The organism is Pseudomonas sp. RIT-To-2 (genome assembly GCF_029623465.1).
GTDB lineage: Bacteria > Pseudomonadota > Gammaproteobacteria > Pseudomonadales > Pseudomonadaceae > Aquipseudomonas > Aquipseudomonas silvicola.
This window is the reverse complement of sequence record NZ_JAPYKM010000015.1, coordinates 113,185-153,628: the sequence shown is the minus strand read 5'-3', so window position 1 is coordinate 153,628 and position 40,444 is coordinate 113,185. Positions and strand designations below refer to the sequence as shown.

At 63.2% G+C, this 40,444-nt stretch carries 40 protein-coding genes and 1 pseudogene (1 of these 41 cut by a window edge); 24 read left to right on the top strand and 17 right to left on the bottom strand.

The window, feature by feature from the left end; translation table 11 throughout:
- Positions 1 to 712: 712 nt before the first annotated feature.
- On the top strand, positions 713 to 1,597 hold the full coding sequence (locus QBK88_RS15885; protein ID WP_277962773.1) for an alpha/beta fold hydrolase: 885 nt from the start codon (positions 713 to 715) through the stop codon (positions 1,595 to 1,597).
- Positions 1,594 to 2,514 (top strand): LysR substrate-binding domain-containing protein, encoded by a 921-nt coding sequence (locus QBK88_RS15880; protein ID WP_277962772.1) that lies wholly within the window; start codon positions 1,594 to 1,596, stop codon positions 2,512 to 2,514. Before QBK88_RS15885 ends, QBK88_RS15880 begins: the two co-directional genes overlap by 4 nt.
- A 195-nt stretch (positions 2,515 to 2,709) precedes the next feature.
- Here QBK88_RS15880 and leuD read toward each other — a convergent pair whose 3' ends face one another.
- Entirely contained in the window at positions 2,710 to 3,321 is a 612-nt protein-coding gene (gene leuD, locus QBK88_RS15875; protein WP_277962771.1) for a 3-isopropylmalate dehydratase small subunit, read from the bottom strand.
- Positions 3,322 to 3,324: 3 nt separating this feature from the next.
- Positions 3,325 to 4,746, bottom strand: a complete 1,422-nt coding sequence (gene leuC, locus QBK88_RS15870) for a 3-isopropylmalate dehydratase large subunit (protein WP_277962770.1) — start codon at positions 4,744 to 4,746, stop codon at positions 3,325 to 3,327.
- Between the two features lie 158 nt (positions 4,747 to 4,904).
- On the opposite strand from leuC, the gene QBK88_RS15865 reads away from it, so the two are divergent.
- Entirely contained in the window at positions 4,905 to 5,834 is a 930-nt protein-coding gene (locus QBK88_RS15865; protein WP_277962769.1) for a site-specific integrase, read from the top strand.
- Positions 5,835 to 5,850: 16 nt separating this feature from the next.
- Here the strand turns inward: QBK88_RS15865 and QBK88_RS15860 are convergent, their stop codons facing one another.
- A complete protein-coding gene (locus QBK88_RS15860) occupies positions 5,851 to 6,363 on the bottom strand; it encodes a GNAT family N-acetyltransferase (protein ID WP_277962768.1) in 513 nt (170 codons plus the stop codon).
- A gap of 113 nt (positions 6,364 to 6,476) precedes the next feature.
- Here QBK88_RS15860 and QBK88_RS15855 point away from each other — a divergent pair, with 113 nt between their 5' ends.
- Positions 6,477 to 7,466, top strand: a complete 990-nt coding sequence (locus QBK88_RS15855; protein WP_277962767.1) for a DNA-binding protein — start codon at positions 6,477 to 6,479, stop codon at positions 7,464 to 7,466.
- A 6-nt stretch (positions 7,467 to 7,472) separates the two neighbouring features.
- On the opposite strand, the gene QBK88_RS15850 is transcribed toward QBK88_RS15855, so the two are convergent.
- Positions 7,473 to 7,883 (bottom strand): hypothetical protein, encoded by a 411-nt coding sequence (locus tag QBK88_RS15850; RefSeq protein WP_277962766.1) that lies wholly within the window; start codon positions 7,881 to 7,883, stop codon positions 7,473 to 7,475.
- A gap of 139 nt (positions 7,884 to 8,022) precedes the next feature.
- Between QBK88_RS15850 and QBK88_RS15845 the strand changes: the two genes are divergently transcribed.
- The 4 genes and pseudogenes from QBK88_RS15845 (at position 8,023) to QBK88_RS30915 (ending at position 12,089) form a co-directional block, all read left to right on the top strand.
- A complete protein-coding gene (locus QBK88_RS15845) occupies positions 8,023 to 8,715 on the top strand; it encodes a fumarylacetoacetate hydrolase family protein (RefSeq protein WP_277962765.1) in 693 nt (230 codons plus the stop codon).
- A gap of 215 nt (positions 8,716 to 8,930) precedes the next feature.
- Positions 8,931 to 9,848: a helix-turn-helix domain-containing protein gene (locus tag QBK88_RS15840; protein WP_277962764.1), complete on the top strand. Its 918-nt coding sequence runs from the start codon at positions 8,931 to 8,933 to the stop codon at positions 9,846 to 9,848.
- A 61-nt stretch (positions 9,849 to 9,909) separates the two neighbouring features.
- On the top strand, positions 9,910 to 10,872 hold the full coding sequence (locus QBK88_RS15835) for an alpha/beta hydrolase (protein ID WP_277962763.1): 963 nt from the start codon (positions 9,910 to 9,912) through the stop codon (positions 10,870 to 10,872).
- Between the two features lie 486 nt (positions 10,873 to 11,358).
- Positions 11,359 to 12,089 (top strand): annotated as a pseudogene (locus QBK88_RS30915) (OprD family outer membrane porin).
- Between the two features lie 30 nt (positions 12,090 to 12,119).
- Here QBK88_RS30915 and QBK88_RS15820 read toward each other — a convergent pair.
- The gene (locus tag QBK88_RS15820) at positions 12,120 to 12,713 is read right to left on the bottom strand and encodes a HAMP domain-containing protein (protein WP_268142261.1); all 594 of its coding nucleotides are present in this window, start codon (positions 12,711 to 12,713) and stop codon (positions 12,120 to 12,122) included.
- A gap of 159 nt (positions 12,714 to 12,872) precedes the next feature.
- Between QBK88_RS15820 and QBK88_RS15815 the strand changes: the two genes are divergently transcribed.
- The 7 genes from QBK88_RS15815 to QBK88_RS15785 all read left to right on the top strand — a co-directional run bounded on the left by QBK88_RS15815 (position 12,873) and on the right by QBK88_RS15785 (position 18,603).
- A complete protein-coding gene (locus QBK88_RS15815) occupies positions 12,873 to 13,904 on the top strand; it encodes a hypothetical protein (protein WP_277962762.1) in 1,032 nt (343 codons plus the stop codon).
- On the top strand, positions 13,874 to 14,524 hold the full coding sequence (locus QBK88_RS15810; protein WP_277962761.1) for a TRIC cation channel family protein: 651 nt from the start codon (positions 13,874 to 13,876) through the stop codon (positions 14,522 to 14,524). The genes QBK88_RS15815 and QBK88_RS15810 overlap by 31 nt, the downstream gene beginning before the upstream one ends.
- A gap of 129 nt (positions 14,525 to 14,653) precedes the next feature.
- Positions 14,654 to 15,334, top strand: coding sequence for an ABC transporter ATP-binding protein (locus QBK88_RS15805; RefSeq protein ID WP_445764947.1), 681 nt, complete (start codon positions 14,654 to 14,656; stop codon positions 15,332 to 15,334).
- On the top strand, positions 15,331 to 16,125 hold the full coding sequence (locus tag QBK88_RS15800) for an ABC transporter permease (protein ID WP_277962759.1): 795 nt from the start codon (positions 15,331 to 15,333) through the stop codon (positions 16,123 to 16,125). The genes QBK88_RS15805 and QBK88_RS15800 overlap by 4 nt, the downstream gene beginning before the upstream one ends.
- A gap of 80 nt (positions 16,126 to 16,205) precedes the next feature.
- Positions 16,206 to 16,535: a hypothetical protein gene (locus tag QBK88_RS15795; protein ID WP_277962758.1), complete on the top strand. Its 330-nt coding sequence runs from the start codon at positions 16,206 to 16,208 to the stop codon at positions 16,533 to 16,535.
- Between the two features lie 202 nt (positions 16,536 to 16,737).
- The gene (locus QBK88_RS15790) at positions 16,738 to 17,472 is read left to right on the top strand and encodes a hypothetical protein (protein ID WP_277962757.1); all 735 of its coding nucleotides are present in this window, start codon (positions 16,738 to 16,740) and stop codon (positions 17,470 to 17,472) included.
- A gap of 111 nt (positions 17,473 to 17,583) precedes the next feature.
- The gene (locus tag QBK88_RS15785; RefSeq protein WP_277962756.1) at positions 17,584 to 18,603 is read left to right on the top strand and encodes a class I fructose-bisphosphate aldolase; all 1,020 of its coding nucleotides are present in this window, start codon (positions 17,584 to 17,586) and stop codon (positions 18,601 to 18,603) included.
- A gap of 8 nt (positions 18,604 to 18,611) precedes the next feature.
- Here the strand turns inward: QBK88_RS15785 and QBK88_RS15780 are convergent, their stop codons facing one another.
- Complete coding sequence (locus QBK88_RS15780; RefSeq protein WP_277962755.1) at positions 18,612 to 19,073, bottom strand: YbaK/EbsC family protein; 462 nt, start codon at positions 19,071 to 19,073, stop codon at positions 18,612 to 18,614.
- An 84-nt stretch (positions 19,074 to 19,157) separates the two neighbouring features.
- On the opposite strand from QBK88_RS15780, the gene QBK88_RS15775 reads away from it, so the two are divergent.
- The gene (locus QBK88_RS15775; RefSeq protein WP_277962754.1) at positions 19,158 to 19,682 is read left to right on the top strand and encodes a DUF3833 domain-containing protein; all 525 of its coding nucleotides are present in this window, start codon (positions 19,158 to 19,160) and stop codon (positions 19,680 to 19,682) included.
- 114 nt (positions 19,683 to 19,796) lie between these two features.
- A complete protein-coding gene (locus QBK88_RS15770; protein WP_277962778.1) occupies positions 19,797 to 20,753 on the top strand; it encodes a GlxA family transcriptional regulator in 957 nt (318 codons plus the stop codon).
- A gap of 83 nt (positions 20,754 to 20,836) precedes the next feature.
- Here the strand turns inward: QBK88_RS15770 and QBK88_RS15765 are convergent, their stop codons facing one another.
- Complete coding sequence (locus tag QBK88_RS15765) at positions 20,837 to 21,424, bottom strand: hypothetical protein (RefSeq protein ID WP_277962753.1); 588 nt, start codon at positions 21,422 to 21,424, stop codon at positions 20,837 to 20,839.
- 222 nt (positions 21,425 to 21,646) lie between these two features.
- Here QBK88_RS15765 and QBK88_RS15760 point away from each other — a divergent pair, with 222 nt between their 5' ends.
- Entirely contained in the window at positions 21,647 to 22,456 is an 810-nt protein-coding gene (locus tag QBK88_RS15760) for a glucose 1-dehydrogenase (RefSeq protein ID WP_277962752.1), read from the top strand.
- 60 nt (positions 22,457 to 22,516) lie between these two features.
- Here the strand turns inward: QBK88_RS15760 and QBK88_RS15755 are convergent, their stop codons facing one another.
- Positions 22,517 to 23,587 carry a LacI family DNA-binding transcriptional regulator gene (locus QBK88_RS15755; RefSeq protein WP_277962751.1) on the bottom strand — a complete coding sequence of 357 codons (1,071 nt, stop codon included), beginning with the start codon at positions 23,585 to 23,587 and terminating at the stop codon, positions 22,517 to 22,519.
- A 276-nt stretch (positions 23,588 to 23,863) separates the two neighbouring features.
- Here QBK88_RS15755 and QBK88_RS15750 point away from each other — a divergent pair, with 276 nt between their 5' ends.
- The 3 genes from QBK88_RS15750 to QBK88_RS15740 all read left to right on the top strand — a co-directional run bounded on the left by QBK88_RS15750 (position 23,864) and on the right by QBK88_RS15740 (position 27,825).
- Positions 23,864 to 25,216, top strand: a complete 1,353-nt coding sequence (locus QBK88_RS15750; RefSeq protein ID WP_277962777.1) for an MFS transporter — start codon at positions 23,864 to 23,866, stop codon at positions 25,214 to 25,216.
- Between the two features lie 14 nt (positions 25,217 to 25,230).
- On the top strand, positions 25,231 to 26,391 hold the full coding sequence (locus QBK88_RS15745; RefSeq protein WP_268142248.1) for an L-talarate/galactarate dehydratase: 1,161 nt from the start codon (positions 25,231 to 25,233) through the stop codon (positions 26,389 to 26,391).
- 168 nt (positions 26,392 to 26,559) lie between these two features.
- Entirely contained in the window at positions 26,560 to 27,825 is a 1,266-nt protein-coding gene (locus QBK88_RS15740; protein ID WP_277962776.1) for an MFS transporter, read from the top strand.
- 89 nt (positions 27,826 to 27,914) lie between these two features.
- Here QBK88_RS15740 and QBK88_RS15735 read toward each other — a convergent pair whose 3' ends face one another.
- The 9 genes from QBK88_RS15735 to QBK88_RS15695 all read right to left on the bottom strand — a co-directional run bounded on the left by QBK88_RS15735 (position 27,915) and on the right by QBK88_RS15695 (position 38,025).
- Positions 27,915 to 28,583 carry a YitT family protein gene (locus QBK88_RS15735; RefSeq protein ID WP_277962750.1) on the bottom strand — a complete coding sequence of 223 codons (669 nt, stop codon included), beginning with the start codon at positions 28,581 to 28,583 and terminating at the stop codon, positions 27,915 to 27,917.
- A gap of 242 nt (positions 28,584 to 28,825) precedes the next feature.
- Positions 28,826 to 30,346: an MFS transporter gene (locus tag QBK88_RS15730; protein ID WP_277962749.1), complete on the bottom strand. Its 1,521-nt coding sequence runs from the start codon at positions 30,344 to 30,346 to the stop codon at positions 28,826 to 28,828.
- 11 nt (positions 30,347 to 30,357) lie between these two features.
- Positions 30,358 to 31,539, bottom strand: a complete 1,182-nt coding sequence (locus QBK88_RS15725) for an HlyD family secretion protein (protein ID WP_277962748.1) — start codon at positions 31,537 to 31,539, stop codon at positions 30,358 to 30,360.
- Complete coding sequence (locus QBK88_RS15720) at positions 31,536 to 33,044, bottom strand: efflux transporter outer membrane subunit (protein ID WP_277962747.1); 1,509 nt, start codon at positions 33,042 to 33,044, stop codon at positions 31,536 to 31,538. Before QBK88_RS15720 ends, QBK88_RS15725 begins: the two co-directional genes overlap by 4 nt.
- A gap of 127 nt (positions 33,045 to 33,171) precedes the next feature.
- Complete coding sequence (locus tag QBK88_RS15715; RefSeq protein ID WP_277962746.1) at positions 33,172 to 33,792, bottom strand: TetR/AcrR family transcriptional regulator; 621 nt, start codon at positions 33,790 to 33,792, stop codon at positions 33,172 to 33,174.
- Between the two features lie 148 nt (positions 33,793 to 33,940).
- On the bottom strand, positions 33,941 to 34,576 hold the full coding sequence (locus tag QBK88_RS15710) for a trimeric intracellular cation channel family protein (RefSeq protein ID WP_277962745.1): 636 nt from the start codon (positions 34,574 to 34,576) through the stop codon (positions 33,941 to 33,943).
- Between the two features lie 6 nt (positions 34,577 to 34,582).
- Entirely contained in the window at positions 34,583 to 35,839 is a 1,257-nt protein-coding gene (locus QBK88_RS15705; protein WP_277962744.1) for a M20 family metallopeptidase, read from the bottom strand.
- A 50-nt stretch (positions 35,840 to 35,889) separates the two neighbouring features.
- Entirely contained in the window at positions 35,890 to 36,318 is a 429-nt protein-coding gene (locus QBK88_RS15700; RefSeq protein ID WP_277962743.1) for a MarR family winged helix-turn-helix transcriptional regulator, read from the bottom strand.
- Positions 36,319 to 36,414: 96 nt separating this feature from the next.
- Entirely contained in the window at positions 36,415 to 38,025 is a 1,611-nt protein-coding gene (locus QBK88_RS15695) for a hypothetical protein (RefSeq protein ID WP_277962742.1), read from the bottom strand.
- Positions 38,026 to 38,367: 342 nt separating this feature from the next.
- On the opposite strand from QBK88_RS15695, the gene QBK88_RS15690 reads away from it, so the two are divergent.
- The 3 genes from QBK88_RS15690 to yidD form a co-directional block, all read left to right on the top strand.
- Complete coding sequence (locus tag QBK88_RS15690) at positions 38,368 to 39,645, top strand: hypothetical protein (RefSeq protein WP_277962741.1); 1,278 nt, start codon at positions 38,368 to 38,370, stop codon at positions 39,643 to 39,645.
- A gap of 506 nt (positions 39,646 to 40,151) precedes the next feature.
- A complete protein-coding gene (locus QBK88_RS15685) occupies positions 40,152 to 40,394 on the top strand; it encodes a DUF4177 domain-containing protein (protein WP_268142245.1) in 243 nt (80 codons plus the stop codon).
- On the top strand, positions 40,391 to 40,444 hold the 5' end (the start) of the coding sequence (gene yidD / locus QBK88_RS15680; protein WP_268142244.1) for a membrane protein insertion efficiency factor YidD. The gene runs 153 nt beyond the window's last position; only the first 54 of its 207 coding nucleotides appear in the window; its start codon is at positions 40,391 to 40,393; its stop codon lies off the right edge, out of view. The genes QBK88_RS15685 and yidD overlap by 4 nt, the downstream gene beginning before the upstream one ends.

Here is a 40,444-nt window from a genome sequence, read left to right as displayed (position 1 = left end):
TGAGACCGCCCGCCGCCCGCGCGGCGCTTCGCGAGCAAGCTCTGCTCCTACATCTGTTTCGGGCCAGTTATGTCTGTGCCATTGTCTGGACCGCCTTGATTGTCCGCCTGGAGATTGGGTCAGGGCCGCCAGGTGCATGGCTTGGGTTTCTCCAGCGCCCTTGAGACCGTGCGCCGCCCGCGCGACGCTTCGCGAGCAAGCCCGCTCCTACATCTGTTTCGGGCCAGTTATGTCTGGTGGATTGCCTTGACCGCCTTGGTTGTTCGCCTGGAGATTGGGTCAGGGCCGCCAGGCGCATGCCTTTGTTTTTTCGGCGCCCTCGAGACCGTGCGCCGCCCGCGCGGCGCTTCCCGGGCAAGCCCGGTCCCACATCTGTTTCGGGCCAGTTATGTCTGTGCCATCACCTCGTCCGCTTTATGTCACCGACAGCTATCTGCGTGACGATTTCGTACTGTATTACGTACCATGTAAATACATACAGAAATTAGTGATCGTTTTGGATTTTATGAGCCATTTAACATATTTGATAATATAGGATTATCAAATGTCATCTCGATTTTGAACCTACACACCCCTTAAAACGGTACGAAAAGCCTCCCCGCAAGCGGCATTGGCCACGCTCCGTGTTCCATGGCATCGCGCACAACCTATTGATACCCGGCTGCGGCCGCCTATCCTGTAGGGGCCAGAACACCCACAAGGAACGCCTTCGATGTTTGCCGGATTCAACAAAACGCACCGCCAGGTCAATGGCGTCGATATCGCCTACCGCATTGGGGGCAGTGGCCCGGGGCTGTTGCTGTTGCATGGGCACCCGCAGACTCATGTGATCTGGCACAAGATCGCCGAGCCACTGGCCAGGCATTTCACCGTGGTCGCCGCCGACCTGCGGGGTTACGGGGATAGCGACCGGCCAGCCGCCAGCGCTGATCACGCCGCCTACAGCAAACGCACGATGGCCCAGGACAACGTGGCCCTGATGGCGGCGCTGGGCTTCGATACTTTCAGTGTGCTGGCCCATGACCGGGGTGCCCGGGTGGCCCACCGCCTGGCGCTGGACCACGCTGAGGCGGTGCAGCGCATGGTGCTGCTGGACATCGCGCCGACCCTGGCCATGTATGCCCAGACCACCGAAGCCTTTGCCCGGGCGTACTGGCACTGGTTTTTCCTGATCCGGCCGGCGCCGCTGCCTGAGACCCTGATCGAAGCCAACCCCGAAGGCTACCTGCGCAGTGTCATGGGCAGCCGTAGCGCGGGGCTGGCGCCCTTCACCGACAAGGCTTTCGCCGAGTACCTGCGCTGCCTGCAGCGGCCGGGTAGCGCGCAGGGTATTTGCGAGGATTACCGTGCCAGCGCGGCCATTGACCTTGAGCATGACCGTGCGGATATTGATAACGGCCACGTGTTGACGCTCCCATTGCTGGTGCTATGGGGGGCCGAGGGCACCGTGGGCCGCTGTTTCGAACCGCTGGAGGAGTGGCGCAAAGTGGCCACGGATGTGCGCGGCAAGGCCTTGCCCGCCGGCCACTACATTGCCGAGGAGGCCGCGCAGGTATTGCTGGAAGAAGCGCTGGCGTTCCTGCGCCCAGCGCCATGAGTACCCCTCGCGCTCCGTTGCCGCTGCCGGAAGACCTGCGGGTATTCCTTATGGTCATCCGCAAGAACGGGTTCGCCACCGCGGCCGAAGCGCTGGGGTTCTCCCCGGCGTACGTGAGCAAACGCATTTCCACTCTCGAAACCACCTTGGGGGCGAAGCTGTTGCATCGCAGCACGCGGCGCATCGCCCTGACCGATGACGGCGAACGGGTGCGGGTGTGGGCGCAGCGGCTGCTGGGGGATATCGATGACTTCCTCGGCGAAATTTCCGAAGCGCGCCAGGCGCCGCGCGGTGCGCTGCACATTTGCAGCAGCTTCGGGTTTGGCCGCAACCACGTGGCGCCGGCGATCTCGGCCCTGTCCCGGGCTTACCCGCGGCTGGATATCCGCCTGGATGTATTCGACCGCGTGGTCGATGTGGTCAACGAAGGCTTCGATCTGGAAATCCGCGTAGGCGACGACCTGGTCGGCGAACACCTGGGCAGGCAATTGCTGCATAACTACCGGGTGCTCTGCGCCGCGCCTGACTACCTGCGGCGGCGCGGCACGCCCCAGTCCCTGGAGGACCTGGTCGAGCACGACTGCCTGGTGCTCAAGGAGCGCGACAATGCCTTCGGCGTGTGGACCCTGAGCCGAGAAGGGCGCGCGGAGTCGGTCAAGGTCAGTGGCCCGCTGTCGTCGAACAACGGTGAAATTGTGTTGCAGTGGGCGTTGGACGGTGCCGGAATCATTCTGCGTTCGCTGTGGGACGTCAAACCCATGCTTGATCAAGGCCGCCTGGTGCAGGTGCTGAATGACTACAGTCAGAGCGCCAATGTCTGGGCCGTGTACCCGACACGCCTGAGCCAGTCGGCGAAGTTGCGGGTGTGCGTGGAGTTTCTCGAAACCTACTTGCGCAACCTATCGCCGGTTTTGTAGCAGCAACTGTCTTCGTGGGAGCCGGGTTGCAGGACCGGGCGCAGCGGTAAGCCTGAACCACCGCGATGGCCCTTTCCCGAGCTTCGCCCGGTCCTTCAAAAACAGCACGCGCAACCCTGTGGGACCGGGCGCAAGCTCGGGAAGCAGGCGCCACGCCGTATCAGGCACACCGCGGACGCGGTCACTCGGCCACTGCTACAGGTTCAACCACGGGTTGTCGCGCAGGTGCTGTCGCTCGAACGCGCGGATCTGCTCGGCGCGCTGCAGGGTCGCGCCAACCGCATCCAGGCCCTGCATCAACGCTTGCTTGCCCAATTCATCAATGAGGAAAGGTATCACGGTGCCATCCGCCAGCCGAATCTGCTGGCGGGGCAGGTCGACGCTCAGCTCAGCGGTTGCCGGTTGGCTGACCACCTCGGCGATATTCGCCAACTGCGCCTCGTCCAACTGAATGACCAGCACGCCGTTGCGCTGGCAGTTGTCCTGGAATATTCCAGCAAACCGGGTGCCGATCAGCGCGCGAATACCCCGTTGCCTGAGCCCCCACACCGCATGCTCACGGCTGGAGCCGCAACCGAAATTGGGCCCGGTCACCAGGAAGCTCGCCTGCTGCCAGGCCGGCTGATTGAGGATGAACCCAGGATTGGGTGTGCCATCGGGCAGCAAGCGCAGGTCGAAGAACACGCCCTGCGCCAGGCCGCTGCGGTCAATGCCCTTGAGGAATTGCTTGGGCATGATCACGTCGGTGTCGATGTTGGCAGCCAATAGCGGTGCGGCGCTGCCGGTAACGGTGTCAAAAGGTTGCATGGTTCAGGCCTCCGGGGCAAAGGTGCGAACGTCAGTCAGGTGCCCGGCGATCGCCGCCGCCGCGACCATGGCCGGGCTCATCAGGTGGGTGCGCGCACCGGCGCCCTGGCGGCCTTCGAAGTTGCGGTTGGTGCTGGAGGCGCAACGGTCGCCGGCGGCGAGCACGTCGTCGTTCATGGCCAGGCACATGGAGCAGCCGGACTGACGCCATTCGAAACCGGCGTCGAGGAAAATTCGCGCCAGGCCCTCTTGCTCCGCTTGTTCGCGCACCAGGGTGGAGCCGGGCACGATCATCGCTCGCACGTGCGCGGCCACCTGTTTGCCCTTGACCACCCGGGCGGCGTCGCGCAAGTCTTCCAGGCGGGCGTTGGTGCAAGAACCGATGAAGGCGTGACTGATCCTCACATCGTGCAGGGCCATTCCCGGCTCCAGCCCCATGTAGTTCAGAGCGCGCTGCTGGCCCTGGCGCACGATGGGATCGGGCTCGTGCAGGGGGTCTGGCACATGGCCGGTGATGGCGGCGGCCTGGTCGGGGCTGGTGCCCCAACTGACCATCGGCGGCAGCGTCTGTACGTCCAGTTGCACTTCACGGTCGAAGGTGGCGCCCGGGTCAGTGTGCAACTGTCGCCAACTGTCCACCGCCGCCTGCCAGAGCGCACCTTGGGGTGCGCGTGGGCGGCCTTGCAGGTAAGCGAAGACCTTGTCGTCGGGCGCCATGAAAGCGCCCCGCGCGCCGGCTTCCACCGCCATGTTGCAGACGGTCATGCGCGCTTCGACGCTGAGGGCATCGATGGCTGGCCCGGCGAATTCGATAGCGTAGCCGGTGGCCCCCGAGGCGCCTATCTGGACAATCAGCGCCATGATGATGTCCTTGGCCGTCACCCCTGGGCCCAGCTCGCCGGTGGCCCAGACGCGCAGGGTTTTCAAGCGCTTGTACACCAGCGTCTGGGTGGCCAGCAGGTGCTCGATTTCAGAGGTGCCGATACCGAAACCGAACGCGCCCAGCGCGCCATAGGTGGTGGTGTGGCTGTCGCCGGCGGCCACGACCATGCCGGGCAGAATGAAGCCTTGTTCGGGGGCGACCACGTGCTCGATACCTTGGCGGCGGTCAAGCACGTCGAACAGCGGGATACCGAAATCACGGCAGTTTTCGCTGAAGTACTCGACCTGGCGAGCCCCACCGGCATCGCCCATGACGGCGGTGCGCCGGGGTGTGGTGGGGTTCACGTGATCCACCACCGCCAAGGTCGCGGCTGGCCGCCAGACCGGCCGCCCGGCCTCGCGCAGGCCGCTGAAGGCCTGAGGACTGGTGTATTCGTTGGCGACCTGACGGTCTATATACAGCAACACGTGGCCCTGGTCGTCCAGGGAACACACGGTGTGGCTGTCGATGTGTTTTTGATACAGGGTGCGGGGGCTGCTCATGGCAAGGCTCGCTTTCATTGTTTACAGCAGCATATGCCTTGGAGGGGTGGCATCAATGGCCTGCCGGGAATGGCCTGCATCACGTTTCGTGCGCAATGGCGCGCCGTTGCGCCGTATACTGGGCGCATGTTCCCCCTTGCGCTGAGGCCCTTGCCCCGATGGTTTCCGACGTAGACCGCTACATTGCCGCTGGCACCCGGGAGAACACCCGGCGCAGCTACCAGTCCGCGGTCGAGCACTATGAAGTCACCTGGGGTGGTTTCCTGCCGGCGACCAGCGACGCTATCGCCCGCTACCTGGCGGCCTTCGCTGGCAAGCTGTCGCTCAATACCTTGCGTTTGCGCCTGGCCGCGCTGGCCCAGTGGCACGCCAGTCAAGGTTTTCCGGACCCGACCAAGAGCCCCCAGGTCAAGCAGGTGATGAAAGGCATCCGTGCGGTGCACCCGCAACAGGAAAAACAGGCCGAGCCCCTGCAGTTGCTGGCATTGGAGCGTTGCGTGCGTTGGCTTGACGGGCAGATAGAGGGTGCCCGCGGGGCAGGCGACAGCAAGCGGCTGCTGCGCTGCAGCCGAGACAAGGCGTTGATCCTGGTGGGTTTCTGGCGGGCGTTTCGCAGTGACGAACTGAGCCGCCTGGACGTGCAGTTCATTCAGGCCAGGCGGGGGGAAGGCATGCGTATCTTCCTGCCCTGGAGCAAGGCCGATCGCGATAACCGCGGCACTACCTATTCGGCTCCGGCGCTGGAGCGGTTGTGCCCGGTGGACGCTTACTGCGACTGGCTGCAAACCGCCGGCATCGCCCACGGGCCGGTGTTTCGCGGCATCGATCGCTGGGGGCGGCTCAGTGATAGCGCGTTGCACCCTTACAGCGTCATGCACCTGTTGCGCGACGCGCTGCAAGGCGCAGGGCTGGACGGTGATGCCTACAGCAGTCACTCGCTGCGTCGTGGCTTTGCCAACTGGGCGAGCCAGAGCGGGTGGGACCAGAAGTCACTGATGACGTACGTGGGCTGGAAAGACAGCAAGTCAGCCCTGCGGTACGTCGACGCCCAGGCCGACTTTCGCCTGCCGGCGCTAGAGGCGCCCTGACGGCCACTGCCACAGGTCACTGGAAGTCAGGTACCCGCAGGTGCATATGCGTGGTGCGCCACACCGGGTCATCCTCGGTATCGACCGTGACAAACCCCTGCTTGTGCCAGAACTCGATCGCCCCAGGCAGAAAGGGGTGAGTATGCAGGTACAGCACTTGCACCTGGTCTGCTTGCGCCAATGCCTTCAACGCTTCGTACAGCCGTCGGGCCACGCCCAGCCCGCGCTGCCCGGGGCTGACATACAGGCGCACGATTTCGACGGTGTTGAACCCGCGGTAATCCAGCTGGGCGAAGCGATGGTCGTAGGGCAGGTAACCGATGGCGCCGACAATCTCGCCCGCCAGCGTAGCGATCAGAAAGCGCCCCTGGGTACCCGCCCCATAGGTCTGGGCAAAGTTCGCCAGGTCTGCGGGCAACACGCTGGCGTCGAGCATCGGGAAAATCTGTGCCCGGGCCTGCATCACGTAGTCACGGGTGCTCGGTATGGCCTCAACGGTAACTTCATGCAGTAGAACAGGCGCTGGCATACAGGGCAGTGTCTCGGCTGAAACGGCCAGTCTACCTGCCTCGGCGGGTGATTGCCGTGGTATATTCGCCGGCCATACAGAATACGTAACGCAGTACACCGACAGGAGCACACATGGCACGCGGCGGGATCAACAAGGCAGTGGTGCAAAAGGCGCGTGAAGCGCTGCTGGCCCGGGGGGAAAACCCCACTATCGACGCTGTACGCGTGGCAATGGGCAACACTGGCTCCAAGACCACCATCCACCGCTACCTCAAGGAACTGGAGGACACGGACCAGCGTCGGCTGGCCCCGCGTGAGCACCTGACCCAGGAGCTGGGCGAGCTGGTAGGGCGCCTGGCCGAGCGTCTGAAGGAAGAGGGCGACGAATACGTACAGCAGGCGCAGGCGCGTTTCGACTTGCAGAAAGCCGTATTGCAGGCCGACCTGGACACCGCGCTCAAAGCCCAGGCTGCCTTGCAGCAGCAATTTGAGATACAGGCCGAGGCGCTGGCCAGCGAATCGGAACACCTGTCGGTGTGCCGCACTTCGTTGCAGACCGAGCACACCCGCAATGCGCGCCTGACCCAGGAGTGCAGTGACCTGCAGATCCGCCTGGGCGAAAAGGACGAGCACATCCGCTCCCTGGAAGAAAAGCACCAGCACGCTCGCGACGCGCTGGAACATTACCGCCAGGCCGTCAAGGAGCAGCGCGAGCAGGACCAGCGCCGCCACGAAGCCCAAGTGCAACAGGCACAGGTGGAAGTGCGCCAGTTGCAGCAAGGGTTGATCGTCAAGCAGGACGAACTGATGCGTTTGAGCCGCGATAACGAACGCATGCTGGTGGAAGCGCGGCAGGCGCGCAAGGATCAGGCAGGCGCAGCCCAGGCGCTGGCCGACAAGGTGGCCGAAACCACTGGGCTGACCACGCAGTTGGCCCAGGCCCTGGGTGTTCGCCAAGCGCTGGAGCAACAGATCGAGGTGTTCCGCCAGGAGCAGGCCGCGCAGGTCAAGGCGGCGCAACAGCACGTACTACGTGAAGCCCGGCTGGAACAGCAACTGCAGCAGGCCAATGCCACCCTGGCGCAGTGGCGGGCCGACCGCGCGGCCGCCAGCGCCGAGTAGCCTGCCTTACCCTGGCAGGTCGTCTGGCCCCGCCGGGTGCAGGTTGCTGCATAGCCGGCGCCGGGCTCGGGCCACCTGCTCGGAGGCGCCAGGCACGCCATTGCCAAGGTCCCGCAGCGCCTTGGCACACCCCTGCAATCGCAGGACCGCGTCACCCGGCAGGTGCACGGCCTTCACCACGAAGGCCAGCAGGTTTTCGCCCGGCTGTGGCCCTTCGAGGATCTGCCGAACCACGTATTCCAGCGCCTGGGCGTACTGCCCACGGTTACCCAGGGCACCGCAATCCACGTCGGTGCCGGCGAACGTCTGCTGGGCCAGTTGGCGAAAGTCGTCATCCAGCGGGGTCGGGTCGCGGCCATCGTCGGCGAATACCCGGCCGCGGCGCAGGGGAACGATATTGTCGTGGTACTCGGTCATGGAGGCTCCTGTACGCGACGCTTACCCCTGGAGTATGCGCCATTGCGTTGACCTGTCCAGAAACGCGGCCGTGGTGTCCAAGCCAGGCGCTGTGGTTTGCGCGCACACTGGGTGCCATAACCAAGCCATGGAGCCCAGCATGACCGAGTACATCATTGCCCCGCCGCCTGCCGCCAGCGTCGCGATTGCCGGCGACAGCCGCCGCTTCCCGATCCGCCGGGTGTTCTGCGTGGGCCGCAACTATTCCGAGCACGCCCGGGAAATGGGCCATGACCCCGACCGCGAACCACCGTTTTTCTTCTGCAAGCCCGCCGATGCCGTGGTACCTGCCGAGGGTGTGATTGCCTATCCGCCGCTGACCGAAGACCTGCACCACGAAGTGGAACTGGTGGTGGCCATCGGTGAGGGCGGTGTCGACATCGAACCGGGCCAGGCGTTGGCCCACGTGTGGGGCTATGGCGTGGGCCTGGACCTGACCCGCCGCGACCTGCAAGCCCAGGCCAAGAAACAGGGCCGGCCGTGGGACTGGGCCAAGGGCTTCGACGAATCGGCCCCTTGCACCGCACTGATCCCCGCCAGCCAGCTGGGCCACCCGGCCAAGGGTGCGATCTGGTTGAAGGTCAACGGGCAGGCTCGCCAGCAGGGTGACCTGGCTGACCAGATCTGGGCGGTGCCCGACGTGATCAGCTACCTGTCACGCTCGGTGGCCTTGCAGCCCGGCGACCTGATTTTCACTGGCACCCCGGCAGGCGTTGGCGCCCTGCAACCGGGAGACAACGTCAGCGCAGGCATCGACGGCATCGGCGAACTGGAGCTGCGCATCGGTCACTGACCCGGCAGCAGCGTCGGCTTCCCAGGCTCCCGCCCGCCGGAACCTGGCTCGTAGAAGCACAGCTTGCTGGCGAACGCTGCAGCGCGGCGGGTCAGGAATACCGCGCTGCTTTTTTCGCTGGCAAGCCACGCGTCCACAACGACAGTTGCTGCTACACCTTGGGCGCCGATCGCTTTAGACTGGCGGCGTCCCGTGCCTGCCCGAGGTTGCCTGCCATGTCGTCCCTGTCCCGCGTGCCCACCTATGGCATGCAGCAGCGCAGCAACCGCGACGATTTCTATATCCGTGACAAGCACGAGCGCGAAGCGCTGACAGCGCCACACCGCCACGAGTACTTCCAGATCCAGATCAACCTGGGCGGTGACACCGTGCAGCATATCGGCGGCGCCGTCAGGCCGTTTCCGCGCAACGCCCTGAGCTTCATCCTGCCCCACCGGCTGCACCTGATCCCACACCCCGAGCACGGCAACTTCATGCTGATCAACTTCGCCCAGGGGTTTCTGTTGCCGCATTTGCCGTGCGACCCCCTGGACCTGGAAGACGTTGCCCTGGATCAAGCGCCGGAGCTGGCACCGTTCCAGTTTCAGGAGCACCTGGACTTCATTCTCGACGACGCCACCTTCGCCAAAGTGCAGGCCCTGCTGGAGCGCTTGCGGGAACTGGACCGCACGCGTGACTTCGGCACCAGCACGTTGCTGCGCGCCGGCCTGCTGGAGCTGATCGGCCTGGTCAGCCGGCAGTTCGCCGAACCCCTGCAGCAGTTGGCCAGCGAGCGTGCCACCCACCGCGGCCGCCGCGACGCCCTGGCGCGGGTTACCGCCCACATCCGTGCGCATATCGCCGACCCTGGCCTGACGCTCAAGGATGCCGCCGCCGCGGCGTTCCTGTCGCCCAACTACCTGACTCACCTGTTGCGCAAGGACACCGGCAGCACCTTCAGCGAGCTGGTGCTGGAACGGCGCATGCGCCTGGCGCGCACCTACCTGCTCAACAGCGACGAGGCCATCAGCCACATCGCCCAACGCTGCGGCTTCGCCGACGAAGCCTATTTTTCCCGGCGCTTTCGCCAGACCCAGGGCTTGGCACCGGGGCAATTCCGCCGACAGCAGCGCGCCCATCGGGCTGATCAATGATGGTTAGCGCAGTGCCGGCGATTTGCTAGGGTAGGGCGCATACAGTCAAGCGAGCACGGACATGGATACCCGACAACACCGCCTGGATGTCAACGGCATCACCCTTAGCCTGCACAGCGCCGGCCCCGACCAAGGCCTGCCCGTGTGGTTGCTGCATGGGTTTCCCGAATGCTGGTATTCCTGGCGTCACCAGGTAGCGCCGTTGGTGGCGGCGGGGTACCAGGTGTGGCTACCGGAAATGCGTGGCTACGGCGCCAGTTCCGCCCCCCAGGCGGTGGAGGCCTATGACCTGGTGACGCTGTGCGCCGACATTCAAGCGGCAATGGACGTGCTGGGCCACCATCAGGTGTGCGTGGCGGGTCATGACTGGGGCGCGCCGGTCGCCTGGCACCTGGCGTTGCTGGAGCCGCAGCGGGTCAGGGCGGTGGCGGCGCTGTCGGTGCCCTTTGCCGGCCGGCCGCGACAGCCCGCCATCGACAGCCTGCGCCAGCACTTCAAGGACCGTTTCAACTACATGCTGTACTTCCAGACACCTGGGGTCGCGGAGGCTGAACTGGACGCCGACATCGCTCGCACCCTGCGGCTGTTCATGCAAGGTGGCGACAACGGGGACCTGATCCTCAACGACAAGCCGGCCAGCGCCACCCTCTTCGAGGGCGTCAACAGCCCTGACCAGTTACCCTCATGGTGCAGCCTCGAGGACTTTCAGGTGTATGTGCAGACGTTCGCCGGGCGCGGCTTCGGTCCGGCACTCAACTGGTACCGCAACTTCGAGCGCACCTGGCAGCGAACCCAATGCCTGACGGATGCGGATGTGCAACAACCCGCGCTGTTCCTCATCGGCGACCTCGACCCCGTAGGGGTGCTGGAGGCGCATTCCCTGGCGCGCATGCCTCGCCGCGTGCCACGCCTGGAACAGCACGTCCTGGCCCGGTGCGGGCATTGGCTGCAAAGCGAGCAGCCGGAGACGGTAAATCGCCACCTGATCAAGTTCCTGAAGACCCACTTCCCTGTCGTTGAATGAACATTTGTTTAAGGTTCTTCACGGATTTTAGGGAAAGTTGGTGGCACCACCACAAATCTGCAGTGGGCAAACAGAGCGAATCAGCTGATGCCCCAGGCATAACTGGCCCGAAACAAATGTGGGACCGGGCTTGCCCGGGAAGCGCCGCGCGGGCGGCGCTCGATTTCAAGAGCGCCGGAAAAACCAAGACATGTACCTGGTGGCCTTGATGCAATTGCAAGGCAGGCCGACAAAATGTTCATCGGAGCTCCTGGCTGGGGATTGCATCAGGGCCTCCAAGTGCCAGGCGATGTTGTAGTGTCGCTGTTAAGATCGAGCGCCGCCCGCGCGGCGCTTCCCGGGCAAGCCCGGTCCCACATTTGTTTCGGGCCAGTTACGCCTGTGAGAGCACCTGTTCCGCCTTGTTTGTCCACTATAGATCTCTGTAGCCAATACCAATTTTTCCTACGATCCGTGAAGAAAAAAATCATTTAACTGATTGATTGAATAGGATTTCCTGTCGTCCTTCCGACGCCCTGGGTTTGCTGGGTATTCGCCTGGACTCCGGCAAAGGGCCCGCACACCACGGCGCAGTACTACTACGCCAACCTCAGTGATTTTTATACCCAGCATTTTATCGGGCTGGCCCATACCAGCAAACTGCCGTGGGGCAGCCTGCAGACTGACCTGCGCGGGTTTGTCAGCAACGCCCAAGGCCGCAACGCCAGTACGGAAGAGCGCTTGGCCGGCTACAAATCAAATGGCGCGGCCGGTACCGACGGCGCGGTCGATAACCGGGCCTGGAGTGCACTTTTCACCTACACGCTGGGCGGGCAATCGCTGGGGGCAGGCTACCGGCGGCTAACCGGCAAGAGTGATTTCCCATTTCTCAACCAGGGCGATGGCAATGCCCCGTACCTGATCACCAGCCGCCACATCGGCCGTTTTCAGTATGCGGGGAGCGAACCTGGCTGGCCCAGTACAGCTATGACTTCGCCCACTGGGGGCTGTCGGGGCTGACAGCGGCGGTGGTCTACCTCAAGGGTGACGGTATTCAGGAAGCCCACACGTGCGGCGAATGGGAGCGCGACCTGACCTTGGGCTATGTCATCAGCCAGGGCGGTCTCACAGGCCTGGGCTTCAGCTGGCTGAACGGCACACTGCGCACCGGCGTCAGCGGCCAGCGCAGCCAGGACGAAAACCGCCTGATCGTGAGCTACCGCTTCGCGTTGCTGTGATGGGGGCTTGCGGCCGCTGCAGGGGCGCGTTCAGCCTGGCGGGTTGTCGTGCAGGTAGTGCTGGGTGGCATCGAGCACCCGGACGATGGCGTCGATGTCCTTGGACATCGACGCTACCAAGGCCGGGTCGTCCAGCAGCATCAGCCGCAGTTTGAGCCGTGACAACGGCGTGCGCAGGTCATGGGAGACCGCGCCGAGCATGCGTCGGCGCATGTCCACCTGGTCGCGTATGGCCTGCTGCATGCGGTTGAGCCGCTTGGCGACCTGGCGAGCCTCGATGCCCCCGGTTTCCTCCAGCGGTGCGCTGTCCAGGTCATGGCCCAGACGTTCGGCGGCACGGCTGAAGCGCTTCAGTGGCCGGGTCAGCGAGCGGCTGACGTACCAGGCGATACCGACCAGTGCCAACCCCTGGAACGCCAGCATCGCCTTGGGCCAGACCAGTACATAGTGGGAGCTGGCTTCCAGCGCCTGGGCCGGGTCCAGGGTCTGGTCGGTAATGCCCAGGCGCGGCGGTGGCGGGATGCGGTAGTGCAGGATCCACAGGTATGTCAGCCCATGGGCGAGCACGATCGCACCCAGCGAGACAGTGAACAGGCGAGCAAACAGGGTGCGGGAAGGATTCATCGCGTACGGCCAGGCAGGCATTTATTAAAACCATAACATTCTGTTCGCAAATCGACGTATCTCGTTGGTATCGGCCGTCACGGCAAGCACTGCCGGCCGCCGGCGCAGGCCCTATACTCAGGACAATACCTGTAACCATGCCGATACGGAACCGCGGTCATGATCCTGCGCGCACTGGTGGTGGCCCTGTTTTTACTGCTGAGCGCCTGCGCCGGGCGCGGCACGCTGGTGGAGCCTGTGGTCAGCCCGGTGACCTGGCAGCAGGTGGACGCCGCACTGCTGGCCGCGTCCGACGACGCCAGGGAACAGGCCCGGGTCTATGCCCGTGGTTCCCTGGACCACTGGCGCACCCGGGTCTACCAGCAGACCGACGAGGTGTTCGTCCCCTGGTTCAACAGCTACTGGACCCAGGAATGGCTGTCGATGCGGGTCAGCTGGTACACCCTCAGCAGCGGCCGTGACCCCGCGCAGCCCGGGCAGCGGCTCGAAGCCTACCTGCAGAAACAGTATCACGACCGGGTGCTGGCGCCGGTTGCGGTGGAAGTCGAGCCCAACGCCATTGCGGTGGACGCGACCGATTTCTACATGCAACTGCTCAGTAGCCAGGTGACGGCCATCGGCGAGCAGTATCGGTTGCCCAAGGCGCAATATGCACAGCACCTGGGCGCCATCGTGCTGCTGCCGCCGGCCAACGCTTCCCTCCATGAGTTGACCCACACCCAGCCGCCCACGAAAGTGCGGGCCTACGCGGCACTGCTGCAGCGCTTGCGTGCCGGTGCCGAGGCCTCGCCCCAGGGGCTGGGCAATGTCGCCAAAGCCACCAACAGCAAGCTTCAGGCGCAGATGAACACCCGCGGCGCCGGCAGCGTGGCGGCCGCGGTAGCCGGCAAGATCGCCGGGCCGCTGATATCCCTGGGCATGGCCGGTATCCGCGCCATCGCCCATGCTGGCGAGCGGCCGGACACCGAGGCGCAGTTACGCCATGACCTGGGCATTGCCTTCGACCAGGCCTGGCTCAAGGTGCTCAACGACCCCCAGGGCGGCGTCATGGCGGGGGTCAACCAGCTGGCGGACGGGTTGCAAGCGCAACTGGCTGCCGTGAGCGCCGCGCAACCGCTTGATAAACATGCGCGGGCGAGGCGCACAGGGTTTCTGGCACCATGGCCGGCATTCGCCACGAACAGGAATTGACCATGGGTTTTGAAGCGTTCTGGTATATCGATCTGCTGGGAACCTTTGTCTTTGCCCTCAGTGGTGCCCTGGCGGCCATCGACAAGCGCCTGGACCTGTTCGGCGTGGTGGTGATAGCCTTCGTCACCGCCTGTGGCGGCGGGCTCATCCGCGACCTGTGCATCGGCGCCTTGCCGCCGGCGGGGCTGGTCAACCTGGCCTACCTGGGCGTGGTTGGCCTGGCGGTGGCGCTGGCCGGCTTATTCCAGACACGCCTGTTGCGCCTGGCCCAACCGACGCTATTCTTCGACGCCATCGGCCTGGGGTTCTTCGCCGCCTTCGGTGTGCACAAGGCCTACACCCTGGTGCCCGACATCGAACTGGCCGTGCTCCTGGGGGTAGTCAGCGCCGTGGGGGGCGGGGTGCTGCGCGACGTGCTGCTGGGCCGGGTGCCAGTCATCCTCAGCAAGGATATCTACGCGTCGGCAGCCCTGGTCGGGGCGCTGGTACAGCTGACCGGCGAATTGCAGTGGCTGCCGCTGTACATCAGCGCCTGGCTGGGTATTGGCCTGTGCACAGCGCTGCGCATGCTGTCGCTGCGCTATGGCTGGAACCTGCCGGCCATCAAGAAGGTGGTGTGATCATGGCAGCATCTGCGCTGCATTGGCCTGAGCGGCCGTGTGCACGTGGCGAACAACTCCGTGGGTTTTCCCGCGGTCCTGGCCTGGTCGGCGAAGCCCGGGCGCACTGAGCACGACGCCATACCCTTGATGCAGGAAACCTTTCGGTTGAATCAGTTCCCCTTGATTGAGGCCATCAGCGTGTCACGGCACGATAACCCGGGCACAGGATGGCTGCTTGAAACGCTGAACTACGCACTGAACCCCGGTGATCGAGTCGCCATCACCGGCCCCTCTGGCGCCGGCAAGAGCGTACTGTTGCGCCTCCTCGCAATGCTCGATGCCCCGGACAGTGGCGAACTGCGCTACCGGGGCCAGGCCATCGCGGACCGGCACATTCCCGACTATCGCCGCCAGGTCTGCTACATCGCCCAGAAACCGGCCCTGCTGGATGGCAGTGTCGAGGACAACCTGCGCTACCCCTACAGCCTCAAGGTTCACGCCGGTAGCCGCTATCAGCGTGATGCGGTACTGCGCTTGCTGGAGCATGCTGGCAAACCGGTCGGTTTTCTGACCCGTCACGCCAGTGAACTGTCTGGCGGCGAAGCTCAGGTGCTGGCCTTGGTGCGGGCCCTGCAGCTCAACCCCCAGGTGCTGTTGCTGGACGAGCCCACCGCGGCCCTGGACCCGGTTTCCGTGCAGCAGGTCGAAGCCCTGGTGGACGCCTGGTTCGACGCCAGCCGGGCGCTGGTCTGGGTCTCCCACGACCCTGCACAGGCCGGGCGGGTCAGCCATCGCCAGCACGTCATGAAGGCGGGGGTACTGGCGTGAACTACCAGAGCCTTTCCAACCTGGATATTGCCATCGCCGCCGCGCTGATCTTCATCAACGGCGCACTGTCGGTGTGCCTCAAGCTGGGCCTGGGGCGCCAGTTGTTGATCGCGGCCCTGCGCACCGTGGTGCAATTGCTAGCCATCGGGTATGTGCTGAGCTGGATCTTCGCCAATGCCCAGTGGTACGTGGTATTGCCCGTGATGTGCCTGATGACCTTGATCGCCGGGTTGTCGGCGGCCGGGCGTGGCAAGCGTACCTACGCTGGCCAGCGTCTGGACAGCATTGTCTCAATCTGGGTCAGCAGCTGGCTGGTGGCGGCCGTGGGGTTGTTCGCGGTGATCCGCATCCACCCCTGGTATGAACCGCAGTACGCTATTCCCATTCTGGGGATGATTCTGGGCAACACGCTGACCGGCGTGTCGCTGGGCATAGAGCGCATGATCCACGAACTCACGGCAGGCAGGGGCCAGGTGGAAATGACCCTGGCGTTGGGCGGTACCCGCTGGGAAGCTGCGCAACTGGCGGCACGCCAGGCGGTGAGGGCGGGGATGATTCCCACGCTCAACCAGATGTCGGTGGTGGGGCTGGTCAGCCTGCCGGGCATGATGACAGGCCAGGTGCTAGCAGGGGAAAGCCCGCTGCAAGCAGTGCGCTACCAGATCATCATCATGTTCCTGATCGCCGCGGCCTCCGGACTGGGCACGGTGGTGGCAGTGCTGTTGACCTACCGACGGGTGTTTTCGCCCCAGCACCGCTTCCTGGCGTGGCGGTTGCAGAGGCGTGGTTGAGGCTGGCGCAATACTGGCCCCCTGAATGATTTCCTGGAGGCAAAATCACACTACTTTCAGGTGCTTGGGGTGGGGTTTGAATGCGAAACATGATGATCGCGTTGTCGGCTGTGGTGCTGACGGGGGCCGCTGCCTGTGCTGAGGCCAGGGAAATTCGTGCCGGCGACCGCTACATGTGCAGTTGGGGCGCCGGTACCGCCGCCAAGGCCCAGGAGCTCAAGTTGAGCGGAGTTTCGCTGTATGCCGCGCGGCAGAAGATTCAGACCTACAAGTTCAGCAAAGGCTGGATGCGCATGATGGCGCTGGGGATCACCGAACAGACCTACGACAGCGCCTCCAAGGCCAAGCCCGCGGTCGTGCGCGAGACCTTTTATGACGGATGCATTCACTACAGGTTGGTGCAAAAGTAACGCACACGGGCATCAGCTGAACTGATCGGTCTAATGGGGCTTTCCTGTTGCACCGTCGGTGAGGCAGGGCAGGCATTATGCGGTGCTGCCCGCCCGAGCTTCGCTAGGTCCTGCAGGTGTGGTGGCTGCTCTGTGCATTTCGGGGGCCGTCCTTTACCATGGACATCCCGCCCCCCACCCTCAAAGGAATGAGAAACACCTCATGCGCACGCTTGTCGTATTCCCTCTGCTGTTTGCCCCCTTGATCGCTTTCGCTGACTGCAGTGAACACCTGTCCGGCTGGGCCACGGCCTTGCACCCCACGCTGGCGTTCGACAGCGAACACGCTGTTTGCAAACCCAACCCCGCCGACGCGACGCAGGTGGTGGCGGCGCTGACATTCGCCAAAACAATCGATGAAAACAGGCAAGGTGACTATGACCTGGACGTGCTGGTGGCTGACGCTGCCAGCGGCGCGGTCATCGCCCACCATTACCAGCGCGCGGCCATCAGCTCGGACGCTATCCAGTTCGCCAGTCTCAGCCTGGATACCGCCCGCTATCAGCTCAGCCCGCAGGTGCGGGCTTTCGGGGTGCGCGTTACCTACGACGGCGCATCACGCGTCAACCCGTTCAGCAGCACCACCCTGAACCTTTACGCCCTGGACGGGACGCGCTTGCGGCGCCTCATGGACAAGCTGACCGTCAGCCAGGACGGCGGCGAATGGGACGGTACCTGCACCGGCGACTTCAGTCAGACCCGCCGCACGCTGTCTTTGGGGGAACCCGGCAAGCACGGCTTCGCCAGCCTGCGGGTCAGCGAAAAAACCACCACCAGCCACGCCGCGGCCAAAGGTGACGACTGCCAAGAGACCGACGCCAAGCCCACTACTGCCACGTTCACCCTGGACTACGACGGTAGCCAGTACGGGGTGCCGAGCGGGCTGTCGTTTCGATAAGGGGACGGTACGGCAACCGGCCGGCCCCTTGCCTGCGGGCCAGTGGGTACCGAGCAAAGCGCGCTGATCACGCCTATCCTTGTTGGCTAACCCGTGAACACGGAGGCCACCATGCCCCTGAACGCAGACACCTTGATCGACACAGCCCGAGCCCTGATGGCGCCTGGCAAGGGCATCCTGGCAATGGACGAGAGCCTGGGCACCTGCAACCGCCGGTTCGCCCAGGTGGGCATCGGCCAGAGCGAGGAAAACCGCCGCCGCTACCGCGAACTGCTGGTTACGGCGCCTGGCCTGGCGTCGCACATCAGTGGCGCAATTCTGTTCGAGGAGACCCTGTACCAGCGTACCGCCGATGGCGTTCCATTCGTCGAGGTCCTGCAGGCGGCCGGCATTGTCGTGGGTATCAAGGTGGACGCCGGCGCCCAGCCGTTGGCCGCATTCCCCGGTGAACGCATCACCGAGGGCCTGGACGGCTTGCGCGAGCGCCTGAAGGCTTACGCGGGGCAGGGCGCTCGTTTCGCCAAATGGCGCGCAGTGCTGAACATCACCGAGCAACTGCCCAGCCGCTTCGCCATCCAGGCCAATGCCCAGGCACTGGCCCGTTATGCCGCGTTGTGCCAGGAGGCCAGGGTGGTGCCCATCGTCGAGCCGGAAATTCTCATGGACGGCGACCACAGCCTGGCACGCTGCCAGGCCGTGACCACCGAAGTGCTGGCGCAGGTGTTCGAGCAGTTGCACCAACACCGCATCCTGCTGGAAGGGATGATCCTCAAGCCCAACATGGTGCTGCCCGGCCAGGACAGCCCCGTCACCGCCACCCTGGAAGCTGTGGCGCAAGCCACGGTCGAAAGCTTTCTGCGCACAGTACCAGCGGCCGTCGCCGGCATCGCTTTTCTGTCAGGGGGGCAGTCTTCACCCCTGGCCACGGCGCATCTGAATGCCATGCACCAAGGCGCCCCCTTGCCGTGGCCGCTGACGTTTTCCTACGGTCGGGCGTTGCAGGACGAAGCCTTGCACGTATGGGCGGGCGACGATGCCCATGTGGAGCGCGCTCAACAAGCCCTGGTACAGCGGGCCCGGTGCAACGGCGCCGCCGCCCAAGGCCAGTACCACCCCTCGATGGAAAACTGAAAGCGCGGTCAGGCCTGGGCCACGTCCACCCACTGCGCATTGACCAGTTCCGCCATGCGTTGAGGGCATAGCCGCACGGCGGCGTTGGTGGCACCGCCGGCGGGCAGTACTTCATCGAAGGCCTGCAATGACACGTCGCAGTACACGGCCACGTCGTGGGGCAAACCGAACGGGCACACGCCGCCCACCGGATGGCTGGTGTGAGCCTGGACTTCGGTGGCGTCGAGCATCTTGGCCTTGACCCCGAACCTCGCCTTGAACTTCTTGTTGTCCAGGCGCGCATCGCCGCGGGTCACGATCAGGATGACCTGGTCGTTCACCCGCAGGGACAACGACTTGGCAATCTGCCCGGGCTCGACGTTATGGGCCGTGGCAGCCAGGGCCACGGTGGCGGTGCTTTGCGCAAGCTCGATGACCGACAGGTCGGGGGCGTTGGCTGCCAGAAAGGATTTGACGGTTTCCAGACTCATTGCTGCTCCTTGGGCACGGTTCAGGAATCGGCCTTACCTTACCATGCCGTTTATCTACACTTACCCCCAACAACAGGAGGCCGCATGCGTTATGTCCTTGCTCTATCGAGTTGCCTGATGCTGAGCAGTTGCGCGAATGTCACTGTGCAGCAATACGCCAACGAGCGTCCGTCCCTGGACCTGGTGGCCTTCTTTTCCAAACCGGTGCAGGCCTGGGGTATGTTCCAGAAGCGCTCGGGGGAGGTGGCCAAGCGTTTTCACGTCGACATCCAGAGCCACCGCGACGGTGAACGCCTGATCCTGGACGAGCGTTTCGTCTATAGCGATGGCACGCGCCAGGAGCGCATATGGACCCTGCAACCCGATGGCCCCGGCCGTTGGCGCGGCCGCGCCGGTGATGTAGTCGGTGAAGCCCGCGGGGAAGTGGCCGGCAACGCCTTGCGGTGGCGCTACCGTCTTGACCTGCCGGTGGACGGCAAGCATTGGCTGATGGACATGGACGACTGGATGTACCAGATGGATGACGACACCTTGATAAACCGCACCACCATGAGCAAGCTGGGTGTGGAAGTAGGGCAGGTCACGCTGTTCTTTCGCCGTCAGCCCTGAGGCCCGCAGTCATGGCCTGCGACCCCCCGAGCCGTCGATCCAACACCCTAAGAGAACACTGTGATTTCGCACCGCATAACGCCTGTCGCCCTCACCGTTGGCGCTTCCCCGAGCCTGCCCACCCCACAGCCGCAGGCGCGTCAGGCGCGGGTCGGGTTTATCCTGCTGGAGCATTTCTCGCTGCCTGCCTTCACCCAGGCGCTGGACACCCTGGTGACCGCCAACCTGCTGCGGCCCGGGTTGTTCAGCACGACCACCTTGGCCCTGCACGCCGGTGAGGTGGTCAGCGACCTGGGGTTGGTCATTCGTCCCGATACCAGCCTGGAGGCGGCGCACGCCGCGGACTTCGACCTGCTGGTGGTCTGCGGCGGCCACCGCACCGGGCTCAAAGGCAGCCCACCCTTGAGCGCGTTCCTCACTAGCGCCGCACAGGCCGGCCGCAGCTTGGCCGGCCTGTGGAATGGTGCCTGGTTTCTGGGCAGCGCCGGGTTGCTGGCCGGTTACCGCTGTGTGGCACACCCGGAGCACCGGCCGGCCCTGGCGGAAATCGCCAAGGCGGCGCACGTCACCAGTGAGGCCTACGTGCTGGACCGCGACCGCCTCACCGCCTCAAGCCCCGCAGGGGCTTTGCAGATGACCCTGGAGTGGGTCAAGGGCCTGCACGACAAGGCGCTGATCGAAGGCATCGAAGACATCCTGGCGTTCGGTGAATCGCGCTACCGGCGCCTGACACCCTCGGCGAAGCTATCGGTGAGCCCAGCGCTGCGCGAAGTCATCGACCTGATGGACAGCAACCTGGAAGAACCGCTGGAACTGGCCCAACTGGCCGCCTACGCCGGCCGCTCGCGACGGCATATCGAGCGGCTGTTCAAGGAGCAACTGGGCACCACTGCGCAACGCTATTACATGGAGGTTCGCATCATCGAAGCACGGCGGTTGCTGCAGCACACCGAGCTGTCGATGGTGGAGGTGCTGGTGGCCTGCGGGTTCGTGTCGCCCAGCCATTTCAGTCGGTGCTACAGCAGCTATTTCGGTTATCGGCCGTCCAAGGAAACGCGGCGGGTCAAATAGGCAGCGCCTTGGAGTACCCACTCCCACAGGAACCCGGACCGAAACACCGGGTTCGAACAGCCGCTTCGGTGCAGGTTCAGGTGTTACCGGTAAACCCTGGGCTCATCGCCCAGGCAGATCGTGAGCTGGTTGCCCGCCTTGTCGAAGCTGCAATACGGCAGTGGCTCGCTCAGCCACTCATGCAACGGCACCCCCAGGTAGCCAAGGATCAGCGCCAGCGCCATGACCGAGCGGGGGGCCATCGCGGCGGTGCCTACGCGCACGCGCGCCGCACGGCTGCGCCACACCGCCAGGGCGGTCGTGCCCAGGCCAATGACGATCGCACCGGTGATGTCGCCCGCTTCCGGCAGGTAGATCAGGTTTTCCTCCGTGGGGTAGCCCACCCGCCACCACAGGCCGATGCCCACCTGCAGCACGCCCGCGGCGCCCCAGGCCAGCCGGTGGCCGGGCAACCCCACCAGGCTGCACACCCCCAGGCCGGCGAGGGTGACGCACCACCGCATCATGTACATCAGTTGCCCGTAGCCGCCCCCCATCAGCGTGCCGCTGACATCGATAGGCATGAGGCCCCAATACAGGACGTAGGCGATGTCCGCGAGTATCGAGCACAAGGCTAGGGCGCTGATGGCCTGGTAGGCACGAAGTTGAAGTGTCGGGGGCAGAAGGGGCATGACGAGCGTCCATGTTCTCAAAGGCGCGAATGATGCCCGAATGACAGATGAAAACAACCCGAACCGCTTGTTAAAGGCTGGAGTACAGATGTACTCCTGGTCAGGAGCCTCGACGTTTGCCATCCACCGGACGAATACCACCCACCTGAAAAACGGATTGGTGGCAGCGCGAGCCCACGGGTAGTGTCTGCTGAACACTCGCCCCGCTGGAGAAAGCGCTCGATGTCATCAACGGCCCCACACACGCAACAGCTCCTCCCCAACCCGCTGTTCTCCCTGCACGGCAAAGTCGCCTTGATTACCGGCGCTACCCGCGGCATCGGCCTGGCGATCGCCCGCCAATTTGGCCAGGCAGGCGCGCGGCTGGGCATCAGTAGCGAAAGCGCCGAGGATTGCCTTCACACTGTTTCGCAGTTGCAAGCACAAGGCTTCGATGCCTTTGGCGTGGCGGCTGAGCTCAGCCGTCAAAGCGAGGTAACGGCGCTGGCGGACGCCATGCAGGCGCGCTTCGGTCAGGTCAACGTGCTGGTGTGCAACGCCGGTGTAGCGCCACACATGGGGCCTCTGGCCACAGCCAGTGACGCCCAATGGCAACTGACCCTGAACGTCAACCTGCGCAGTGCCGTGTGGCTGACCAACGCCTTGATACCCGGCATGGCGGTGGCGGGCGAGGGCAGTGTGGTGCTGATCGCCAGTATCGCTGGCGTGCGAGGAAACAAGGGGCTGGGCCTGTATGGCCTGTCAAAAGCGGCACTGGCGCAACTGGCCCGCAACCTGGCCGTGGAGTGGGGGCCGGCCAACGTGCGGGTCAACGCTATCAGCCCAGGGGTGATCGAAACTCACTTTGCCCAGCCACTCACCCGCCAGCCTGAGGTAATGGAGCGGCGCTTGGCGCTGACCCCGCTGCGGCGCGTCGGCACATCCGACGAGGTGGCGGCCCTGGCGCTGCTGCTAGCTGCCCCAGGGGGGGCGTTCATGACGGGGCAGAACATCATTGTCGACGGTGGCACCACCATTGGCGATGGCAATTGAGCAGTGGGGCATTCGTTTGGCCCGTTCCCGGTATCTGCCGAGCGGGGCCGGGACCTGCGATTACTTCGCCCCCATGTGGCCGGTGCTGCTTCGATCAATGATGGTAAAACCCGTGTCGATACACACCGGCGGCGCCTTCACCCCCGGCGCCGCGCGCAATCGTGCCAGCAACGCCTCCGCCACCTGCTGGCCAATCATCGTGCCATTGACCCGCACTGTCGAAAGGGGCGGGTGCACGTGGGCGGCGCTGCTCAAGTCGCCGAAACCCATCACGGCCAAATCCTCGGGCACGCGAAGGCCGCGACTCGCCGCTTCGGCCAGCACGCCCTGGGCGATGGTATCGGAGCTGCACACCACGACCTGCGGGCTGTGTCCCTTTTCCAGCATGCCCTGCAAGCCCAATCGACCCCAGGCCAGGGTGGCGGGGGCGGGAAGTATTTCGGTCGGGGTATCGATGATGCCGTGGGCCTGCAGCTCCGCTTTCAGGCTGGCGACACGCCTTAGCCCGCGCGGGTCGTCGAGGGTCACCACGGCGAAGCGCCGGTAGCCTTTTTCCAGCAGGTTGCGGGCGATGCACACGCCCACCTGTTCGTGGGAGAAGCCCACTAGCATGTCGATGGGCGCCTCGCTCAAGTCCCAGGCTTCCACCACGGGGATGCGCGCCGAGGCCAGGCGCTGGCGACTGGCCTCGGTGTGCAAGGTGCCGGTCAGCACGATGCCATCGGGGCGGCGGCCCAGCACGGCTTCCAACAGTGCCTCTTCCTGCTCGGCGCTGTAACCGGTCAGGCCGATCAGGGTCTGGTAGCCGGCGGCGGTGAGACGGTCCATCACCGCCTGTACGGTATCGGCGAAGATCGAGTTGGCGATGGTGGGCAGGAAAATCGCCACCAGCCGACTCTTGTTGGTGGCCAGGCCACCGGCCAGCATGTTCGGCACATAGCCCATGGCCCGTGCAGCCTCGCGCACCTTGTCGCGCGTACGCTCGCTTACCAGTTCGGGGCGGTGCAGCGCGCGTGACACGGTGATGGGCGAGACGCCAGCCACGCGTGCCACGTCGATCAATGTGTAGCCGGGCACACCTGTGGGGTCACTGCCGGAAAGTGAAAGGTCCTTGTTCGACTTCTTGGCCATCAGGGGGGCGGGTTCCAGCGTGGAGTGGGGACCTTATCTTACCTTGTGGCGCCTGAGTTGTATGGTGTCGCGTCAGCCGAAGTCATCGTACCTCCTCGTCGGAATGCCTTGAATGATTGCGCAATCAGTGTAAGCTCAGGTTCATTGGCTGCGGCACCTGATGCATGTGGCCGTTTTTATCGATTCAAATGATTGCGCAATCATCAGGCCGCTGAAAAGTCGTGCACCGATCCACCGCAGTACTCACAACAAGGAAAATAACAAGTGAACCCAACCATGCCGCCAGTCGCCAGGACCCGTGTCCGCTACCTGATCCTGAGCCTCATTTTCATCGTTACGGTATTCAACTACGTCGACCGGGCCACACTGTCCATCGCCGCCCCCAGCATGCGCGGCGACCTTGGCTTCGACGCCATGACGATGGGTATCGCTTTCTCCGCCTTCGGGTGGGCCTACACCGCCATGCAACTGCCGGGCGGGGTGATCCTCGACCGCTACGGCTCTCGGGTGGTGCTGGGCGCTAGCCTGATCCTGTGGTCGGCATTGACCTTCCTGCAGGGCTACGTCGACTACTTCGCCTCGGCGTTTCTGGTGCTGTTCGGCCTGCGCTTCCTCATGGGCGTGGCCGAGGCCCCGGCGTTTCCGGCCAACAACCGCCTCACCGTCATGTGGTTCCCGCGCCAGGAGCGTGGCCTGGCTACGGCAGTGTTCCAGTCGGCCCAATATTTCGCCCTGGCCGCGTTCACGCCGCTGATGGTATGGCTGGTCAGCACCTGGGGCTGGCAGCACGTGTTCTGGGTCACCGGCCTGGCCGGCATCGTCATTGGCCTTGTGTGGTTCCGCCTGGTGCGCGAACCGCGCAAGGACCACCGCGTCAACCAGGCAGAAATCGACTACATCGAGGCCGGCGGCGGCCTGCCCACCATTGGCGACGTGAAAACACCGTTCAGCTGGAAACGCGTCAAGGCCATCGGTGCCAACCGCATGATGGCCGGCATCTACCTGGGCCAGTTCTGTCTCACTTCCATCACCTGGTTCTTCCTCACCTGGTTCCCCACTTATCTGATCGAAGCCAAGGGCATGACCCTGCTCAAGGTCGGCCTGGTGGCGGCCATCCCGCCCATCGCCGGCTGCCTGGGCGGGATGGTGGGGGGCGTGTGGTCGGACTGGATGCTGCGCAGGGGCTTCAGCCTGACCGCCGCACGCAAGACCCCGATCATCTGTGGCCTGCTGCTGTCCAGCAGCATCGTCATCGCCAACTACAGCGCCTCGCTCACCGTGGTGATCGCGGTAATGTCCCTGGCCTTCTTCGCCAAGGGTGTCGGCAACCTGGGCTGGTGCATCGTCGGTGACGTGTCACCCGCGCGGGCCATGGGCGTCAGCGGCGCCATGTTCAACTTTTGCGGCAACCTGGCCAGCATCGTCACCCCCATTGCCATCGGCGTGATGATCAATCAGTTGGGCTCTTTTGACGTGGCGCTGATGTACGTGGCCGCCATGGGACTGCTTGGCGCCTTTGCCTACCTGTTCATTGTCGGGCCACTGAAGCGCCTGGAGCTGGATGATTTTCCCGAACCGCTTGCCCAGGCCACTCCTGTGGCGACACCTGATTCCTTCCCTTCCCGTTAACAAGGAGAGCGTTCATGCTCGCACAACAACAAGACTTGCCCACCGGTGATGACGACGCCATTGCCTGGGTTCGCGTGTCCTCGGTGTTCCTGCCGCTGGCCAACCCCATCAGCGACGCCAAGGTACTCACCGGGCGCCAGAAGCCGATGACCGAGATCGCTATCCTGTTCGCCGAGATCGAGACCAAGGATGGCCACCGCGGCCTGGGCTTCAGTTATTCCAAGCGGGCAGGGGGGCCGGGGCAATTCGCCCATGCCCAGGAGATCGCCCCGGCCCTGATCGGCGAGAACCCCAGCGACATCGCCAAACTATGGACCAAGCTGTGCTGGGCAGGCGCCTCGGTGGGCCGCAGCGGTCTGTCCACCCAGGCTATCGGCGCTTTCGACGTGGCCTTGTGGGACCTCAAGGCCAAGCGCGCGAACCTGTCACTGGCGCGCTTGCTGGGGGCCCAGCGTGACAGCGTGCGCTGCTACAACACCTCCGGCGGCTTTCTGCACACGCCGCTGGATCAGTTGTTGAAGAACACTGACCTGTCCCGGGAAAAGGGCATTGGCGGCATCAAACTCAAGGTGGGCCAGCCCGATTGTGCCATCGACATCGAGCGGGTCAGCACAGTGCGTCGTCACCTGGGCGACAAGTTTCCTTTGATGGTGGACGCCAACCAGCAGTGGGACCGGCCTACCGCCCAGCGCATGTGCCGCCAGTTCGAGCAGTACAACCTGATCTGGATCGAGGAACCGCTGGACTGCTACGACGCCGAGGGCCACGCGGCATTGGCGCAACAGTTCGATACGCCCATCGCCACCGGTGAAATGCTCACCAGCGTGGCCGAGCACGCCGAGTTCATCAAGCTGCGCGGCGCCGACTTCCTGATGCCCGATGCCCCGCGCGTGGGGGGCATCACCCCATACCTGAAGGTGGCTGCCATGGCCGAGAACGCCGGCCTGATGCTGGCCCCGCACTTTGCCATGGAACTGCACGTGCACCTGGCCGCCGCGTACCCGACCGAGCCTTGGGTGGAGCATTTCGAGTGGCTGGAGCCGCTGTTCAACGAGCGCCTGGAAACCCGCGACGGCCGCATGCTGGTGCCCAAGCGGCCCGGCCTGGGGCTGAGCCTGAGCGAGCAGGTCAAGGCCTGGACTGCCCAGCAGGTGGAGGTGGGCAAGCGTCCTTGAGTGTCTCGACCGCGCCAGGCCCCTGGCGCGGTTGTCTGTCCCGTGAATAACGACCTACAACAACGACAAGATGAGGACGTCCATGTGGAACATTCCAATGTTGCAGAACCCGCGGTACCCGTTGCCGACACTGTCGCCCGCAGCAAGGTGCGCTATATCATTCTGGCCATGCTGTTCATCGTCACGGCCATCAACGTAGGCGACCGCGCCACCCTGTCCATCACCGGCACGGCATTGACCCAGGTGCTGGGCATCGACTCCATTACCCTGGGCTACATTTTCTCCGCGTTCGCCTGGGCGTACGTCATCGGCCAGTTACCCGGCGGCTGGTTGCTGGACAAGTTCGGTTCGGCGCGGGTGTATGGCACATCGCTGTTCCTCTGGTCGGCCATTACCTTGGCCCAGGGGCTGATCGGCTTTCTGTCGGTACCGGTGGCGGTGGTCACGCTGTTTGCCTTGCGCTTCCTGCTCGGGTTGATCGAGGCGCCGGTGTACCCGGCCAACAACCGCATCGTCGCGGCCTGGTTCCCGCTGCAGGAGCGCGGGCTGGCCACGGTCATCTACAACTCCTCCATGTACCTGTCGGTGGTGCTCCTGGCGCCGTTGATGGGCTTCATCGCCCACACCTATGGCTGGGAGCATGTGTACTGGTTCATGGGTGGCCTGGGCATTCTGGTCAGCCTGGTGTGGTTCCGCCTGGTCAAGGCGCCTGGCGACCACCCGCTGGTGAACAGCGCCGAGCTGGCACACCTCAAGAGCGGCGGGGCGGAAGTGGACATGGACAAGCCCAAGGTCGCCGGGGCATTCAAACCGAGATTTTCCGACCTCAAGGTGCTGTTGAAAAGCCCGATGATGTGGTCGATTTACCTGGGCAAATACTGCGATACCTCGCTGCAGTATTTCTTCCTCACCTGGTTCCCGATCTACCTGGTGAAGGGGCGCGGGTTGAACATCATGGAAGCCGGTGCCATCGCCGCGGTACCGGGTGTGTGCGGGCTGCTGGGCGCGCTGTGTGGAGGGGCGGTGTGCGACTACCTGTTGCGCCGAGGGGTCTCGCTAACCGTGGCGCGCAAGATCCCGCTGGTGTGCGGCATGAGCGTCGGGGCCACGCTGGTGCTGTGCAACTTCACCGATTCGGTGTGGGTGGTGACGCTGCTGATGTCGCTGGCCATCTTCGGCAAGGGCGTGGTGGCGGTGGACTGGACACTGGTGTCCGACACCGCGCCCAAGCAGATCACCGGCATGGCGGGCGGGCTGTTCAACATGTGCGGGAACATTTCCGGCATCTTCACGCCGATTGCCATCGGCTACATCGTCCAGACCACCGGTTCGTTCGAAGGGGCGTTGTATGTCGTGGCTGGGCATGCGTTGGTGGGGGCGCTGGCGTTTCTGAGCATGGGTACTTTGCGCAAGCTCGTGCTGGAGCGGACGTAGCAGAAGCTTTGTGCTGCATGCCGCGGCGCCAGGGGGCGGCGCCGCGACTATCGCCCACGGTCATTGGCTCCGCACTCTTCTTATCAAGACTAACCACGGTATCGCCCCGGTTTGTGCCAGCTGATCAGGATAAAATTCATCGCCAGCGTGCCGACGAACGACCACGCCAGCTTTTCGAGCGGCAAATAAATGGCTGCCACCAGAAACAGCACACAATCGCATGCCAACTGCGAGACGCCGGCGTTGATGGAAAAGCGCCGCTGAATCCACAGCACGATGGCGCCCGTGCCCCCCACCGATGCGTTATGGCGGGCCAGGCAAAGGATGCCCATGCCCAGGAAGGTGCCCCCTAGTATGGAACCGATGCCTGGGTGAATGCCGGAGAGGTTGAGCACTGGACTGACCAGGCTGATGCCCAATCCGAGGGCAAGGCTGACGATAACGCTCTTCAACGTGAATGCGCGGCCCATGCTGACCAGGGCGAACAGCAGAAAGGGAATGTTGATGACCGGCACCAGCACCGAAGGCGTGTACGGGGTGATGAAGGAAACGAGCAGGGCCATCCCTGCGATGCCCCCCGTGATCAGCCCGCTTTTACCCAGAATGGCTATCCCGGTAGCGGCCAGGGCAATCCCGATGAAGATGCCGTATGCATCATCCAGTGCACTGTGTTGGGGGTAGGGTTTCATGGCCTTGGTTGGATCTTCCGAGACGGCCCGGGTGCCGATCTCATCTTTTCGGTGTTCGACCTGATGCATTGCTTTTCCTTGTGGGAGGGCAGCCCGTTTGGCGCAGCGCCGGTGGATCGCACCAGCGGCTACGTTGCGACCCGATGGGGGCGCAAAGGCAAGCCTGAGTGTTGAGCTGTTAGCCGCACAGCTGCATTGTGCGGGCGGCGTCTAGACTTAGCAAAATTCATTCCCGTTACGCTGCAGCCCGCATACATCGGCTTTCGCGCGCCGCCCATTCTGCTGGCGCTTGTGGTAGTGGGAGGGCAGGTTCATTTGAAGGTCTTCTGCGCCACGGACACACCCAGCGCGATGATCGCCACGACGATGACCGCCCAGAAGTACTCCATGCTGGCCACCAGCGTGGATTGCTGGTGCAGGCTTTGCGCCAGGGTCGACAGGGCTATCTGGTTGGCCGGCCCGGCGCCTGCCTGAGCGGTCAAGGCCTGCGCCAGGTGCTGGGTCTGCTCCATGTACAGCGGGTCGCCCGCGGCAAAGTGGCCGTTGAGGTTGTTGTACTGCAGCGTGGTGCGCCACTGCAGGAACAAGGTGGCCACCGCGGTGCCCATGGCCATGGCGATCTGCCCCAGCATGCTCTTGATCTGGTAGGCGTGGGCAAACAGCGTATCGTGGTGGGTCACGTCACGGAACGTCTGCATGGCCGCCGTGGCCAGTACCAGCATGACGAAACAGCCGTTGAGGAACAGCGCCGGCAGAATGTTCGACCACATGTTGGCATCGGTGGTGACGGAGGAGAGCAGACAGCCAAAGCTGATCAGTGCGGCAAACCCGAGCACGAAGAATTTCTTGGGCCCTGGAAATTTCGGGATCAGTGCCGCCATGGCCAGCCAGGTCACCAGGGCGCCGCCCAGTCCGAAGGCCTGGAACGTGCCGATGGTGTCCCAGGAGTAGCCCAGGCCGGTCTGCAGGAAGTACGGCAGGATGTAGTTGTTGCTGCCCAGCACCACGTAGGTAAAGCAGAACAGCGCCACGCCCAGCACGTAGCGTGGCTGCATCAGGTCGCGAACCTTGAGGAAGGGCGCATGTTTGCTGTGTTCGGCGTGGAAGAAAATGTACATTCCCAGCGCCGCCAGCAGCGCGAACGCAACGAGGATGAAGGTTTCGTTGTAGAAGTCGTAGTAGGAGCGCTGCAGCACATACAACAGGAAGAAGCTGCTGACGGACAGCAACAGGATGTTGGCCGGGCTCGACGGGGTGCGGTCTTCCAGTGGTGCGGGGGCTGTGGGCAGGAAGCGCGTGCACAGCATCGCAGCCACCAGGGCGCCACCGATCAGTACCCAGAAGATGGCATGCCAGGTGTCCTCGACCACCACCATCGACGAGATGAACGGCGCGGACGCCGTGCCACTGGCCAGGCCCGTGGCGAACACCTTGACGCCGGTGAAGCGCCCCGGGCCCGCGGGCAGGAAGTTGACCATCAGGCGCGCTGATGTCATGAACGACGCACCGCCCAGGGCCATGACCACGCGGCCGGCGGTGAAGGCGGTGAGGTCGCTGCTGACGCCGCAAACGAAGGCACCCAGCACGTAAATGCTGATGGAACCGAGCATGAAGTTACGCCAGCCCAGGCGCTCGACCAGCCAGCGCTGCTTGGAGATCACCACCACGGCGATGCACGCATACAGCGCAGCCACCAGGGTGAACTCCTCGGGGCTGGCATCGATTTCACCGCGAATGGGCGCCGAGGCAAAGGCAATCATGCCCGCCTGCAGGTACTCCAGTGCGCACAGCAGCCCGACCGTGATCAGCAGGGCGGCGTTTTTCCGGTACATGTGGCGCCTCGTCAGAGTTTAAGGGCTTTGGCGTCGCGCCCACGGTCTTCGTTGGCGCTGATCACCTGCTCGACGACGTCGTTGGCGTCCTTGAGCTCGTTCTGGAAAATATTGGTGCTATAGGCGGGTTGCGCAGGTGCCTTCTTGTTCAGCACGGGGCCGCTGAGGTCCTGGGTGTTCACCGATACGCGCATGGACAGGCCCAGGCGCAATGGGCTGCGTTGCACTTCCTGGGCGTCCAGCGCGATACGCACCGGCACGCGTTGGGTCACCTTGATCCAGTTACCGGTGGCGTTCTGCGCCGGCATCAGCGAAAACGCGCTGCCGGTGCCCGCGTCCAGGCCCACGATGGTGCCGTGGAACACCACGTCGCGGCTGTAGGCATCGGCGCGCAGCTCTGCGGGCTGGCCAATACGCAGGTCTTCGATCTGCGATTCCTTGAAGTTGGCGTTGACCCATACCTGGTCCACTGGCACCACCGACATCAGGGCCACGCCCGGGTTGATGCGCTGGCCCACCTGCACGCTGCGCTTGGTGATCACGCCGCTGACGGGGGAGTAGATCTGGGTGCGGTGCAGGGAGATAAAGGCATCACGCAGGTTGCTGGCGGCCACCAGCACATCGGGGTGGGTGCGCAACGTGGTGTTGTCGACCATGGCCAGGCGCACGGCCAACGCATGCTGGGTACCGTCCAGGCCTGCGACGGCGTTCTTCAGCACTTCCTCGGCGTGGCTGATTTCTTCGCGCGACACAGCACCGCTGGCGGCGAGCTGGTTGCGGCGACGCACGTCGTCCTGAGCCTTGCGCACATCGTTCTGGCGCTGGCTGACTTCGGCCTCCAGTTGCTGCACCTGGTAGTACTGGGTACGCGCCTGGCGTACCGCGCGCGCCAGGTTGGACTTGGCGCGCTCATACTGAATCTCTGCATCGACGGCATTGAGCGTCACCAGCGGCGAATTGGCGTCCACATGGTCGGTGTTGTCGCCACTGATCACGGTCACGGTGCCGCTGACCTGCGAGGTCACCTGGACGATGTTGCCGTCGACATAGGCGTCGTCGGTCGACTCGCTGCCCAGGCGGGTGACGTACCAGATGCCCAGGGCCACGACCAGCAGCACGATGGCCAGGATCAACAGCAGTTGTGGGCGAAAAGACGATTTTGCGGGTGCGGGGGAAGGTGCGTTCGTGGTCATGATTTGTCAGCTACGGTTGGAGTGGCGTCGGCGGTGGCGTTGATTTCAGGGCGGTAACCGCCCCCCAGCGCCCGGCTAAGGTTGGCTTGCAGGGACAGGGCGCGGGACTGCAACGTGACCAGCTGGCGTTTCTCCGCCAGCGTGGTGTTTTGCGTGGCCAGTACTTGCAGGTAAGTGGCCAGGCCTGCCGCGTATCGTTTGTTCACCAGGTCGGAGGCTGCCTGCGCGGTGGCAACGGCTTCATTCTGTTGCGCCATGCGCTCTTTCAACCAACGCAGGGACGCCAGTTGATCGGCGATGTCCCGCAGTGCATCGACCACCGTCTGGTTGTAGTTTTCCACCGCCAGGTCGTAGGCCGCGTCCTGGGCATCCAGGCTGCCGCGCAGGCGGCCACCTTCGAAGATCGGCAAGCTGATGGCCGGCGAGAAACCCAGGATCCGGCTGCTGCGGTCGTTGAACGTGTCGAACGCCAGGCTCTGCATGCCGATGAACGAGGTCAGGTTCACGTCGGGATAGAAGCGCGCCTTGGCCACCTTGATCTCATGCCCCGACGCTTCCACCCGCCAGCGCTGGGCGACCACGTCCGGGCGATGGCCGATCAGCTCTGCCGGGATATGGGTCGGCAGGGCGACGCTGTTGCTGGCCAGCATGCGCGGGCGGGCAATGCTGCGGCCGCGGTCGGGGCCCTTGCCCAGCAGGGAGGCCAGCTTGTTCTGGTTAAGCTCGATCAATTCCTTCAGCGCGGCGATGTTGGCGCGGCTGGCAGGCAGCGATGCCTGGGATTGCTTGATGTCGATCTGCGTGCCCAGTTCGGCGGCAAAGCGCTGCTGGGTGAGCGTTTCGATCTGCTCTTGTTGATTGAGCAGCGTCTGGGCGACGTCCAGTTGTTCGTAGGTGTCCTGCAGGGAAATGTACGCCTGCACCACCGAGGTGGACAGCATCAGCGCCGCAGCGCGTTCGTCGACCTCCAGTGCATGGCGGCGTCCTACCGCCGCTTCCACGGCCTCGCGGTTTTTACCCCAGAAGTCCAGCTCGTAGCCGAGGTTGAACGTGGCCTGGTCAACGTTCTGCCACGTGCCCTTCACAGGCGATGGCGTGGTGCCGTTGGAACTGAAGCGCTCCCGCGTCGTGCTCATGGCCACATCAGCATGGGGCAGCAATGAGGCGCCCTGGATGTCTTCCAGCGCGCTGGCCTGGTGCACGCGGGCAGCAGCCGCACGCAGGCTGGGGCTGCCAGCCAGTGCCTCCTGCACCAGCGCATTGAGCTGCGGATCATTGAAGCTGGTCCACCAGGTGTCGCTCGGCCAGGCGGCCGGCGACAGCGAAATGCCGCTGGCGGCCAGGGTCTGTTCGACGTCCTGGGGAGGTGCCATCTTTGCACTGGGTTTCAGGTCACTGAACGCGCACCCGGTGAGCGCAACCATCAGGACGGCCATGGGAAGGTGCGCTGCCAGGCGCAGTGTTGACCGCACATCCTTGGGGCCCTGGGGTATGGGACTGTTCATCAACGGATTTCTCTGACGTTGAAAGGGAAGGGAAACGCACGCTCGGAGCACGCGGGTGACAACAGCATCTATAAAAACTATTAGTGTCGTTAAGGTCGTGAAAAAGTGCCAAGGCCAACCCGATGGGTCAGCCGGCGCGCAAGCCCTTGACGATGACGGCTACCGAATGATCAATGTCGTCCAGGTTATCCAGGTTCGCGGTGACCAGGTGCAGCCAGGACATGCCGGTCAGCATCGACACTGCCGCATCGATCGCCGGGCCATCGGCAATTTTTCCTGCACTGACCGCCCTTGCGAAGATCTTGCGCAAGGTACGTTCGCGGCGGGGCAGGAACGCCTGGCGAAACTCTTCGATGGCGTTGACGTCCAGCTGGATTTCGATGAACACGCTGCGCAGCGTTTCACCGGCACTGGAGGAACGCCACCACAACCACAACGAACGCAAATGCTCGATCAGGTCCTGTTCCAGGTTCCCGGTATCGGGCGAGGTGACGAAGGTCAGTGCCGCGCGTTCGTACACATCACGCAACAGCGCCCCTTTGCTGCGCCACCAGCGGTAGATGGTGGGCTTGCTTGAGCCTGCGCGCTCGACGAGGGCATCCATGGTGAAGGCCTTGTAGCCTTGCTCTTCAAGGATGGCCGCTGCGGCCTCAAGAATCGCCTCGGTACTTTGCGGGCTGCGCACCGCGCCAATGGAGGATCGGCTGCGCGGCTTGGTGAGCTTGGACGGCTTGTTTTTCTCAGTCATGGGTTCCACGCGGTTCGACAGTTTGGGAGAGACTTCCCGCAAACCTTATAGATACTGCCAGTATTTATAACGTGGAATTCTTCCTCGGTCAACGCTGCGGTCAGGGTGCCGCCCAATGATCAAGGGTGTCAGCCGACGCGGCAGCGAATCAGAACAGTCGCTTGTCGGCCTCATTGCCATTGGCCGGCAAACGCCAGCCGAAGCGTAGCGATGCCAGGCGCAGCAGAATACAGCTGGCCGCCGCCAGCCAGGGTGTCCACGCCGAGCTGGCACCGAAGTGGCTGAGGGCAACTTCGACACTGGCGCCCACCAGCGCGGCAGAGGCATAGATCTCACGTTGCAGAATGCTGGGGACGCGGGACAGCAACACGTCCCGAAGCACCCCACCGCCCACCGCGCTGACCATGCCCAGCACGATGGCGACTTCGGCACCGGCATGGGCGGCGAGGGCCTTTTTCGCCCCGGCCACCGCGAACAGCCCCAGGCCAATGGCATCGAACAACTGTACCGGCGACGTCATGCGGCGCACCGTGGGGTAGGCACATACCACCCAGGCCGCGGCCACCAGCGATACCGCCAGGTAGCGCCAGTTTGCCAGCCCGGCGGGGGGTAGCGTGCCCAGGCACAGGTCCCGGACGATGCCACCGCCGCAGGCGACGATGAACGTAATGGTGGCGATGCCAAACAGGTCCAACCGCTGTTGTCGGGCCGCCACCGCGCCGCTGATGCCAAACGCGAAGGTACCCAGCAGGTCGAGTACCGTGTAGATCAAGTGACTGTCCATCGTGTGTTACTCAGCGTTCCCGAACCAGGCAAAGGCTGCGCAGAGCATGGTTTCCAGGCCGGTGCGCAGGGTAGGGTGCAGCAACGGCGCGAACTTGGGCGAGTGGTTGCTGGGGATGCTGTTGATCTGGCGGTTGGCCTTGGCCTGCTCGTAGACCTGCGGGTCGGTGCAGCCAACGAACCAGAATACATACGGTACCTTCCAGGCACGACCGAACACGCTGAAGTCTTCGCTGGCCGCTGCCGGTGCGGTTTCATAGGCGCGGTCGCCAAACCAGTTGCCAAACGCTTCTGCCAGCTGTGTGGACGCCTTGGCATCGTTGACGGTCAGCGGGTAGCGGTTGAGGGTGGTGAACTCCGGATCACGGGGCGCGTTGGAAGCCGAACACTCGGCGCAGCAAATGCGCTTGATGGCACCCAGCATGTGGTCACGCACGCCTTCATCGTAGGTGCGCATGTTCAGCTTCAGCGTGGCGTCGTCGGGGATGATGTTTTCCTTGGTGCCTGCCTGCAGGGAGCCAATGGTCAACACCGCTTGATCTTGAGGGGAGATTTCCCGCGACACGATGGTTTGCAGGCGCAGCACGGTGGACGCCGCCATGATCACCGGATCGATGGAGGTCTGTGGCTGCGAACCGTGGGAGCCTTGGCCAAACAGCTTGATCTTCATGCTGTCACCGGCCGACAGAATGGTGCCGCTTCGGTGGCCGACAGTACCCGCTGGGCCAACCATCACGTGCTGCCCCAGGATGATGTCGGGCTTGGGGAAGCGTTCGATCATGCCGTCGTCGATCATGTTCTGTGCGCCTACGCCCACTTCTTCACCTGGCTGGAATACCGCCAGCACGGTGCCTTGCCAGGTATCGCGATGCTCGGACAGCACCCGCGCCACCCCCATCAGCCAAGTGACGTGCATGTCGTGCCCACAGGAGTGGCAGACCGGCACTTCGACGCCATCTTCGTTGCGGGTGACCACATCGGCGGCGTAAGGCAGGCCGGTGGCTTCGGCCATGGGCAGCGCGTCCATGTCGGCACGCAGCATCACCACCGGACCATCACCGTTGCGCAACACGCCGACCACGCCGGTCACGCCGATTTCGCGGCTCACCTCGTAGCCGTAACGCTCCAGGTAATCAGCGGCGATCTTCGCGGTGCGGTATTCGCACATCGACAGTTCGGGGTTGCGATGAAGGTCTTTGTAGATTTCTTCCAGCTCCGGCAACAGGGCATCGAGCGTGGGGATCAACTTTTTCAGGGACGACATGAGCTACTCCTTACAGAAAAGAGGGCATAAAAGCGGGTAGGGTGGGGGTGTCAGGTAGGCGCTAGCAGGCTGCACACCAGCTTGGAAATCAGCGCATCCAGGGTTTCACGCTCTTGCTGCGACAAGGCGCCAACCAGCCGGTCTTCCAGCTCGGCGCCAACGGTGGAGGAGTCATCGGCCACCTGGGCGCCCATGGCCGTGGTGCGCAGGCCGACGCTGCGCCGGTCGACCGGATGGGCATGGCGGGAGATCAGTTCGCGGGATTCCAGCAGCGACAGGGTCTTGGACAGCAGGGTCTTTTCCAGCAGCGCACGGGCCGAGACTTCCTTGGGCGTGATATCGGGGTAGGCCTGGATGAGGCGCAGCACGCGCAGGCCGCGCACATCCAGGTCCCAATGTTGTCGATACACGGCGTCGGCTTGCTCCATCAGCAAGGCGCTCGCCATATCGAGCTTGAAATTCAGAAAGTCGGAATACATGGAATGCTCCAGTAGGGTGACTGAAGCATAGCAACATAGTTGAATATTTCAACTATATTTTCTGAATGGGTGCGTCGCCATCGGAGCACCGGGGTATCAGGGGTTGTGGGCCCCCTGAGCACACGCCGGGTTATTCGCCTCCGGGACCGTCAGGAACGTAATCGTGGCAGGCTTGAACTCCAGGGCGCCTGCTTCGGTTGGTGCGCCGGTCAACGCGGGCAGCTCATCATCGGTGGTCAGCTTCAGCGGCACACCGTTCAGCGCGACCTCTTTTCCCGACAACGTGGCGGTCGACGCCAGCGTGTACCGGTTCGAACGCTGCTGCAGGTAAATACGGCTGCTGTGCTTCTCATCATTGTTGATGATGAGCAATGCCACGCCACCGGCCGTGCCGCGCAGGCATTGCGCGTAGGCGTGCAAACCCTCGCGACGTTCGACCCCCGCATCCAGTACCACCGTGCCCATGAACCTGTGCCACAGCAGCGCGCCCCAGTAGTTGGGTTTGGGGGCGAACGTATTCTCGTCGAGCAACCCATAGTCGCTGGCCACCAGGGTATTGTGCGCGACCACTTCAACCCCTTGCTTGGCAAGGCGACCGAGTTGATCCAGGTACCTGAAGGTGTCCCTGAACGTGGACGCCCACGGGTTGCCGCCACAGGCAGCGTCACCGGTTTCAGTCAGCCAAATAGGTTTGCCGGGCTCGAAGCGGTCCCGCAGGTGCCGGTAGAACGCGAACGTCACGTCGGTGCGTGCCAGCCAATCCTCCGACAACGCAGCGTTCTCGGTAGTCTGGCCTGCCGGCGCGCAACGTTGCGAGACAGCGCTGTAGTGGTGGTACGAGAAGCGATCAACGCCACTGCCGGCAGCTTGCAACAGCGCCGCCGTACCTATCATGGGAATGCCAGTATTGCCCATGCCCCACCCGGCATCGTTTTCCCCCACCGACCCCGGGCCAAGAACAAGCATGTGGGGTGCCGCGTCACGGGCAAACGTATGGAATACCTTGAAATCCTGCCCGTACGCCTTGGCGTCATAGCCTTTGGGGGCTCCGCCAATGGAGGCAATATTGGGCTCATTCATGAACTCCGCGGCGGCAATATGCCCGCCGATTGATTGGGTGTAGTTCAAGAATCGTCGGGCCTGGTCCGGCTGCCAGACGCCGTTGCTGTCACGTACCCCGGGGCTGGTTGCGAAAGAGGTGATGATAGGGGCGTTCACCGTGTTGGAAAACTCGACCAGCGCCTTCCAGCGCTGCCGCGTCAGCACGCCGGAAAAGCCTGCGGGCGGTTGACTGATGGCGTCGTCGGCATCGTCGAAATACGTGTTGTTCGCCCACGTGCCGCTTGTTCTGACGTAAGCCGGCGCAAGCGCCGAGGCCAGGTTCCGCAGGCGGGTGTTGCTCAGGTCCAACGGGGGGCGATAGGCAAACATGGCGGGGTTCATGCCCGGTGGGGTCGAGGGCTTATCTCCTGCGCCTGGTGCTGGCGTGGGTATGTGAATGTCTGAATAGGGCTTCCAGAACTTCCCGCCCGTGACCTCCAGCATTTCAATGTTATAGGACTGAAACCGTTCATCAACGACGCCCACTTGGGGGAAGTTCTGTGCTGAAAGGGTTGTGCGTGCTTGTTGAGCCGATACATGACCGGCGCCCGTTCCGAGTACTGCCAGCGCAACTATTTTTGTCATTGTTGAATTTCGCTGTTTCATCCGTTCGTCCTTTACATTCAATCCATGGTTTGGTGCGGCCACACGGAGCGTGCGGTTCAGCTTGTCATACAGGCTTGAGTATCCCTAGTCACGTGCCTGGGTGTCAATGGTCGACCCTGGCTACCGCCATAATTGCTAGGCTAAACAGGGGTATGGCAGGGTGTGATGGCAGGTATCGGGAAAAACGATAGCTGCGAACGTAGCCATTTCACCGCTGCTTCGCTATAAAACCCCATCTTGTATGATGACAAATTCCAACTGCTCTTCGGCCGTTTCGTAGCAGCGTCGGTGTCATTAACGTTTTGTTGCCGACTCATAAATCCAATAACAAGCGAGCGTCTAATGCTGCATCGTCGAGGAAACACTGCCCGATACTTGGCAGCGCTATGTTCATGCCTGGCTTGCCATGTAACCGCGGCTGATTTTTACGAGCAGGAGGATGCACTGAGGCTTCGTCTGCGTAATGAAATGCGACGAGCCGACAAACCCAGCGCCGGGTCGGCACATGATATCTATGCCTGGGTTCAGGGCGCTGCACTGGAATATAACAGCCCGTTTATCGGCGATACGCTGGGTCTTGATGCAGGTTTGTTCTACACCCAGCGCCTGGGCGATCACGAAGGCTGGAGCACGCGTTGGTACCTGGACGAGGACGCCAGTTTCAGCCGCTACACCGCAGCATTGAAAGTGAAGTTATCTGACACCCTGAAATTGAAAGTAGGGCGGATGGTGACGGATTCGGCGTACAGTGGGCAAGATGATATTCCCCTGATAAATTCGTCATCACAGCGCACTCAGCCGTCTTTATCGGATGGTGCATTGTTCAAATATAGCCCGCAGTTCAATATCGATGTATACGGCATGTATCGCACCGGGGTGTACAACTACCCCGACGTAGCACTGGGTGTACACAAGGCGGGGCCCATCAATCCCGACACCTATACCTACGACCTCTTGCGCCCTCAGTACCTGGTTTCCACGGTTTACCACAAAAACCTTGATACCTATGCGTTTAGCGCCTCATGGCAGGATGATGTGTCTGGCCAGGTCATGGGCCGGGTAGCGCAGCGTTACGCTATCAGCGCCGACGGGCAAAGTTTTGTAAAACCGGAATTTGTCGCGTTCTACGCCCGCTTGAATGGCATGTCGACCCGCTATGATGGCTCGGACCATACCTACGTGATGGGCGGGAAGCTCAGCTATATCAACCAGGATGGGGCAACGTTCGTGGCGGTAGGCAAGGCGGGGCCGAAGTTGAACTGGCTGGCCGGCGTTGATACGGACTTGAGCTATACGTTTGAGCTGAGCATCGATCGTAATTACAGCGACATGTGGTCTTGGCAGGCCGGGCATACCTGGGATCTGCCGCGTGACACATTTTTCGGGGTTGCCCAACTCTATACGAGAGGCTATGAGGATTACCACCGAAACGTCCTGGTGCGTGGGGCCGCCACTGATGTCTACGTTGGGTACGGCCCCCGGGAGGGGGTGCTCAAGGGCTTTCGTTCGTTGTTGACCCTCAGCCTGGCTCGCGAAAGAAGAGATGCAAGTTCGCTTGGGGATCGCCTCGACTATTTTGATGTGAAGATGACGCTTCAATACGACTTCAACTTAAGGTGAAGGCTCGTTGATGAGAGGAGGGGCCTTGTGCGCCATCCCCTTCATCCAAATTAATAACTCAACTAAATAGTTCTTTAGTTGAGTTATTAATAACACCCACGAAAGCCAGGGAAGCAGGGCATCTATCTTACAGGTCGTTCATGGAGTTGCGCACCTACTGATCGATCATATTGCCAGGCTTCATGCATTCCCGAATGCATGCGCCGATCAGGTTGACGGGCGAAGTCCTGAACTCGATTTAGTGCTATTCGGGCGCGCACCTGCTTGAAAAGCGAAGGATTAGGGCCTGCTCAACCACTCAGATTTCACGTAGACGCATGATTCAGAAAGACTTTTAGCATCCGTATGAGAAAAATCGGCCGAAATCATAGCCCCGTTAGGGACAGGACATAAAAGCGTAATCGCACCGCATACCGGCCATGCAGGGCCGAAACCCAATCGGTGGCTGATACCCTCCGGCCACGTTGCTGTCCGGCAAGACAGCTTATCCTTGGAAAGGAGTCACTGTGTACGTCTATAAAATGGTCCAGGTACCACCCAACATCGAAGTTCAGGCCAGCAAGCACCGAGGCAACGAAGCCGCCGTCTACCTGCAGAACGTGGTCAACGAACACGCCGCGCAAGGTTGGGAATTTCATCGGGTCGACACCATCGGCGTCTCGATCAAGGCCGGGTGCTTCGACGCACTGTCGGGCAAGAAAGACTCCACGGCCAATTACTATGTGATCTCGTTTCGCAAACCCACATGATCGCCTGGCTATCGGTGTGCGCCATTCGAGGTTACCAGCGCGTGGCACCT

Bases quoted from the DNA above. Each gene is read 5' to 3' on its own strand.
- QBK88_RS15885 (WP_277962773.1), top strand. From the start codon at position 713: ATGTTTGCCGGATTCAACAAAACGCACCGCCAGGTCAATGGCGTCGAT.
- QBK88_RS15880 (WP_277962772.1), top strand. From the start codon at position 1,594: ATGAGTACCCCTCGCGCTCCGTTGCCGCTGCCGGAAGACCTGCGGGTA.
- leuD (WP_277962771.1), bottom strand. From the start codon at position 3,321: ATGCAACCTTTTGACACCGTTACCGGCAGCGCCGCACCGCTATTGGCT.
- leuC (WP_277962770.1), bottom strand. From the start codon at position 4,746: ATGAGCAGCCCCCGCACCCTGTATCAAAAACACATCGACAGCCACACC.
- QBK88_RS15865 (WP_277962769.1), top strand. From the start codon at position 4,905: ATGGTTTCCGACGTAGACCGCTACATTGCCGCTGGCACCCGGGAGAAC.
- QBK88_RS15860 (WP_277962768.1), bottom strand. From the start codon at position 6,363: ATGCCAGCGCCTGTTCTACTGCATGAAGTTACCGTTGAGGCCATACCG.
- QBK88_RS15855 (WP_277962767.1), top strand. From the start codon at position 6,477: ATGGCACGCGGCGGGATCAACAAGGCAGTGGTGCAAAAGGCGCGTGAA.
- QBK88_RS15850 (WP_277962766.1), bottom strand. From the start codon at position 7,883: ATGACCGAGTACCACGACAATATCGTTCCCCTGCGCCGCGGCCGGGTA.
- QBK88_RS15845 (WP_277962765.1), top strand. From the start codon at position 8,023: ATGACCGAGTACATCATTGCCCCGCCGCCTGCCGCCAGCGTCGCGATT.
- QBK88_RS15840 (WP_277962764.1), top strand. From the start codon at position 8,931: ATGTCGTCCCTGTCCCGCGTGCCCACCTATGGCATGCAGCAGCGCAGC.
- QBK88_RS15835 (WP_277962763.1), top strand. From the start codon at position 9,910: ATGGATACCCGACAACACCGCCTGGATGTCAACGGCATCACCCTTAGC.
- QBK88_RS15820 (WP_268142261.1), bottom strand. From the start codon at position 12,713: ATGAATCCTTCCCGCACCCTGTTTGCTCGCCTGTTCACTGTCTCGCTG.
- QBK88_RS15815 (WP_277962762.1), top strand. From the start codon at position 12,873: ATGATCCTGCGCGCACTGGTGGTGGCCCTGTTTTTACTGCTGAGCGCC.
- QBK88_RS15810 (WP_277962761.1), top strand. From the start codon at position 13,874: ATGGCCGGCATTCGCCACGAACAGGAATTGACCATGGGTTTTGAAGCG.
- QBK88_RS15805 (WP_445764947.1), top strand. From the start codon at position 14,654: ATGCAGGAAACCTTTCGGTTGAATCAGTTCCCCTTGATTGAGGCCATC.
- QBK88_RS15795 (WP_277962758.1), top strand. From the start codon at position 16,206: ATGCGAAACATGATGATCGCGTTGTCGGCTGTGGTGCTGACGGGGGCC.
- QBK88_RS15790 (WP_277962757.1), top strand. From the start codon at position 16,738: ATGCGCACGCTTGTCGTATTCCCTCTGCTGTTTGCCCCCTTGATCGCT.
- QBK88_RS15785 (WP_277962756.1), top strand. From the start codon at position 17,584: ATGCCCCTGAACGCAGACACCTTGATCGACACAGCCCGAGCCCTGATG.
- QBK88_RS15780 (WP_277962755.1), bottom strand. From the start codon at position 19,073: ATGAGTCTGGAAACCGTCAAATCCTTTCTGGCAGCCAACGCCCCCGAC.
- QBK88_RS15775 (WP_277962754.1), top strand. From the start codon at position 19,158: ATGCGTTATGTCCTTGCTCTATCGAGTTGCCTGATGCTGAGCAGTTGC.
- QBK88_RS15765 (WP_277962753.1), bottom strand. From the start codon at position 21,424: ATGCCCCTTCTGCCCCCGACACTTCAACTTCGTGCCTACCAGGCCATC.
- QBK88_RS15760 (WP_277962752.1), top strand. From the start codon at position 21,647: ATGTCATCAACGGCCCCACACACGCAACAGCTCCTCCCCAACCCGCTG.
- QBK88_RS15755 (WP_277962751.1), bottom strand. From the start codon at position 23,587: ATGGCCAAGAAGTCGAACAAGGACCTTTCACTTTCCGGCAGTGACCCC.
- QBK88_RS15750 (WP_277962777.1), top strand. From the start codon at position 23,864: ATGCCGCCAGTCGCCAGGACCCGTGTCCGCTACCTGATCCTGAGCCTC.
- QBK88_RS15745 (WP_268142248.1), top strand. From the start codon at position 25,231: ATGCTCGCACAACAACAAGACTTGCCCACCGGTGATGACGACGCCATT.
- QBK88_RS15740 (WP_277962776.1), top strand. From the start codon at position 26,560: ATGCTGTTCATCGTCACGGCCATCAACGTAGGCGACCGCGCCACCCTG.
- QBK88_RS15735 (WP_277962750.1), bottom strand. From the start codon at position 28,583: ATGCATCAGGTCGAACACCGAAAAGATGAGATCGGCACCCGGGCCGTC.
- QBK88_RS15730 (WP_277962749.1), bottom strand. From the start codon at position 30,346: ATGTACCGGAAAAACGCCGCCCTGCTGATCACGGTCGGGCTGCTGTGC.
- QBK88_RS15725 (WP_277962748.1), bottom strand. From the start codon at position 31,539: ATGACCACGAACGCACCTTCCCCCGCACCCGCAAAATCGTCTTTTCGC.
- QBK88_RS15720 (WP_277962747.1), bottom strand. From the start codon at position 33,044: ATGAACAGTCCCATACCCCAGGGCCCCAAGGATGTGCGGTCAACACTG.
- QBK88_RS15715 (WP_277962746.1), bottom strand. From the start codon at position 33,792: ATGACTGAGAAAAACAAGCCGTCCAAGCTCACCAAGCCGCGCAGCCGA.
- QBK88_RS15710 (WP_277962745.1), bottom strand. From the start codon at position 34,576: ATGGACAGTCACTTGATCTACACGGTACTCGACCTGCTGGGTACCTTC.
- QBK88_RS15705 (WP_277962744.1), bottom strand. From the start codon at position 35,839: ATGTCGTCCCTGAAAAAGTTGATCCCCACGCTCGATGCCCTGTTGCCG.
- QBK88_RS15700 (WP_277962743.1), bottom strand. From the start codon at position 36,318: ATGTATTCCGACTTTCTGAATTTCAAGCTCGATATGGCGAGCGCCTTG.
- QBK88_RS15695 (WP_277962742.1), bottom strand. From the start codon at position 38,025: ATGAAACAGCGAAATTCAACAATGACAAAAATAGTTGCGCTGGCAGTA.
- QBK88_RS15690 (WP_277962741.1), top strand. From the start codon at position 38,368: ATGCTGCATCGTCGAGGAAACACTGCCCGATACTTGGCAGCGCTATGT.